The sequence below is a fragment of the Cohnella xylanilytica genome (genome assembly GCF_014212175.1).
Taxonomy (GTDB): Bacteria; Bacillota; Bacilli; order Paenibacillales; family Paenibacillaceae; genus Cohnella; species Cohnella xylanilytica.
In genome coordinates, this window is the sequence record NZ_JACJVR010000082.1 from 1 (window position 1) to 53,181 (window position 53,181).

General features: G+C 59.3%; 68 protein-coding genes, 1 rRNA gene and 1 other annotated feature. Of the genes, 3 read left to right on the forward strand and 66 right to left on the reverse strand.

The annotated features are described in order from the left end of the window. The 4 genes from H7B90_RS21290 to H7B90_RS21305 all read right to left on the reverse strand — a co-directional run. Positions 1-112, reverse strand: a 16S ribosomal RNA gene (locus H7B90_RS21290); the annotation flags it as partial. Positions 113-508: 396 nt separating this feature from the next. After that, positions 509-1,885, reverse strand: coding sequence for a sugar phosphate nucleotidyltransferase (locus H7B90_RS21295; RefSeq protein ID WP_185137922.1), 1,377 nt, complete (start codon positions 1,883-1,885; stop codon positions 509-511). A gap of 150 nt (positions 1,886-2,035) precedes the next feature. Continuing rightward, positions 2,036-2,257, reverse strand: a complete 222-nt coding sequence (locus H7B90_RS21300) for a hypothetical protein (protein ID WP_185137977.1) — start codon at positions 2,255-2,257, stop codon at positions 2,036-2,038. 153 nt (positions 2,258-2,410) lie between these two features. Further along, positions 2,411-3,019 (reverse strand): stage II sporulation protein M, encoded by a 609-nt coding sequence (locus H7B90_RS21305; protein ID WP_185137923.1) that lies wholly within the window; start codon positions 3,017-3,019, stop codon positions 2,411-2,413. 115 nt (positions 3,020-3,134) lie between these two features. Here H7B90_RS21305 and pdaB point away from each other — a divergent pair, with 115 nt between their 5' ends. After that, positions 3,135-3,920 carry a polysaccharide deacetylase family sporulation protein PdaB gene (gene pdaB, locus H7B90_RS21310; protein ID WP_185137924.1) on the forward strand — a complete coding sequence of 262 codons (786 nt, stop codon included), beginning with the start codon at positions 3,135-3,137 and terminating at the stop codon, positions 3,918-3,920. Positions 3,921-3,952: 32 nt separating this feature from the next. Here the strand turns inward: pdaB and H7B90_RS21315 are convergent, their stop codons facing one another. Then, positions 3,953-4,567 carry a KinB-signaling pathway activation protein gene (locus H7B90_RS21315; protein WP_185137925.1) on the reverse strand — a complete coding sequence of 205 codons (615 nt, stop codon included), beginning with the start codon at positions 4,565-4,567 and terminating at the stop codon, positions 3,953-3,955. 136 nt (positions 4,568-4,703) lie between these two features. On the opposite strand from H7B90_RS21315, the gene gerD reads away from it, so the two are divergent. Further along, positions 4,704-5,399, forward strand: coding sequence for a spore germination lipoprotein GerD (gene gerD / locus H7B90_RS21320; RefSeq protein WP_185137926.1), 696 nt, complete (start codon positions 4,704-4,706; stop codon positions 5,397-5,399). Positions 5,400-5,444: 45 nt separating this feature from the next. On the opposite strand, the gene salA is transcribed toward gerD, so the two are convergent. The 38 genes from salA to rpsJ form a co-directional block, all read right to left on the reverse strand. Then, entirely contained in the window at positions 5,445-6,563 is a 1,119-nt protein-coding gene (salA, locus tag H7B90_RS21325) for an iron-sulfur carrier protein/transcriptional regulator SalA (RefSeq protein WP_185137927.1), read from the reverse strand. A gap of 51 nt (positions 6,564-6,614) precedes the next feature. Then, on the reverse strand, positions 6,615-7,460 hold the full coding sequence (gene cwlD / locus H7B90_RS21330; protein WP_185137928.1) for an N-acetylmuramoyl-L-alanine amidase CwlD: 846 nt from the start codon (positions 7,458-7,460) through the stop codon (positions 6,615-6,617). A gap of 92 nt (positions 7,461-7,552) precedes the next feature. Further along, a complete protein-coding gene (sat, locus tag H7B90_RS21335; RefSeq protein ID WP_185137929.1) occupies positions 7,553-8,731 on the reverse strand; it encodes a sulfate adenylyltransferase in 1,179 nt (392 codons plus the stop codon). 24 nt (positions 8,732-8,755) lie between these two features. Then, on the reverse strand, positions 8,756-9,448 hold the full coding sequence (locus tag H7B90_RS21340) for a phosphoadenylyl-sulfate reductase (RefSeq protein WP_185137930.1): 693 nt from the start codon (positions 9,446-9,448) through the stop codon (positions 8,756-8,758). Positions 9,449-9,640: 192 nt separating this feature from the next. Then, positions 9,641-10,033 (reverse strand): 30S ribosomal protein S9, encoded by a 393-nt coding sequence (gene rpsI, locus H7B90_RS21345; protein WP_185137931.1) that lies wholly within the window; start codon positions 10,031-10,033, stop codon positions 9,641-9,643. Positions 10,034-10,054: 21 nt separating this feature from the next. Then, the gene (gene rplM, locus H7B90_RS21350) at positions 10,055-10,492 is read right to left on the reverse strand and encodes a 50S ribosomal protein L13 (RefSeq protein ID WP_185137932.1); all 438 of its coding nucleotides are present in this window, start codon (positions 10,490-10,492) and stop codon (positions 10,055-10,057) included. 276 nt (positions 10,493-10,768) lie between these two features. Continuing rightward, positions 10,769-11,581 (reverse strand): tRNA pseudouridine(38-40) synthase TruA, encoded by an 813-nt coding sequence (gene truA / locus H7B90_RS21355; RefSeq protein WP_185137933.1) that lies wholly within the window; start codon positions 11,579-11,581, stop codon positions 10,769-10,771. Positions 11,582-11,690: 109 nt separating this feature from the next. Beyond that, positions 11,691-12,056 (reverse strand): 50S ribosomal protein L17, encoded by a 366-nt coding sequence (gene rplQ, locus H7B90_RS21360; protein ID WP_185137934.1) that lies wholly within the window; start codon positions 12,054-12,056, stop codon positions 11,691-11,693. 33 nt (positions 12,057-12,089) lie between these two features. Further along, complete coding sequence (locus H7B90_RS21365; RefSeq protein WP_185137935.1) at positions 12,090-13,034, reverse strand: DNA-directed RNA polymerase subunit alpha; 945 nt, start codon at positions 13,032-13,034, stop codon at positions 12,090-12,092. Positions 13,035-13,226: 192 nt separating this feature from the next. Further along, positions 13,227-13,625: a 30S ribosomal protein S11 gene (rpsK, locus tag H7B90_RS21370; RefSeq protein ID WP_185137936.1), complete on the reverse strand. Its 399-nt coding sequence runs from the start codon at positions 13,623-13,625 to the stop codon at positions 13,227-13,229. Positions 13,626-13,643: 18 nt separating this feature from the next. After that, positions 13,644-14,012, reverse strand: a complete 369-nt coding sequence (gene rpsM, locus H7B90_RS21375; RefSeq protein ID WP_185137937.1) for a 30S ribosomal protein S13 — start codon at positions 14,010-14,012, stop codon at positions 13,644-13,646. Positions 14,013-14,030: 18 nt separating this feature from the next. Beyond that, the gene (gene rpmJ, locus H7B90_RS21380) at positions 14,031-14,144 is read right to left on the reverse strand and encodes a 50S ribosomal protein L36 (RefSeq protein ID WP_003333770.1); all 114 of its coding nucleotides are present in this window, start codon (positions 14,142-14,144) and stop codon (positions 14,031-14,033) included. Between the two features lie 90 nt (positions 14,145-14,234). Then, entirely contained in the window at positions 14,235-14,450 is a 216-nt protein-coding gene (gene infA / locus H7B90_RS21385) for a translation initiation factor IF-1 (RefSeq protein ID WP_015253312.1), read from the reverse strand. 2 nt (positions 14,451-14,452) lie between these two features. After that, the gene (locus tag H7B90_RS21390; RefSeq protein WP_185137938.1) at positions 14,453-14,761 is read right to left on the reverse strand and encodes a KOW domain-containing RNA-binding protein; all 309 of its coding nucleotides are present in this window, start codon (positions 14,759-14,761) and stop codon (positions 14,453-14,455) included. Between the two features lie 10 nt (positions 14,762-14,771). After that, positions 14,772-15,524: a type I methionyl aminopeptidase gene (gene map, locus H7B90_RS21395; RefSeq protein WP_185137939.1), complete on the reverse strand. Its 753-nt coding sequence runs from the start codon at positions 15,522-15,524 to the stop codon at positions 14,772-14,774. A 5-nt stretch (positions 15,525-15,529) separates the two neighbouring features. After that, positions 15,530-16,174, reverse strand: a complete 645-nt coding sequence (locus H7B90_RS21400; protein WP_185137940.1) for an adenylate kinase — start codon at positions 16,172-16,174, stop codon at positions 15,530-15,532. A gap of 21 nt (positions 16,175-16,195) precedes the next feature. Then, on the reverse strand, positions 16,196-17,497 hold the full coding sequence (secY, locus tag H7B90_RS21405) for a preprotein translocase subunit SecY (protein ID WP_185137941.1): 1,302 nt from the start codon (positions 17,495-17,497) through the stop codon (positions 16,196-16,198). Beyond that, entirely contained in the window at positions 17,497-17,940 is a 444-nt protein-coding gene (rplO, locus tag H7B90_RS21410; protein WP_185137942.1) for a 50S ribosomal protein L15, read from the reverse strand. Before rplO ends, secY begins: the two co-directional genes overlap by 1 nt. 56 nt (positions 17,941-17,996) lie before the next feature. Then, positions 17,997-18,176: a 50S ribosomal protein L30 gene (gene rpmD / locus H7B90_RS21415; RefSeq protein WP_185137943.1), complete on the reverse strand. Its 180-nt coding sequence runs from the start codon at positions 18,174-18,176 to the stop codon at positions 17,997-17,999. A 13-nt stretch (positions 18,177-18,189) separates the two neighbouring features. Then, on the reverse strand, positions 18,190-18,687 hold the full coding sequence (gene rpsE, locus H7B90_RS21420; protein WP_185137944.1) for a 30S ribosomal protein S5: 498 nt from the start codon (positions 18,685-18,687) through the stop codon (positions 18,190-18,192). A gap of 32 nt (positions 18,688-18,719) precedes the next feature. Then, positions 18,720-19,088: a 50S ribosomal protein L18 gene (rplR, locus tag H7B90_RS21425; protein WP_185137945.1), complete on the reverse strand. Its 369-nt coding sequence runs from the start codon at positions 19,086-19,088 to the stop codon at positions 18,720-18,722. 62 nt (positions 19,089-19,150) lie between these two features. Next, positions 19,151-19,693, reverse strand: coding sequence for a 50S ribosomal protein L6 (gene rplF, locus H7B90_RS21430; protein ID WP_185137946.1), 543 nt, complete (start codon positions 19,691-19,693; stop codon positions 19,151-19,153). A 30-nt stretch (positions 19,694-19,723) separates the two neighbouring features. After that, complete coding sequence (gene rpsH, locus H7B90_RS21435) at positions 19,724-20,122, reverse strand: 30S ribosomal protein S8 (RefSeq protein ID WP_185137947.1); 399 nt, start codon at positions 20,120-20,122, stop codon at positions 19,724-19,726. Between the two features lie 30 nt (positions 20,123-20,152). Next, the gene (locus tag H7B90_RS21440) at positions 20,153-20,338 is read right to left on the reverse strand and encodes a type Z 30S ribosomal protein S14 (protein WP_090117903.1); all 186 of its coding nucleotides are present in this window, start codon (positions 20,336-20,338) and stop codon (positions 20,153-20,155) included. A gap of 52 nt (positions 20,339-20,390) precedes the next feature. Next, on the reverse strand, positions 20,391-20,933 hold the full coding sequence (gene rplE, locus H7B90_RS21445) for a 50S ribosomal protein L5 (protein ID WP_185137948.1): 543 nt from the start codon (positions 20,931-20,933) through the stop codon (positions 20,391-20,393). Positions 20,934-20,968: 35 nt separating this feature from the next. Next, on the reverse strand, positions 20,969-21,322 hold the full coding sequence (gene rplX, locus H7B90_RS21450; protein WP_212961678.1) for a 50S ribosomal protein L24: 354 nt from the start codon (positions 21,320-21,322) through the stop codon (positions 20,969-20,971). Positions 21,323-21,364: 42 nt separating this feature from the next. Then, the gene (gene rplN / locus H7B90_RS21455) at positions 21,365-21,733 is read right to left on the reverse strand and encodes a 50S ribosomal protein L14 (protein ID WP_185137949.1); all 369 of its coding nucleotides are present in this window, start codon (positions 21,731-21,733) and stop codon (positions 21,365-21,367) included. Positions 21,734-21,769: 36 nt separating this feature from the next. Then, positions 21,770-22,033, reverse strand: a complete 264-nt coding sequence (gene rpsQ / locus H7B90_RS21460) for a 30S ribosomal protein S17 (RefSeq protein WP_027091990.1) — start codon at positions 22,031-22,033, stop codon at positions 21,770-21,772. 47 nt (positions 22,034-22,080) lie between these two features. Then, positions 22,081-22,278 carry a 50S ribosomal protein L29 gene (gene rpmC, locus H7B90_RS21465; protein WP_126961576.1) on the reverse strand — a complete coding sequence of 66 codons (198 nt, stop codon included), beginning with the start codon at positions 22,276-22,278 and terminating at the stop codon, positions 22,081-22,083. After that, on the reverse strand, positions 22,265-22,702 hold the full coding sequence (rplP, locus tag H7B90_RS21470; protein ID WP_185137950.1) for a 50S ribosomal protein L16: 438 nt from the start codon (positions 22,700-22,702) through the stop codon (positions 22,265-22,267). The genes rpmC and rplP overlap by 14 nt, the downstream gene beginning before the upstream one ends. Before the next feature lie 3 nt (positions 22,703-22,705). Beyond that, the gene (gene rpsC / locus H7B90_RS21475) at positions 22,706-23,371 is read right to left on the reverse strand and encodes a 30S ribosomal protein S3 (protein WP_185137951.1); all 666 of its coding nucleotides are present in this window, start codon (positions 23,369-23,371) and stop codon (positions 22,706-22,708) included. A gap of 13 nt (positions 23,372-23,384) precedes the next feature. Then, entirely contained in the window at positions 23,385-23,723 is a 339-nt protein-coding gene (rplV, locus tag H7B90_RS21480; RefSeq protein WP_185137952.1) for a 50S ribosomal protein L22, read from the reverse strand. Between the two features lie 51 nt (positions 23,724-23,774). After that, positions 23,775-24,056, reverse strand: a complete 282-nt coding sequence (rpsS, locus tag H7B90_RS21485) for a 30S ribosomal protein S19 (protein ID WP_185137953.1) — start codon at positions 24,054-24,056, stop codon at positions 23,775-23,777. A gap of 51 nt (positions 24,057-24,107) precedes the next feature. Beyond that, the gene (gene rplB / locus H7B90_RS21490; RefSeq protein ID WP_185137954.1) at positions 24,108-24,935 is read right to left on the reverse strand and encodes a 50S ribosomal protein L2; all 828 of its coding nucleotides are present in this window, start codon (positions 24,933-24,935) and stop codon (positions 24,108-24,110) included. A 29-nt stretch (positions 24,936-24,964) separates the two neighbouring features. Then, positions 24,965-25,258 carry a 50S ribosomal protein L23 gene (gene rplW / locus H7B90_RS21495; RefSeq protein WP_185137955.1) on the reverse strand — a complete coding sequence of 98 codons (294 nt, stop codon included), beginning with the start codon at positions 25,256-25,258 and terminating at the stop codon, positions 24,965-24,967. Further along, a complete protein-coding gene (rplD, locus tag H7B90_RS21500) occupies positions 25,258-25,881 on the reverse strand; it encodes a 50S ribosomal protein L4 (RefSeq protein WP_185137956.1) in 624 nt (207 codons plus the stop codon). The genes rplW and rplD overlap by 1 nt, the downstream gene beginning before the upstream one ends. Before the next feature lie 31 nt (positions 25,882-25,912). Next, positions 25,913-26,533: a 50S ribosomal protein L3 gene (gene rplC, locus H7B90_RS21505; protein ID WP_185137957.1), complete on the reverse strand. Its 621-nt coding sequence runs from the start codon at positions 26,531-26,533 to the stop codon at positions 25,913-25,915. Between the two features lie 54 nt (positions 26,534-26,587). Continuing rightward, on the reverse strand, positions 26,588-26,896 hold the full coding sequence (gene rpsJ, locus H7B90_RS21510; RefSeq protein ID WP_027092000.1) for a 30S ribosomal protein S10: 309 nt from the start codon (positions 26,894-26,896) through the stop codon (positions 26,588-26,590). Between the two features lie 389 nt (positions 26,897-27,285). Between rpsJ and H7B90_RS21515 the strand changes: the two genes are divergently transcribed. Then, entirely contained in the window at positions 27,286-27,987 is a 702-nt protein-coding gene (locus H7B90_RS21515; protein ID WP_185137958.1) for a peptidylprolyl isomerase, read from the forward strand. Positions 27,988-28,165: 178 nt separating this feature from the next. Here H7B90_RS21515 and tuf read toward each other — a convergent pair whose 3' ends face one another. The 23 genes from tuf to cysE form a co-directional block, all read right to left on the reverse strand. After that, positions 28,166-29,356 carry an elongation factor Tu gene (tuf, locus tag H7B90_RS21520; protein ID WP_185137959.1) on the reverse strand — a complete coding sequence of 397 codons (1,191 nt, stop codon included), beginning with the start codon at positions 29,354-29,356 and terminating at the stop codon, positions 28,166-28,168. A 97-nt stretch (positions 29,357-29,453) separates the two neighbouring features. Next, a complete protein-coding gene (gene fusA / locus H7B90_RS21525; protein ID WP_185137960.1) occupies positions 29,454-31,529 on the reverse strand; it encodes an elongation factor G in 2,076 nt (691 codons plus the stop codon). A gap of 36 nt (positions 31,530-31,565) precedes the next feature. Next, positions 31,566-32,036, reverse strand: a complete 471-nt coding sequence (rpsG, locus tag H7B90_RS21530; protein ID WP_185137961.1) for a 30S ribosomal protein S7 — start codon at positions 32,034-32,036, stop codon at positions 31,566-31,568. 60 nt (positions 32,037-32,096) lie between these two features. Further along, positions 32,097-32,516 (reverse strand): 30S ribosomal protein S12, encoded by a 420-nt coding sequence (gene rpsL / locus H7B90_RS21535; RefSeq protein WP_136370199.1) that lies wholly within the window; start codon positions 32,514-32,516, stop codon positions 32,097-32,099. A 155-nt stretch (positions 32,517-32,671) separates the two neighbouring features. Next, complete coding sequence (locus tag H7B90_RS21540) at positions 32,672-32,917, reverse strand: ribosomal L7Ae/L30e/S12e/Gadd45 family protein (protein WP_376701743.1); 246 nt, start codon at positions 32,915-32,917, stop codon at positions 32,672-32,674. Between the two features lie 100 nt (positions 32,918-33,017). Beyond that, entirely contained in the window at positions 33,018-33,722 is a 705-nt protein-coding gene (locus H7B90_RS21545; RefSeq protein WP_185137963.1) for a hypothetical protein, read from the reverse strand. Next, positions 33,719-34,600, reverse strand: coding sequence for an ABC transporter ATP-binding protein (locus H7B90_RS21550; RefSeq protein WP_185137964.1), 882 nt, complete (start codon positions 34,598-34,600; stop codon positions 33,719-33,721). Before H7B90_RS21550 ends, H7B90_RS21545 begins: the two co-directional genes overlap by 4 nt. 807 nt (positions 34,601-35,407) lie before the next feature. Continuing rightward, complete coding sequence (rpoC, locus tag H7B90_RS21555) at positions 35,408-39,025, reverse strand: DNA-directed RNA polymerase subunit beta' (protein WP_185137965.1); 3,618 nt, start codon at positions 39,023-39,025, stop codon at positions 35,408-35,410. 118 nt (positions 39,026-39,143) lie between these two features. Continuing rightward, positions 39,144-42,689, reverse strand: a complete 3,546-nt coding sequence (gene rpoB / locus H7B90_RS21560; RefSeq protein WP_185137966.1) for a DNA-directed RNA polymerase subunit beta — start codon at positions 42,687-42,689, stop codon at positions 39,144-39,146. 337 nt (positions 42,690-43,026) lie between these two features. After that, complete coding sequence (locus tag H7B90_RS21565; protein ID WP_185137967.1) at positions 43,027-43,632, reverse strand: class I SAM-dependent methyltransferase; 606 nt, start codon at positions 43,630-43,632, stop codon at positions 43,027-43,029. A gap of 78 nt (positions 43,633-43,710) precedes the next feature. Then, positions 43,711-44,073, reverse strand: coding sequence for a 50S ribosomal protein L7/L12 (gene rplL, locus H7B90_RS21570; RefSeq protein ID WP_185137968.1), 363 nt, complete (start codon positions 44,071-44,073; stop codon positions 43,711-43,713). A 74-nt stretch (positions 44,074-44,147) separates the two neighbouring features. Then, complete coding sequence (gene rplJ / locus H7B90_RS21575) at positions 44,148-44,651, reverse strand: 50S ribosomal protein L10 (RefSeq protein ID WP_185137969.1); 504 nt, start codon at positions 44,649-44,651, stop codon at positions 44,148-44,150. A gap of 54 nt (positions 44,652-44,705) precedes the next feature. Further along, positions 44,706-44,859: a sequence feature (ribosomal protein L10 leader region), on the reverse strand. 52 nt (positions 44,860-44,911) lie between these two features. After that, complete coding sequence (gene rplA / locus H7B90_RS21580) at positions 44,912-45,604, reverse strand: 50S ribosomal protein L1 (protein ID WP_185137970.1); 693 nt, start codon at positions 45,602-45,604, stop codon at positions 44,912-44,914. Between the two features lie 102 nt (positions 45,605-45,706). Next, the gene (gene rplK, locus H7B90_RS21585; protein ID WP_027092014.1) at positions 45,707-46,132 is read right to left on the reverse strand and encodes a 50S ribosomal protein L11; all 426 of its coding nucleotides are present in this window, start codon (positions 46,130-46,132) and stop codon (positions 45,707-45,709) included. A gap of 76 nt (positions 46,133-46,208) precedes the next feature. Further along, positions 46,209-46,742 carry a transcription termination/antitermination protein NusG gene (gene nusG / locus H7B90_RS21590; protein WP_185137971.1) on the reverse strand — a complete coding sequence of 178 codons (534 nt, stop codon included), beginning with the start codon at positions 46,740-46,742 and terminating at the stop codon, positions 46,209-46,211. Between the two features lie 25 nt (positions 46,743-46,767). Continuing rightward, on the reverse strand, positions 46,768-46,977 hold the full coding sequence (gene secE / locus H7B90_RS21595) for a preprotein translocase subunit SecE (protein WP_185137972.1): 210 nt from the start codon (positions 46,975-46,977) through the stop codon (positions 46,768-46,770). A gap of 18 nt (positions 46,978-46,995) precedes the next feature. After that, positions 46,996-47,145, reverse strand: a complete 150-nt coding sequence (gene rpmG / locus H7B90_RS21600; protein WP_185137973.1) for a 50S ribosomal protein L33 — start codon at positions 47,143-47,145, stop codon at positions 46,996-46,998. A gap of 399 nt (positions 47,146-47,544) precedes the next feature. Beyond that, the gene (gene sigH, locus H7B90_RS21605; RefSeq protein WP_185137974.1) at positions 47,545-48,195 is read right to left on the reverse strand and encodes an RNA polymerase sporulation sigma factor SigH; all 651 of its coding nucleotides are present in this window, start codon (positions 48,193-48,195) and stop codon (positions 47,545-47,547) included. 162 nt (positions 48,196-48,357) lie between these two features. Continuing rightward, positions 48,358-48,885 carry an NYN domain-containing protein gene (locus tag H7B90_RS21610; protein WP_185137975.1) on the reverse strand — a complete coding sequence of 176 codons (528 nt, stop codon included), beginning with the start codon at positions 48,883-48,885 and terminating at the stop codon, positions 48,358-48,360. Further along, entirely contained in the window at positions 48,872-49,696 is an 825-nt protein-coding gene (rlmB, locus tag H7B90_RS21615; RefSeq protein WP_185137979.1) for a 23S rRNA (guanosine(2251)-2'-O)-methyltransferase RlmB, read from the reverse strand. Before rlmB ends, H7B90_RS21610 begins: the two co-directional genes overlap by 14 nt. 325 nt (positions 49,697-50,021) lie before the next feature. Continuing rightward, positions 50,022-50,645: a Mini-ribonuclease 3 gene (locus H7B90_RS21620; protein WP_376701744.1), complete on the reverse strand. Its 624-nt coding sequence runs from the start codon at positions 50,643-50,645 to the stop codon at positions 50,022-50,024. 47 nt (positions 50,646-50,692) lie between these two features. After that, positions 50,693-52,102, reverse strand: a complete 1,410-nt coding sequence (gene cysS / locus H7B90_RS21625; protein WP_185137976.1) for a cysteine--tRNA ligase — start codon at positions 52,100-52,102, stop codon at positions 50,693-50,695. 48 nt (positions 52,103-52,150) lie between these two features. After that, a complete protein-coding gene (gene cysE / locus H7B90_RS21630; RefSeq protein WP_221482122.1) occupies positions 52,151-52,864 on the reverse strand; it encodes a serine O-acetyltransferase in 714 nt (237 codons plus the stop codon). Positions 52,865-53,181: the final 317 nt, after the last annotated feature.

Sequence of the window (53,181 nt, forward strand, 5' to 3'; positions counted from 1 at the left end):
CCGTCCGCCGCTAACCTTCTCGGGAGCAAGCTCCCTTGAAGATCCGCTCGACTTGCATGTATTAGGCACGCCGCCAGCGTTCGTCCTGAGCCAGGATCAAACTCTCCATAAAGGTGAAACCTTATCAGAGAGCCTTGAAGGCTCAATTCATTGCTGGTATTGCACGATTACACTCGATGTTCAGTTTTCAAGGAACAAGTTCGTTCGTCTTACATCGTCTGCCGTTTCAGCGGCGACTTTTATAATATACCACATTCAGCTTACTCATTGCAACAGGTAATTTCTTGAATCTCCTCATCGCCTGCGCGATTCGTTCGCCGTGCCCGCTCTGTATCAGGGGCGAAAGTTACTTTATCATATCGGCCTATATCGAGTCAAGCGTTTTTTCAACGATTAACCCGATTTCATGACGAACCGCCCCGCGTCCGCCTTCCCGCTCCGGCGGTACCGGAGGGGATCGGCGAATTCGGGGCGGCATGGGCAAGTTCGTCTCGCGCCTGCCGTCTCGTTACCCGATCATTTGATGAATCGGAATCTCGTTCCAACCCGAGCAGATCCGGACGATGTCTTCCTCGATGAGCTCCGTGCCCGTCTGGACCTCGATCAGCTCCACGTCCGTAATTCCCCGGATGCTGTGCCGCGTCCCTTCCGGGATTCGTACGACGTCCCCGCTTTTGACTTGGTACGGCCTCTCGTTCAGGACGATGTCCGCCGCGCCGTTGATGACGGTCCAGACTTCGCTTCTTTGCCGATGCAGCTGATAGCTGATATGGCTGCCCGCCCGAATGTGGATCCGCTTCGTCAGCACCTCGTAGCCTTCGGGATACTTCACGTAATCGACGACCTTGTAGTGGCCCCATCTCCGCTCTTCGTACATCGGACGCGGAGAGCTGCCGCCAAGGATATCCTTGATCCGGGGACTGGCTTCCTTGGTCGTGACGAGAATGCCGTCCGGACTGGCCGCCACGACGAGGTCGTTGGTACCGATCACCGTGACGGGGATATCCAGCTCGTTGATCAGGTGCGTATTCGCGGAATCGTCCGTGACGATGCCTCTGCCGATCGTCGTTCCGCCGAGCTCCTCGGTCAACGTATTCCAGGTGCCGAGGTCCTTCCAATATCCGTCGTAAGGCAGGACGACCACTTGCGCCTCCCGCTCCACGACTTCATAGTCGAAGCTGATCTTCGGCAATTGACCGTAGCTCTCCAGCAGCTTCTCGTACTGAACCGGATACCCTTTGGCGCGAAGCAGGTCCATCAGATACCCGAGCCGGAAGGCGAACACTCCGCAGTTCCAGAGGGCTCCTTCGGCGATTAGCGCTTCGGCCGCTTCCCGGCTGGGCTTCTCCCGGAATCGGGCCACGCCGAGAGCTTCGCCCTTCGCCGACCCGCCCGAGCCCGAAGGCACTATGTATCCGTACTTGGTGGAAGGCAAGCTCGGCACGACGCCGATCAAGGCCAAGCGGGCCCCGGTCTCCTCCAGAATCCCCTCAAGCTTCGTCACATGACGGAAAAATTCCGTCTCCACATAGGGATCCACGGGCATCACGGAGACGACGGTGTCGAGAGACTCGTTCTCGACCGAGTAGAGATAGGACGCCGCCAAGGCGATGGCCGGGAACGTATCCCGCCGCTCCGGCTCGACGATGACCGGCACGTCCGGTCCCAGCTGGCCCGCGATCATCTCCTTCTGCGAACGGTTGGTCGCTACGTAGGCCGACTGCCGGAGGCCGACGGCATCCAGCTGCCGCCATACCCGCTCCACCATCGACTCCGCGCTCCCGTCCTCGCCGGCGAGGACTCTGAGGAATTGCTTCGACCTCGCATCGTTGGACAGAGGCCACAACCTTTTGCCGGAACCGCCGGACAACAATACAAGCTTCATTCAGCACACCCTCCTATTCGTCTCCTCATTCTTTACCCCCAACGCCGATCTTCCAATCACTCTCCCGCGTCCGCCATGCTCTGGGAACGAAAAAAAACGCCGCGGCGAAGATGTCTCTTCGTCGGGCGCCGGGCGCTCCTTCGCTTAATCTTAACGATTCGTCTTCAGGCCGAGCGCGTATCTCGACAGCTCCCGCGGCGGAGCGATTCGCGCGTACATCCGGAAGATGACCTTGTAGCGCTTGGAGATCGCCTCCTTGACGGGACCGTCCAGCCGGCGGTCGCTCATGTCGAGGAGCATCTCGTCCATCTCCTTGCGCAGCATGTAGTCGAACTCCTTGCATTCCTTGTCCGTGAACATCATTCCGAGCATCCGCATGCCCTAAGCCCTCCTGTCGATTAGCGGCTTAACCGTACCCCGCACCGCCGTTCTGTCAGAGCGATCCGGAATCGTTTTACTGTTATGCTCCAATTCTGCCACGTTTATGATCGACAGGAACGACTCGTTCGCAAAAAAAAAAAATCGTTACGTCATCAGCCAGTAGGTGACGGTGCTCTCGATCCCGGCCGCGATCAGCAGCAGCGCCGCGATCAGAATGGCCCCCGGGACCGTGTCCTTGAGCGCCAGGACGAATCGGGCCCAAGGCTGCGTGCGGCCGATCAGGGAGCCGAAGATTCCCCGGACGACGGAGAAGCCCAGTCTCACGCCGTACGCGCAGGCGAGCAGGAACGCCGGGATCTCCAGCACTCCGTGAGGGAGAATCCCCTTGGCGATGAGCGGCCATACGTTGTGGCCGGCATCGGCGATGTTGCCGAACATATACCCGAGCATCATTCCGTTGACGACCAAGGTAACGATGGGCATGATGCCCGCCATGATTCCCATGTACATCGCCGTCAAGGAGCTTCGCACGTTATTGAACAGAATCGCCGTGAACAGCGCCTGCTCGGGATTGTCGGACGAAGCCGCTTGGCGCGAGATCGTCTGGACGTTCCTCAGCACTTGGTCGAGCCACTCGACCGGCCCTTGCGAGGCTCCTCCGACGACGACGCTGGCGAAGAACAGAATAACGGCGAATACGAGATAAGGCCGGACGCTTCTCCAATTCAACCGCAAGGCTTCACGTGTGAACAATCTGTACCTCCCGTTGGCGCCGAGGCGCGAATAACTTGTACTCGGTCAAGCATACATTGGTAGGGACCAAGCCAGGTTAGTCCCATTCATCCAATGGAAAGGAGCGGAACTCCCCATGAACCACTTCTTCGTTTATAACGCGCGAAGCATGAAACGGTTTCTTTTTCTACTGATGGCGGCATTGTTCTCCGCGGGGGTCGTCTGGGCCGAGAGAGACAACATCAGCGTGTTCGCGCCTCATCCGCCGGCGGCCGTCTACAGCGTTCCGACGGACCGGAAAGTCGTCGCCCTGACCTTCGACATCAGTTGGGGGGATAAAAGAGCGGAGCCGATTCTGGACATCCTGAAGAACAAGGGCGTGAAGAACGCGACCTTCTTCCTGTCGTCTCCATGGAGCAAGACGCATCCGGAGCTCGTGAAGAAGATCGCGGACGGCGGCTACGAGATCGGCAGCCACGGCCACAAGCACGACAATTACAGCCAGTTCAGCGACGAGGAGATCCGCAGGCAGATCGCCACGGCTCACGGCATTCTGACCGAGGTGACCGGCCGCGAGCCCAAGCTCATCCGGATGCCGAACGGAGACTTCGACAAGCGGGTGCTGCGGATCGCGGAAGACCTGAACTACAAGGTCATTCAGTGGGATACCGATTCGCTCGATTGGACGAACCCGGGCGTGAACGCGATCGTCTCCCGCGTCGTCGACAAGGCGCATCCCGGCGACATCATCCTGCTGCACGCCAGCGACTCCTGCAAGCAGACGCACGAAGCCCTGCCCGCCATTATCGATCAGTTAAGAGCCAAAGGCTACGAGTTCGTAACCGTGTCCCAGATGCTCAGCCAGACCGAGACCGAAGGGAAAACGGTGGAAGACAAGCCCTCCTGGATGCGGTTCGCTTAGAAGGCATTAGGCCGGATGCCGTTCCGTTCGCCTCAGTTCGCGCCGGCGGCGACCGGGGCGGACTTGGGCTTCTCCAGGATGCGATGCAGCCTCAGGATCTGGTACCCGTTGCAGACGAACAGCGGAACGAGGCTGAACACGAGCGAAGTGATCTTGCCGGACTGGAAGCCGGGCATCGCTTCGATCGTCGTGACCGCGACCATGTAGAACAAGGTCGGCACCCACGCCCCGGCGGTCGTCTCCTTGACCTTCCACCAAGAGACCGCCGCGGACGCGGCCGCGAGCGCGGCCGGCACCGCCCAGAACGTAACGGCCGGGAAGTCGCTGTCATAAGTCCAATAAGCGATCTCGATCAAGACGAAGACGGCGACGAAGCCCTGCAGCGCCACCCACAGGTAAGGGCGCTTGAAGATGCTTCTCGCGATATAATTCAGCATAAGATAGGCGAAGAAGCCCATGTGCGCGAACGCGCCGAAGGTCAGGCCTGCAAGCGCCATCATAAGAACGTTGAAGAGCCAATCGTCGCCCGTCTTCACGACCCGGAACGACGAGTCGCAGAGAAGCATCGCGATGCCGGTAACCAGCGAGGCCGCTCCCCCCATCAGGATCGTGGTGCCGAACAAGGTCATCCATTTGCGCAAATTCAAGGGTTATTCCTCCTCTGTCAGTCCTCCTCCATTTTACCACGTTCGTTCCAAAAAGCCATGAATGCCCCCTTATATTCGCCCCGTACGCGTCGCATACTACTGATCAGAAGACCCACGAAGGGAGTAGGTCGGTATTATGCGCTATCGGTTGCCTTGGCTTGGCGCCATTCTCGGACTCGCCGTTCTTCTGACTTCCTGCGGATCCGAGTCCGGCGGCGGGGGCGGCGGCGAGCAAATGAGCTACAAAGACGTGAAGTCGATGGTCATCGACATTCTCGGTTCGAGCGAGGCGCAGGAAGCGCTCCAGAAGGCTTCCACCGCCAAGTACGGGGCGAGCAGCCTTCATATGCAAGCTTTGACTCCTTCCGATCAGGAGCAAGTAAGGATCGCCGTCAAGAACGTGCTGACTTCTCCGGACTCGGACAAGATTATTATGGAGATTATGACGGATCCGAAGTTCGCCGGGGATTTCGCCAAGGCGATCAGCAAGGAGAACAAGTCGCTTCAGAAGGAACTGATCAAGGATCCGAGCTACCAGAAGGATTTGGTCAGCGTTATGAAGGGCAAGGATATGCAGGCCGTCATGTTCGACGCCATGAAGACGACCGAATACCGGACCCAGATGATGAGCGCCGTTCAGGAAGCCATCCAGAACCCGATCTTCAAGCTCGAGATCATGAAGCTTCTGCAGAGCGTCGTGAAGGAAGAGCTGAACCCGAATAAGAAGTCGTCCCAGGGCGGCGGCGGACAAGGCGGGCAAGGAGGCGGCGGTAGCGGCGGCGGCGGCGAAGGCGGCGGAGACGGAGGCAGCGGCGGCGAAGGCGGACAGTAAGAAAAGCGAAAAACCGGCCTAGGCCGGTTTTTTTAGCGTCGCGGATCAGTTGCCGCAGCGTTCGATGACCTTGTTGGCGAGCTCGAGATATTCCCGGCCCGTCGGCGTATCCGCCTTGTACACGGACGGGGAGAAGTCCGGCTCGGCCGGATGGTTCTCCGGGGCGCCCAGCGGGAATTGGGCCAGCAGGTCGACGTGAAGCGTCTCGGCGAGCAGCCCCCCGCCCCCTCGGCCGAACACGTATTCCCGTTCGCCGGTCGATCGGCTCTCGTACCAAGCCATGTTCTCGACGACGCCGAGCACTTCGTGATTCGTCTTGATGGCCATCGCCCCCGCTCTCGCGGCGACGAAGGCGGCCGTCGCGTGGGGCGTCGTCACGATGATCTCCTTGCTGTGCGGGAGAATCTGATGAACGTCCAGGGCGACGTCGCCCGTTCCGGGCGGAAGGTCGAGCAGCACGTAGTCGAGCTCGCCCCAGTCGATCTCCGCGAAGAAGTTGCGGAGCATCCGGCCGAGCATCGGCCCTCTCCAGACGACCGGGCTGTTGTCTTCGACGAAGAAGCCCATCGAGATGACCTTGACGCCGAACCGCTCGATCGGCTTGATCTTGTCCCCGACCTGAACGGGCCGCTCCTCGATGCCCATCATGTCGGGCACGCTGAAGCCGTAGATGTCGCAATCCATGAGACCGACCCGCTTGCCGCTGCGGGCGAGAGCGACCGCCAGGTTGACCGTCACGGTCGACTTGCCGACGCCTCCCTTGCCGCTCGCGATCGCGATGAACTGCGTCTTGCTGCCCGGGGCGAGCAGAGGGCTCGTCTCCAGACCGGCGGCATGCCCCTTCACCGGAGCCGCTCCTTGGGAGCTCTGCGGAGCGGAAGCCTGTCCGCCTTGCTTCGCCTGCATTTCCGACTTCTCATGGTCGGTCATCGCCCTTATCCGAATGTGCGGCGTTCCGGAGTGCAGGTTCTTCAGGGCCAACGTCACGTTCCGCTCCACGGCTTCGGACTGCCCCAGGCTGTCCGGGTGAAGCACGACGGTGAGCGAGACGCCGTTCTCGCGAACGACGACGTCGCGCACCAAGCCAAGCGCCGCGATCGATTGCCGGAGCGTAGGCTCCATCACCGATCCAAGCGCGTCCAATACGTTCTCTCTCGTAGTCATCCGTATCCAGCCCTCGCTTATCGATGCGTTTGCGTTGATTCATCCGTTGATTCATCCATTATACCATACGGCCGAGGCCTGCGGCTTCTCCTTCGCCTTCTCGGGCCGGTCTTCCCCGCTGACGTAGCGGAGAACGCCGCGGTACAGCGAAGCCGCCACCTTCTTCTGGTACGATTCGTCGGCGAGCATGCGGGATTCCTCCGGATGGGACAGGAAGCCGATCTCCACGAGAGCGGTCGGCATCGGCAGCGACTTGAGAAGATACACCTTATCGTTCGTCAGCGCCGTCCGGTTCGTGTTCCCGAGCGTCTCCTTGATCTCCCGCTGGATAACGGCGGCGAGGCGCGCGCTGTCCGGCGAAGAGGCGGACGAATAGAACGTCTGGGCTCCCGACCAACGGGCGGACGGCACGCTGTTCAGATGAATGCTGATCGCCAGGTCCGCCTTCTTCTCCCGGATCGTCCGCACTCTCTGCAGCAGATCCTCCGTCTTGCGCTTGGAATAGCCTTTGACGCCTTGTCCGGCCAGGTCGTAATCGCCTTCCCGGGTCAGCACGACCAGCGCTCCGGCCTGCTGCAGATAATCGCGCAGGTACAGGACGATCGCCAGGTTGATGTCCTTCTCGATGACGCCTTCGCGGCTGACGGCCCCGCCGTCCGCCCCGCCGTGACCGGCGTCGAGGGCGATCACCTTGCCCGTCAGCGGCGTCGTCCAGAACGTCCACGTCTTGGTCGCGGGGATGTCGGCGAACAGCACGACGCAAGCGAGCACGGCGAGAACCGCCACCGACAGAAGACGGAGCCAGCTTCGGGGCGTGGCCCAGACGACGAGCCGGTAGCGGCGCGGCGCCGAATTCGAACGCGATCGAGGATCGCCCTTCTTCTCTCTCCTGAACACAGAAAACCACCCCGTCCCAGCGAAGTACGCTACATCTTATGGGACAGGGTGGACAAATATTCGTATAGGTTACGCTTTATGGGGTTAACCGTTTAGATCGAGTAGGACTTGCTCGCTTCGGACATGCCCTCGATCAGAATCTTGGCCACTTCCGGGCGCGAGAATTCCGGCGGCGGACAGATCCCGTCGCGGAGCATCGCGCGGACCTTCGTGCCGGACAGCGTCAGGTGATCTTCCTTGCCGTGCGGGCAAGTCTTGCTCGAAGCCATGTTGCCGCACTTCGTGCAGAAGAAGCTGTGCTCGAAGAACAGCGGGGTGATGCCCAGGTCTTCGGCCGGGAAGCTGCGGAGCAGGTCCTGCGCTTCGTACGTGCCGTAATAGTCGCCTACGCCGGCATGGTCGCGGCCGACGATGAAGTGCGTGCAGCCGTAGTTCTTGCGCACCATCGCGTGGAAGATCGCCTCGCGAGGGCCCGCATAACGCATAGCGGCCGGGAAGACGCCGAGGAAGACGCGATCCTGCGGATAATAGTTCTCGAGCAGCGCCACGTAGCTCTTCATCCGGACGTTCGCCGGCACGTCGTCCGACTTCGTCTCGCCGACGAGCGGATTGAGGAACAGGGCGTCGACGATCTCCATGGCCGACTTCTGAATGTACTCGTGAGCGCGGTGAACCGGGTTGCGGGTCTGGAAGCCGACGACCGTTCTCCAGCCCTTCTCGGCGAAGATGCGGCGCGTCTCGGCCGGATCGAAGTAATATTCGTTGAACTTCTCCGGCACGGGCCGGTTCAGCACCTGAACGGAGCCGCCTACGTAGATGTCCGGCTTGGTGTACAGCTTGGCGACGCCGGGATGCTCGATCTCGTCGGTCTTGAACACTTGGCGAGCCTCGTGCTTCTGATCGACCTTATAGATGCTCTCGACGTCGATGACGCCGTAGATGACGCCGTCCTGCTCGCCGACCAGAGCGGCTCTCTCGCCGACGGCGAGGGAGGACGCCTGATCGTTCGTGACCGCGAGCGTAATCGGGATGCTCCAGACGAGGCCGTTCGCGAGTCTCATCGTATCGACGACCGACTGGTAATCGGATTGGTTCATGAAGCCCGTCAGCGGACTGAACGCCCCGACGCCGATCAGGTCGAGGTCGGAGATCGTCCAGGCGTTCACCGGGATCTGCACCAGCTTCGCGGCTTCGGCCAGCAGCGCCTCGCGCTCCTGCCCTTCCGCGACGCGGTTAATCAACGTACCGCCGTGCGGCTGAATCGTACTCATAAGCTCGTTGCTCCTCTGTCGCGATTATTTGTGCAAGCCGCACTCGGTCTTCTCGGATCCGGCCCAACGTCCCGCGCGGGGATCTTCGCCCGGCATAACCGGACGCGTGCAATGTTCGCAGCCGATGCTCGGGTAGTTCTGGTCGTGCAGCGGATTATAAATAACGTCGTTCTCGCGGATGTAGTTCCATACGTCTTCGGACGTCCAGCTGGCGAGCGGGTTGAACTTCACGAGGCCGAACTTCGTGTCGTATTCCACCTTCTTCGCGTTGGCGCGGGTCGGCGCCTGATCGCGGCGAATGCCCGTGATCCAAGCTTCGTATTGGCCGAGAATGCGCGTCAGAGGCTCCACCTTGCGGATGTTGCAGCACGCGTTCGGGTCGCGCTTCCACAGCTCGTCGCCGTGCTCGGCGGCTTGCTCTTCCGGCGTCGACTTCGGCTTCACCTGGACGAAGGTCAGGCCGTACTTCGCGGCCATGCGGTCGCGCGTCTCGTACGTCTCCTTGAAGTGGAAGTCCGTATCCAGATAGAAGATGTCCGTTGACGGGCTTATCTTCTGAAGCATATCGACCAAGACGACGTCTTCGGCACCGAAGCTGCAGGCGAACGTAATGTTCGGGAACGTCTCGACGGCCCAACGAATGACCGTCTCGGGAGACGCGTTCTCGAATTCCTCCGCTTTCTCGCGGATCAACGCTTCCTTTTCCAACAAATTCATCCGAATAACCCCCTGTTGACAAGTAGGTACACCATTAGCATCAAAATTATACGTTATCTGATCGGATTATACAATGTATTCAGCTATTCTTTCGTTGGTAATTGTATGCGAAGAAGGGACGAGCGCAATCCCGCTATGCAAAAAATGCCTTCCCGACCGTCGGACGACAGCGGGAAGGCATGTACGGCAATATTAGCGTTTGGAGAATTGAGGCGCGCGGCGAGCCGCTTTGAGGCCGTACTTCTTCCGTTCCTTCATCCGCGGGTCGCGGGTCAGGAAGCCGGCTCTCTTCAGCGTGGTGCGCAGTTCCGGATCTGCCTTCAGCAGAGCGCGGGAGATGCCGTGGCGGATTGCGCCGGCTTGGCCGGACATGCCGCCGCCGTTGGCGAGAACGATGACGTCGTACTTGCCGGACGTCTCGGTCAGGACGAGCGGTTGCTTGACGATCAGCTTGAGCGTGTCAAGACCGAAGTATTCGTCGATGCCGCGTTTGTTGATCGTAATCTGGCCTTCACCCGGTACGAGACGAACACGCGCAACCGAATGCTTCCGGCGGCCTGTTCCAATATAATTCGCTTGAGCCATTGGTTAGGTCCTCCCTCTCGATTAACCGCGAAGTTCGTAAACTTCAGGTTGTTGGGCTTGGTGCGGATGTTCCGAACCAGCGTATACTTTGAGCTTCGTCTGAAGCTGATGTCCGAGCTTGTTCTTCGGAAGCATGCCGTAAACGGCAAGCTCGATCAGGCGAGCCGGCTTGTTCGCGATCATCTCGCCGGCCGTCGTCGTCTTGAGTCCGCCCGGATAGTGGGAGTGCGTGTAGTACTTCTTCTGTTGCAGCTTCTTGCCGGTCAGAACGATCTTCTCGGCGTTGATGACGACGACGAAGTCGCCGGTGTCGACGTGAGGAGTGAATTCCGGCTTGTGCTTGCCGCGGATCAGGGCAGCGGCTTCGGTAGCCAGACGGCCGAGGGTCTTGCCAGCGGCGTCGATGACGTACCACTTGCGTTCGACTTCGTTCGGCTTCGCCATGTAAGTTGTACGCATGTAAAGTTCCTCCTTCTGAATCGCTGTATTCCGTTGTATGTCATTCGACATATTCATCTTCTTGGTCGGGTGTTGCTTCTGTTCCTTGCGTTGATGCATGGGTCATGCGTTCGCTCCGGTCCGATTGTCTAGAACCCTTGCCACCTTCGGGATGGAAGGCCAAGCGGACATAGCGAAAAGGGGTGAATTCTTCATCGGGGCCGTGGGAAGCCATGAAGAAAGCACAAAATTTATTGTACAGCAAGATACCTTGGCATGCAAGCTATATTTCCGCATTTATCGCTTGCGATTCATCGCCGCCCGCCAATCGATTCCCCATTCCGGTCCGTACTCCACGCTCATGAGCGTCAGGCCGTGGGGAACGGCCGTCGGGCCGGCCTTCGACCGGTCCTTGGCGGCCAGAATGCGCGCGATGTCCTCGGGCTTCCGCTTCCCCTCGCCGACCTGCATAAGCGTCCCCGCGATAATCCGCACCATGTTGTACAGGAAGCCGTTGCCGGAGATGATCAGGCTCGCCTTGCCGCGACCGTCCGCGATGGATCCGTCCCCTCCCGGCTCCACGTTCAGTGTCGCCTCGTAGACGGTCCGCACGTGGTGCGGCTTCGTCGAGAGCGGAGACGTGAACGAGGAGAAGTCGTGCTCGCCCAGCAGGTGGACGAGCCCCTCCTTCATCGCCTCGAATCGAAGCGGAGCCGGATGGTGGAAGACGTACTTCCGCTCGAACACGTCCGGGAACCGGCAGCTCGTGATCGCGTACTTGTACGTCTTGCGGACGGCGCAGCGCCGCGAGTGGAACTCCGGCGGCACTTCGACGGCCGCCCGGACGACGATATCGTCCGGCAGGCGGGCGTTCAAGGCGAGCGCCCAACGTTCGGCCGGGATGCTGGAGCCGGTCAGGAAGTGAACGACCTGGCCGAGGGCGTGGACGCCGGCGTCCGTGCGGCCGGAGCCGTGGACCTTGAGGCGTTCGCCCGTCAGCGTCAGAATCGCGTGCTCCAGCTTGTCTTGGACCGTATTGCCTCCGGGTTGGCTCTGGAAGCCGTAATAATCCGCTCCGTCGTAGCTGACGAGCAAGCAGATGTTGCGCATGACTCCGATCCCTCCGCTCCGTCCGAATGCGGCAAGCCCGGCCGCCGCCGACCGCACAAAAAAAGGATGATCCGAAGACGAGTTCGGTCCATCCTTTCTTGTTCCGGTCTTACGCGCGATCCACGAGCTCGAGGAACACCATCGGGGCGGAGTCGCCGCGACGAGGCCCAAGCTTCAAGATGCGAGTGTATCCGCCCGGACGCTCCGCGTAACGCGGCGCCAAATCGGAGAACAACTTCTGGATGGCGTCTTGATCGCCGTTCAGAGTTTCCCGGCGAACGAAAGCCGCTACTTGACGACGAGCGTGCAGATCTCCGCGCTTCGCGAGCGTGATCAGCTTCTCGGCGATGGAACGCACTTCCTTGGCCTTCGCCTCGGTCGTTTGGATGCGTTCGTACAGGAACAGGTCGGTTACCAGATCGCGGAAGAGCGCCTTCCGGGAGCTGGAATCGCGACTCAGTTTTTGATAAGCCATCGTTTTCCCTCCTTGCTGCTTAATTCATTGCGCTTATTCTTCGATACGTAATCCGAGTCCGAGCTCCTCGAGCTTCTCCTGCACTTCCTCCAGAGACTTGCGGCCCAGGTTGCGGACCTTCATCATGTCTTCTTCGGATTTGGTGATCAGCTCTTGCACCGTGTTGATGCCGGCGCGCTTGAGGCAGTTGTAGGAACGGACGGAGAGATCCAGCTCTTCGATCGTCATCTCGAGAACCTTCTCCTTCTTGTCCTCTTCCTTCTCCTTCATCGTCTCGGTGTCCTTGGCTTCGTCCGTTAATCCGACGAACAACGACAAGTGATCCGTCAGGATCTTCGCGCCCAAACTGACCGCTTCTTCCGGTCGAATACTTCCGTCCGTCCACACTTCGAGCGTGAGCTTGTCATAGTTGGTCACTTGGCCGACACGGGTATTTTCGACTTTATAGTTAACGCGGGTAATAGGCGTGTAGATCGAGTCGACCGGAATGACCCCGATCGGCTGATCCTCCTTCTTGTTGCGATCCGCCGGGACGTAACCCCGTCCCTGTCTGGCAAAAATGCGCATGTGAAGGCGCGCACCGGAAGCCAGAGTCGCGATGTGCAGATCCGGGTTCAGGATCTCCACGTCGCTGTCCGCCCGAATGTCGCCGGCCGTCACGACGCCTTCGCCTTCCGCATCAATCTCGAGCACTTTCTCCTCGTCGGAATGAATCTTCAGCGAAAGGCGCTTCAGGTTGAGGATAATCTCCGTTACATCCTCAATGACGCCCGGAACGGTAGAGAACTCGTGAAGAACTCCGTCAATCTGCACCGAGATGACGGCGGCGCCCGGCAAGGACGACAGCAGAATGCGGCGGAGGGAGTTGCCCAACGTCATGCCGTAGCCGCGTTCCAGCGGCTCCACGACGAAACGACCATACCTCTTGTCTTCCTGGATCTCCACGGACTCGATTTTCGGCTTCTCGATCACAATCACAACCATAACCCTCCTTCAAAACGTCGCTGCGTTGCTGACGTTGCCGATGGTTTACCCCGACCGGACATAAGCCTAATCGTGCTGTGTGTCACGCTCGCTGGGCGCGAGCCTGTAGGGTAAACCATGTAGTATGCCTAACCATTACAACCATTATTCACAAGTTGTTCTTGTTTGATACCACAGCGGCTGGCGTTATACGCGACGGCGTTTCGGAGGACGGCAGCCGTTGTGAGGGATCGGCGTAACGTCTTTGATCATGCTGACTTCAAGACCTGCGGCTTGCAGGGAACGGATCGCGGCTTCGCGGCCTGCGCCCGGACCTTTAACCATGACTTCCACGGCGCGCATGCCGTGTTCCATCGCGGCGCGGGCTGCGGACTCGGCGGCCATCTGCGCGGCGTACGGGGTGCTCTTGCGGGAGCCCTTGAACCCGAGGTTGCCGGAGCTTGCCCAAGAGACCGCGTTGCCGTGCGGGTCCGTGATCGTTACGATCGTATTGTTGAACGTCGAACGAATGTGCGCGACGCCCGACTCGATGTTCTTCCGGTCGCGGCGCTTCGTGCGGACGACTTTCTTGCCTTTTGGTGCCATGTTCGTTATCCCCCCTTATTACTTCTTCTTGTTCGCTACCGTACGGCGCGGGCCTTTGCGCGTGCGGGCGTTCGTCTTCGTGCGTTGACCGCGAACGGGCAGGCCGCGGCGATGGCGGACTCCGCGATAGCAGCCGATCTCGATCAGGCGCTTGATGTTCAGCGCGATCTCGCGGCGAAGGTCGCCTTCGACCTTCTGGGTCTTGTCGATCGCGTCGCGAATACGAGCCAGCTCGTCTTCGGTCAGATCGCGAACGCGCGTGTTCGGGTTGATGTCAGCCTGCGCGAGCAGCTTCTGCGAAGTCGTTTTGCCGATTCCGAAGATGTACGTCAGGGCGATCTCCACGCGCTTGTCGCGGGGAAGGTCAACACCAGCAATACGTGCCATTCTCTACAGCACCTCCTCTTAGCCTTGTTTTTGTTTATGTTTCGGATTTTCGCAGATGACCATCACGTTGCCTTTGCGGCGAATGACTTTGCATTTCTCGCAAATCGGTTTGACCGAAGGTCTCACCTTCATGATAATAACCTCCTTCAATGTGCGATCGTTTGGGTATGCGCGCGCGGCGCCGCGTTCGATCGTCACGAGTGGTGCGGGCGTTCGGACGAGCTATTTGCGGTAGGTGATACGGCCCCGCGTCAAATCGTAAGGCGACAGTTGTATAACCACTTTGTCTCCCGTCAGGATGCGGATGAAGTGCATCCGCAGCTTGCCGGAGACGTGAGCCAGAATTTGGTGTCCGTTCTCGAGTTCCACCCGGAACATCGCGTTCGGCAGCGGTTCGATGACCGTTCCTTCCACCTCAATGACATCCTCTTTGGCCACGGTCAAACTCCTTTCTCTTCAGCATGCGCTTCGAGCCGCCGCATCGCGTCAACGATTGCAAACCGGAGCTTCCCGTTGGTCACGCGTCCGGTCTCTCGAAGACTGTTTACGACTTCCTCGTTAACGATCCCGATCGGTTCGAGATGCAGCACGTTTTTGCGTTTGGGCCGATCGAATCGGCGTTTGTCGCCGTCGGCCACGAGCGCGAATCGCTCGTCAACGAGAGCTATGACGACCGTCAATTGGCCCTCGTCTTTGCCACGCCGGTTCCTCACGATATCCCCGGGCGACAGCTTGGCGTGTTCCGTCATCGCGATCCACCTAATCTTCCGTTCGGGTCAAGATCTCGTACCCTTCTTCGGTCACGGCAATCGTATGTTCGAAATGCGCGCACAGGGAGCCGTCCACCGTGACGACCGTCCAGTTGTCGGAGAGCGTCCGGACGTACCGTTCGCCGACGTTGACCATCGGCTCGATCGCGAGCGTCATGCCCGGCTTGAGCCGCGGTCCCCGGTCGGGAACGCCGTAATTCGGAATCTGCGGTTCTTCGTGCAGCTCCGCGCCTACGCCGTGACCGACGTATTCGCGAACGACGGAGAAGCCCGCCTCTTCGATAACCTTCTGGATCCGGTGAGAGACCGTGAACAGACGAACGTCGGGCCGAATGATCTCGAGGCCGGCATACAGCGACGCTTCCGTAACGTCCAGCAGCCTCTGGGCCTCTTCGCTGATCCGGCCGACGCCGTACGTCCAAGCCGAGTCTCCGTGATAACCTTTATACTGCGCGCCGATGTCGATGCTGATGATGTCGCCCTCTACGAGCTTCCGCGGTCCGGGGAACCCGTGAACGAGCTCCTCGTTGACGGAAGCGCATATGCTGGACGGGAATCCGTTATAGCCTTTGAAAGAAGGAACGGCGCCTTGGCTCCGGATATACTCTTCGGCGATACGATCGAGCTCCGCCGTCGTAATGCCGGGCGCGACCGCCTGCTTCATCAGGCGATGCGTCTCGGCGACGATCCGGCCGGCCTCCCGCATCAAGTTCAATTCCGAATCGGATTTGATCACGATCATGGCGATTACCCTCGCAAGAGGGAACCGATCTCGGCCGTAACCGCGTCGATATCCTTCTCCCCGTCCACTTCCCGGAGCAATCCCTTGTTACCATAATACTCGAGCAACGGAGCGGTCTTGCTCGTATACTCGTCAAGCCGGGTTCCGACTTTCTCTTCCGTGTCGTCGGAGCGCTGGTACAGCTCTCCTCCGCACTTGTCGCATACAGCCTCTTGCTTCGGCGGATTGAACAACACATGGTAGGTCGATCCGCACGATTTGCAAATCCGTCTTCCCGTCAAGCGGGCGAGCAGCAAGCTGCGGTCCACCTTCAGGTTGATAACGTGATCGATCTTGCGTCCCATATCCGCGAGCATCGCGTCGAGCGCTTCGGCTTGGGCGAGCGTGCGCGGGAATCCGTCAAGCAGAAACCCGGCTTCGCAGTCGGGCAGGGACAACCGGTCGCGGACGATTCCGTTCGTCACTTCGTCCGGAACGAGAAGGCCTTGGTCCACGTACTCCTTGGCCTTCTGTCCGAGCGGAGTGTTCTCCTTCATCGCCAGGCGGAATGCATCTCCGGTCGAGATATGAGGCACGCCGAACTGTTCGACGATCCGTTCGGCCTGCGTTCCCTTACCGGCGCCAGGAGGCCCCATAAACAAGATGTTCATTTCCGTACCTCCCAAGGCGACTTACTTATTGATAAACCCTTTGTAGTGGCGTTTGATCAATTGGCTCTCCACTTGCTTCATCGTCTCCAGCGCGACGCCTACGACGATGAGAAGCGAGGTGCCGCCCAGCTGTACCGTTCTCGGGAGCCCGAACGCCGACCCGAAGGCAACCGGCAGAATCGAGATGACCGCGAGGAATATGGCGCCAGCGAGCGTAATGCGGGTAATGACGCGCATCAGGTAACCGGCCGTCGGCTTGCCCGGACGAATGCCCGGAATGTATCCGCCGTTTTTCTTCATGTTGTCCGCCAACTGTTGAGGGTTGAACTGAACGAACGTGTAGAAGAAGGTGAATCCGACGATCAGCAGGATGTACAGGACCATACCGAGCGGTTTGTCGTAGTACAGATGGCTGATAATCCAGTTAGCCCAAGTGTGTCCCGCCCAGAATTGGGCGATCGTAATCGGGAACATCAGCAGCGAGGAAGCGAAGATAACCGGGATAACGCCGGCGCCATTGACCTTGAGAGGAATGTGCGTCGATTGTCCGCCGTACATCTTCTGTCCGACGACGCGCTTCGCGTATTGGACCGGAATCTTGCGAATCCCTTGCTGGATGAAGATGACGCCTACGATGATCACGAGGATCACGACCACGATGATCAAGACTTTCAGGATGCTCCAGAAAATCTGGCCTTCGTTGTTCGCGAACTGATCTCTGTAGATGTCTTGAGCGTATTGCGGAATCCGAGAGACGATGGCCGCGAACATCAGGATCGAGATCCCGTTGCCGATGCCTTTCTCGTTGATTTGCTCGCCGAGCCACATCAAGAAAGCCGTACCCGCGGTCAACACGATGGCGATCATGATGTAGGTTGCCGCCGTCGGATCAAGCACCATCTTGCTATTATAGATCCGGTTGAAGCCAATCGCGGTTGCGAAGGCTTGAATCAGCCCTAGAACGACCGTCCCGTACCGTGTGACTTGCGCCAGCTTCCGCTTGCCGTTCTCGCCTTCCTTCTGCCATTCCGAGAACTTCGGGATGACGTCCATCGACAGCAGCTGCACGATGATCGATGCCGTGATGTAAGGCATGATCCCGAGGGCGAAGATCGAGAATTGGAACAAGGCGCCCCCGGAGAACGTGTTCAGCAGGCCGAACAGCTCGTTGCCCTGTTGGTTGGCGGCTTCGAGCACGGTCTTGTCGATGTTCGGAACCGGAATGAAAGAACCTACGCGATAGACAAGCAAGATGAAAAGGGTGAACAGGATCCTCTTGCGAAGGTCCTCTACTTTCCAAATGTTGGAGACGGTCGCAAACATTAGATCACCTCGGTTTTACCGCCGGCGGCCTGGATTTTTGCTACTGCGGATTGCGAAAACTTGTGAGCCTTGACAGTCAGCTGTACGCTCAGTTCGCCGTTCCCGAGGATCTTGATGCCGTCTTTCGGGTTCTTGAGAATCCCTTGGGAGAGCAGAAGCTCCGGGGTTACTTCCGTGCCAGCTTCAAATCCGTTCAGTTGATCCAGGTTTACGATCGCGTATTCAGTCGCGAAGCGATCGTTGTTGAAGCCGCGTTTCGGCAGTCGACGGTACAGAGGATTCTGGCCGCCTTCGAATCCGGGACGAACTCCGCCGCCGGAACGGGCGTTTTGACCTTTGTGACCGCGGGTGGACGTCTTGCCCATACCGCTGCCGATGCCGCGACCGACGCGCTTGCGGCTGAACTTGGACCCTTCAGCAGGAGAAAGTTCATGCAATTTCATCGTTCGTCGCACCTCCTTGAGTGATTTGCAATTGCGGTTCTATCTTCGAAATCGGATTAGACTTCTTTGACTTCGACCAGGTGGCTGACATGGTTCACCATGCCGCGAATGGCCACGTTGTCTTCCTTGACGACGCTGGAGTTCACTTTCGTGAGGCCCAGCGATTGAACCGTCGCGCGTTGATCCTGCGGACGTCCAATCAGGCTGCGTTTGAGGGTGATTTGCAGTTTAGCCATCGATTTCCCCTCCTTAACCTAACAGCTCTTCCACGGTTTTGCCGCGGAGCTTCGCCACGTCTTCGGCGCGTTTCAGCCGGGAGAGTCCTTCCAACGTCGCATTAACCATGTTGATGGAGTTGGAGGATCCGAGCGATTTCGTCAAAATGTCGCCGACTCCGGCCAGTTCGAGCACCGCGCGGACAGGGCCGCCCGCGATAACGCCCGTACCTTCCGATGCCGGTTTCAGCAGCACTTTGCCGGCGCCGAACTGTCCCGTAACGGCGTGCGGAATCGTCGTGCCAACCAGCGGTACGTAAATCAGATTTTTCTTCGCGTCCTCGACGCCTTTGCGGATCGCTTCCGGAACTTCCCCGGCTTTGCCGATCCCGGCGCCAACCCAGCCCTTGCCGTCGCCGACAACGACGAGCGCGCTGAAGCTGAAGCGGCGTCCGCCTTTGACGACTTTGGCAACGCGGTTGATCTGGACCATTTTTTCAGTGAGTTCCAACGTATTCGGATCTACACGCAAGTCGTTTACCCTCCTTGTGTCGAAAATTTGGTTTAGAACTGCAGTCCGGCTTCGCGAGCCGCGTCCGCCAGAGCTTGAATACGGCCGTGGTACAAGTAGCCGCCGCGGTCGAACACGACGCTCTCGTAGCCTTTGGCTTTGGCGCGCTTCGCGATCAGCTCGCCAACCTTGCGAGCGGACTCGACGTTGCCGCCGTTCTTGATTTCCGATGCGAGCTCTTTATCGACCGTCGAAGCGGAGGCGATCGTTACGCCCTTCACGTCGTCGATCAATTGAGCGTAGATATGCTTCGAGGAACGGAACACGGACAAGCGCGGACGCTCGTTCGTTCCGCTGATTTTCTTGCGCACGCGGAGGTGACGCTTCAGACGGGCTTTGTTCTTATCGCCTTTGGTAATCATCTAAGACACGCTCCTTAACGGTTGCATCTGGGCAGCTTTAGGCCACCCGCAACTTCGTTTCATTATTTCTTCTTGCCGGCCTTGCCTTCCTTGCGGATGATGCGCTCGCCTTCGTACTTGATGCCCTTGCCTTTGTAAGGCTCCGGCGGACGAACTTCGCGCACCTTGGCCGCGATGGCGCCGACGGCTTCCTTGTCGATGCCCTTGACGATGATCCTGTTCTGAGCCGGAACTTCGAACTCGACGCCCTTCTCCGGCACGAATTCGACCGGATGGGAGTAGCCGACGTTCAGAACGAGCTTCTCGCCGGACTTGCTGGCGCGGTAACCGACGCCGACAAGCTCGAGGTTCTTGGAGTAACCTTCGGTTACGCCGTTGACCATGTTGGCGACGACGCTGCGGGTCGTGCCGTGCAGCGAGCGATGCAGCTTCTGATCGGAAGGACGCTCGATCGTGATCACGTTCGACTCGACCGTTACCTTCATGTCTTTGTGCAGTTCGCGCGTCAAAGTTCCTTTCGGTCCTTTGACGGTAATCGTATTGTTGTCCAGGTTCACGTCCACGCCGTTAGGCACCTGGATCGGTTTACGTCCGATACGGGACATGGGTACACCTCCTAACTTGTGCGGGTTGAATTACCAAACGTAGCAAAGAACTTCGCCGCCGGATTTGCCTTGACGGGCTTCCTTGTCGGTGACGATGCCTTTGGATGTCGAGATGATCGCGATGCCGAGGCCGCCCAGAACGCGCGGAACTTCGTTCGACTTCGTGTATACGCGCAGGCCCGGCTTGCTAATGCGCTTCAGGCCCGTAATAACGCGCTCGTTGTTCGGTCCGTACTTGAGGAAAATACGGATCAGCCCTTGCTTGTTGTCCTCTACGTATTCGGCGTCGCGGATGAAGCCTTCGCGCTTGAGGATTTCGGCGATTTGCTTCTTCACTTTGGACGCGGGCAATTCCACCGTCTCGTGGCGCACCAGGTTCGCGTTGCGAATGCGCGTCAGCATATCTGCAATGGGATCAGACATAACCATGGGGTAAACCTCCTTCCCGAACTAGGCTGATTACCAGCTCGCTTTTTTAACGCCAGGAATCTGGCCTTTGTATGCCAACTCACGGAAACAAATCCGGCAAATCTTGAACTTCTGCAGCACGGAATGCGGACGTCCGCAACGCTCGCACCGCGTGTAAGCACGGACTTGAAACTTCGGCGGGCGCTGTTGCTTGATTTTCATCGACGTTTTTGCCACTTGCTTTCACACCTCCCAAAGGGTCCCTTGGCTCATGGCCAGGTGGGCGACGTCACTTCGCGAAAGGCATGCCCAGTTGGGTCAGCAGTTCGCGCGCTTCTTCGTCCGTATTAGCGGTCGTTACGATAACGATATCCATCCCGCGGATCTTGTCGACCTTGTCGTACTCGATCTCGGGGAAGATCAGTTGTTCCTTCAAGCCGAGCGTGTAGTTGCCGCGACCGTCGAACGCCTTGCTGGAGACGCCGCGGAAGTCGCGAACGCGCGGAAGCGAAATGTTGAACAGCTTGTCGAGGAAGTAGTACATGCGGTCGCCGCGCAGCGTGACCTTCGCGCCGATCGGAGCGTTCTCGCGGAGGCGGAAGCCTGCGATGGACTTCTTCGCGCGGGTGATGACCGGCTTCTGGCCGGCGATCTTCTGCAGATCTTCGACGGCGGAGTCCAGAACCTTGGAGTTTTGAACCGCGTCGCCTACGCCCATGTTAATGACAACTTTCTCGATCTTCGGCACTTGCATGACCGATTTGTAGCTGAACTTCTGCATCAGAGCAGGAGTGATCTCATTGAGGAAACGTTCTTTCATTCTTGCTGCCATTTGTCACAGTGACCTCCTTTCCGTCTTGACTGCGATTAGTCGATCTCTTGGCCGGATTTCTTCGCGATCCGAACCTTCTTGCCGTTCTCCAGAACTTTGTAGCCGATACGAGTCGCCTTGCCGGTCTTCGGATCGACGTGCATGACGTTGGAAGCATGGATCGGAGCTTCTTGCTCGACGATGCCGCCTTGCGGGTTGTTCGCGTTCGGGCGGGTATGCTTCTTCACCAGGTTGACGCCTTCGACGAGAACGCGGTTCTCGCGCGGGTAAGCGGCGATGACGCGACCCTTCTTGCCTTTATCCTTGCCGGAGATGACGATGACGTTATCGTCCTTCTTCACGTGCAGCTTGTTGTTGTGCGATTCGAGCACTTTTTTCAAACGGGGCATGGGTACACCTCCTTGAGTGGTTCTCCATGGACATCAGCCGGCTTACAGAACTTCCGGCGCCAGAGAAATGATTTTCATGAAATCACGTTCGCGCAGCTCGCGGGCTACCGGTCCGAAGATACGGGTTCCGCGCGGGCTCTTGTCTTCCTTAACGATAACGGCCGCGTTCTCGTCGAACGCGATATAGGAACCGTCCTTGCGGCGTACCGCACGCTTCGTACGGACGATGACGCACTTCACGACGTCGCCCTTCTTGACAACGCCCCCTGGCGTTGCTTGTTTGACGGAAGCAACGATCAGGTCGCCGATGTGGCCTACGCGGCGTCCCGTGCCGCCAAGCACGCGGATGCACATCAGTTCCTTCGCGCCCGAGTTGTCGGCTACGGCCAATCTCGTAAACGGTTGAATCATCGCTGGGTCCTCCTTTCAGTGACAGCTGAGATTGCGTTACAGAATAACGGCTTTCTCGGTGATTTCGACAAGGCGCCAGTTCTTGTCCTTCGACAGCGGACGGGTCTCCATGATCTTCACGGTGTCGCCGATCTTCGCTTCGTTGTTCTCGTCGTGAGCCTTGAACTTCTTCGTGTATTTGATGCGCTTGTGGTACAGGCTGTGCTTCTTGTACGTCTCGACGGCTACCACGATCGTTTTGTCCATCTTGTCGGAGACGACTTTACCGATCTGCACCTTGCGGTTGTTGCGGTCGCTCATTGAAATCCTCCTTCCCGGAAGCGGTGTTCGGGGTTTATGTTCGGGTGTTAGCCGATGCCGAGTTCACGCTCGCGCAAAATGGTTTTGGCCCGGGCAATCTCTTTGCGCAGCTCGCTGATGCGGTGCGGGTTGTCCAGTTGGCCGGTGGCCAGTTGGAAACGGAGGTTAAACAGTTCTTCCTTGAAGCCGGCGACCTTCTGTTCGATCTCGACGGACGTCAAGTTCCGGAACTCACTGCCCTTCATTCGCTTCACCACCCAGTTCTTCACGCTTGACAAACTTCGTCTTGATCGGCAGCTTGTGAGCCGCAAGACGCATCGCTTCACGTGCGACTTCCTCGGGTACGCCCGCCAGTTCAAACAGGATCTTGCCCGGTTTGACGACGGCAACCCACTTCTCTACGTTACCTTTACCGCTACCCATCCGGACTTCGAGAGGCTTCTGGGTGATCGGCTTGGACGGGAAAATCTTGATCCATACTTTACCGCCCCGCTTGATGTAGCGGGTCATCGCGATACGAGCGGCTTCGATCTGGCGGTTCGTTACCCAAGAAGGCTCTTGGGCTTGAAGGCCGTATTCGCCGAAGCTAACCGTGGTGCCGCCCTTGGCTTGGCCTTTCATCTTGCCGCGATGCTGCTTGCGGTGTTTGACGCGCTTAGGGACCAACATGGTTTAGTTGCCTCCTTCCTGAGCTGCTTTCTTCTTCTTCGCCGGAAGGACTTCGCCGCGGTAGATCCACACTTTGACGCCGATGCGTCCGTACGTGGTATGAGCTTCAGCGGTTCCGTAGTCGATGTCCGCGCGCAGCGTGTGCAGCGGAACCGTACCTTCGCTGTAGCCTTCCGTACGTGCGATCTCGGCGCCGCCCAGGCGTCCGCTAACCGACGTTTTGATACCCTTGGCGCCAGCGCGCAGGGTGCGTTGGATCGATTGCTTCATGGCGCGGCGGAACGCGATGCGGCGCTCCAGCTGTTGAGCGATGCTCTCGGCCACGAGAATAGCGTCCAATTCCGGATTCTTGATCTCGGAGATGTTGATGTGTACCTTCTTGCCGTTCGTCAGCTTGGTCAGCTCGCCGCGGATGACTTCCACTTCGGCGCCGCCCTTGCCGATGACCATACCCGGCTTAGCGGTATGGATCGTGACGTTGACGCGGTTGGCTGCGCGCTCGATCTCGAAGCGCGATACCGCTGCGTCTTTCAGTTTATTTTTGAGGAATTCGCGGATTTTGACGTCTTCCATCAGGAGAGAACCAAAATCTTTGTCGGCATACCATTTGGATTCCCAATCGCGGATAATGCCGATGCGAAGACCGACCGGATTTACCTTTTGACCCACACGTTGTCCCTCCTTATTTTTCGGATACGACCAGCGTAATGTGGCTGGTCCGCTTGAAGATGCTGAACGCGCGCCCCTGCGAACGAGGTTGGAATCGTTTCAGAGTCGGACCTTCATTGACGTAAGCTTGGCTGATGACCAGCTTGTTGACGTCCAGTTGGTAGTTATGTTCAGCGTTGGCCACAGCAGAGTTCAAGAGCTTCTCCAGGATCGGGGAAGCCGAACGCGGAGTGTGGCGCAGAATGGCGATCGCTTCGCCAACCTTCTTGCCGCGGATCAGGTCAACGACCAGTCGGACTTTGCGGGCCGGAATGCGAATGTAGCTCGCAACGGCTTTCGCTTCTTGTGCCATCGATGTACCTCCTTCCCTACGTTACGCGAGCCGGTTGCCCGGCCGCCCGATTTATCTTCTGCCCGTTTTCTTATCGTCGTCGGTGTGTCCTTTGAACGTGCGCGTAGGAGCGAATTCCCCGAGCTTATGACCGACCATGTCTTCCGTCACGTAGACCGGAACATGCTTGCGGCCGTCGTATACGGCGAACGTATGGCCGACGAACTGCGGGAAAATCGTCGAACGGCGGGACCACGTTTTGATAACGACTTTCTTGTTGGACTCGTTCAGAACGTCTACTTTCTTCAGCAGGTAGTCGTCTACGAAAGGTCCCTTCTTCAAGCTGCGACCCATGGTATAATCCTCCCTTCAACCCGAATTGGGGGTTGGCCGTTATCGCGAGCCTTACTTGCGACGGCGGACAATATATTGGCTGGAAGCTTTCTTTTTCTTGCGGGTTTTGTAACCGAGCGTCGGCTTGCCCCAAGGGGACATAGGCGACTTGCGTCCGATAGGCGCGCGGCCTTCGCCACCGCCGTGCGGGTGATCGACCGGGTTCATGACGACGCCGCGAACGACTGGGCGCTTGCCCATGTTGCGGGAACGTCCGGCTTTACCGACGTTGATCAGCTCGTGGTCTTGGTTGCCTACGGAACCGATCGTCGCGCGGCATTGCTTCAGAACCTTGCGGATCTCGCCGGATGCCAGGCGAATCGTGACGTAAGTCTCTTCCTTGCCGAGCAGCTGCGCTTCGGTACCGGCCGCGCGAACCAATTGGCCGCCCTTGCCCGGCTTCAGCTCGATGTTGTGGATCAGCGTACCGACCGGGATGTTCTCCAGCGGAAGGGCATTGCCCACCTTGATGTCGGCTTCCGGTCCGGATACGATCTCGTCTCCGACCTTCAGACCCTTAGGAGCGACGATGTAGCGCTTCTCTCCGTCCAGGTAGTTGATCAGAGCGATGTAAGAGGTCCGGTTCGGATCGTACTCGATCGAGGCTACGCGTCCGGGAACGCCGTCCTTGTTGCGCTTGAAGTCGATGATCCGGTATTTGCGCTTATGGCCGCCACCTTGGTGACGAACCGTGATTTTGCCTTGATGGTTGCGTCCGCCGCGCTTCGGCAGAGGAGCCAGCAACGATTTCTCCGGCGTCGACGTCGTGACTTCTTCGAACGTGGAGACCGTCATTTGACGACGGCTAGGCGATGTCGGTTTGAACTTTTTGACTGCCACTGAATTTCCCTCCTTACTTCACAGACTTGTTAGACCGATGCTTCGAAGAATTCGAGCGGCTTGCTGCCTTCGGCCAGCTGGACGATCGCTTTCTTCCATTCCGAAGTGTAGCCGGAGTGGCGTCCGTAGCGGCGCGGCTTAGCCGGCATGCGCAGCGTGTTGACGCTGGCGACCTTCACTTTGAAGATCTGCTCGATCGCTTGCTTGATTTCCGTTTTGTTGGCTTTGATATCGACTTCGAACACGTATTTCAGTTGTTCGACGAATTCGCTCGTGCGCTCGGTAATGACCGGACGCTTGATCACATCGCGAGGGTTTTTCATTACGCGAACACCTCCTCGACTTTGGCGACCGCATCCTTGGTGATAATGAGCTTGTCATGCACCATGATGTCGAGCACGTTGATTCCCGTTGCGGAGACGAACTTCACTCCCGGGATGTTGCGCGCGGAGAGGGCTACGTTGTCCTCGTAGTCGGCCGTTACGACCAGCGCCTTGCGCTCGACCTTGAGGTTGCCCAGAATCTTCGCGAACTCCTTCGTCTTCGGCGCGGCCAGAGCCAGTTGATCCAGAACGATGATCTCGCCCCCGATAACCTTGCTGGACAGAGCCGACTTGATCGCCAGACGGCGAACTTTACGAGGAAGCTTGAAGCCGTAGCTGCGCGGAGTCGGTCCGAATACCGTACCGCCGCCCTTCCATTGAGGCGAACGGATCGAGCCTTGACGGGCGCGGCCGGTGCCTTTTTGTTTCCACGGTTTGCGGCCGCCGCCGCGAACTTCGGAACGGCCTTTCGTTTTGTGCGTGCCTTGACGTACGGAAGCCTGTTGCAGAACGACCGCGCTGTGCAGAACGTGGGTATTCGGAGTTACGCCGAATACGCCTTCCGCCAATTCGATCTCGCCTACTTGGCTGCCGCTGACGTTGTATACATTCACTTTAGGCATGAGTGGTCCTCCTTTCCAAAAGCATTAATGATTATTTCTTCACCGACGAGCGGATTTTGAGGTAGCTGTTGCGAGCGCCCGGTACGGAGCCCTTGATCAGCAGAACGTTGCGCTCGACGTCGACCTTGACGACTTCGAGGTTCTGAACCGTGATCGTCTCGCTGCCGAGGCGGCCGTGCATCTTCTTGCCCTTCGGCACGCGGTTGGCGTCGCGAATCGTAGCGAGCGAACCGTTGCCGCGGTGGTACTTCGAACCGTGGGTCATCTTGCCGCGTTGGAAGCCCCAACGCTTGATGGCGCCAGCCGTCCCCTTACCTTTGGAAATCCCCGTAACGTCAACAAACTCTCCCTCAGCAAATACGTCAACTTTGACTTCGCCGCCTACTTCGAGGCCTTGCGAACCGCTGATTTCGCGAATGAAGCGCTTGGGGCCAGTGTTGGCTTTTTTGGCATGTCCGATCGCCGGCTTGGTCGCGAGCTTCTCGCGCTTGTCGGCGAAGCCCAGCTGGACAGCTTCGTATCCGTCGTTGTCGGCCGTCTTGACCTGCAGTACGACGTTCGGAGTGGCTTCAACTACGGTTACCGGCACGACGCTGCCGTCGGCGGCGAACACTTGAGTCATTCCGATCTTACGTCCCAAGATTCCTTTCATGTTGACACCTCTTTTCCTTCCGTTATTCACATTGTTCGTAACTGTCTTGCGTTATTAGAGCTTGATCTCGATGTCGACGCCGGACGGCAGGTCAAGGCGCATCAGCGCGTCTACCGTTTGCGGCGTAGGATTGACGATGTCAATCAAGCGCTTGTGCGTGCGCATCTCGAATTGCTCACGCGAATCCTTGTACTTGTGAACCGCGCGCAGGATCGTGATGACCTGCTTCTCGGTCGGCAGCGGGATCGGACCGGATACGCCGGCGCCCGTGCGCTTAGCCGTCTCTACGATCTTCTCCGCGGATTGATCCAGGATACGGTGATCGTAGGCTTTGAGACGGATACGGATTTTTTGCTTTGCCATAGAATTCCCTCCTTCATTCGTCCAATTTTGGAATCGGACATACTCCGCGAGAATACCCCGTACGACATCCTGACGCCCCTCTATGGCAAAGGGGCCGGGTGTGTCGGCAACCTCCCGCATCATCGCACAGTCACAGACCAACATTCACTATTATAGCGATCGGCCCATTCAAAAGCAACAAAAATTTCTCGATTTTCATAAGGATTTTCATGGACCGCCGGTTATCGAAGTTGTCCGTTCGAGTTGGCTATATATAATAGAAGAAACTCGACGAGATTCGCTCGAATGCGCCTCCATTCTCCCCGCTGGAGCGCGATTCCCGTTGGATTTTCCGCCTATTGGTATGCTATGATTCTTGATGGATAACGGACAAGGGGGAACGCTAACGAATGAGACCACGAACGAAGCTGTTCGGCCTGCTGCTTGTAGCGGTGGCGTCGACGCTGATCTTCTCCTCGTGCGGCAAGAAGCCGGAAGCCGGGAACGCCGCTTCGCCCAGCGCGCCCGCGGCCTCGCCTTCCGCGAGCCCGTCGGAGACGCCTTCCGGGATCGATCCGACGGCCAAGCATCCGGTCGTGACGATCGAGATGGACAACGGCAAGACGATCAAGGCCGAGCTGTACCCGGAGGTGGCGCCGAACACGGTGAACAACTTCATCTCCCTCGTGAAGAAGGGCTTCTACGACGGGACGATCTTCCATCGCGTCATTCCGGGCTTCATGATTCAGGGAGGCGATCCGGAGGGGACGGGCATGGGCGGTCCCGGCTACAGCATTCCGGGCGAGTTCGCGGCCAATGGCTTTACGAACAATCTGAAGCACACTCGCGGCATCCTGTCGATGGCCCGGGCTCAAGATCCGGATTCGGCCGGCTCCCAGTTCTTCCTCATGGTAGCGGACGCCCCTCATCTCGATGGGCAATACGCCGCCTTCGGGCAAGTCATCGAAGGAATGAACGTCGCGGACGATATCGTGAACCTGGAGAGGGACGCCAGCGACCGTCCGACGAAGCCTCCGGTTATGAAGAAGGTTACGGTGGATACGCTGGGCGAGGAATATCCGGAGCCGAAGCATACCGAAGGTCAGCAGTAGAGCGAGCAACCTCGGAGAGAACCCTAGCGCTCGTCGAATCGGCGCGCAGTTATGCCATCGCATAGCTTGCGCGCCTTTGTCATGCCTTAACCGCCGGGACGCCCATTAATTAAGGCGCCTACACAAGAGAAGGCCTTCCGCGGAACGAGTCCGGGAAGGCCTTCTATGCGAAGCGATATTACTTCTGGATCGTAGCGACGGCGCCAGCGCCGACCGTACGGCCGCCTTCGCGGATGGAGAAGCGAGTTCCTTCTTCAACAGCGATCGGAGCGATCAGTTCAACCGTAACGGTGATGTTGTCGCCAGGCATAACCATCTCGGTGCCTTCCGGCAGGTTGATGATGCCCGTAACGTCCGTCGTGCGGAAGTAGAACTGCGGACGGTAGCCCGTGAAGAAAGGCTTATGACGGCCGCCTTCTTCTTTGGTCAGGACGTAGATTTGAGCCGTGAAGTTCGTGTGCGGCTTAACGGAAGCCGGCTTAGCCAGAACTTGGCCGCGCTCGATTTCCTTACGGTCAACGCCGCGAAGCAGGGCGCCGATGTTGTCGCCGGCTTGAGCGGAGTCAAGCAGCTTGCGGAACATTTCAACGCCGGTAACGACGGACTTCTTGGTCTCTTCGTGCAGACCGATGATCTCGATTTCGTCGCCGATCTTGATCGTACCGCGCTCAACGCGGCCCGTAGCAACCGTACCGCGACCCGTGATCGTGAATACGTCCTCGACCGGCATCAGGAACGGCTTGGATACGTCGCGCTCAGGCGTCGGGATGTAAGTATCGACTTGCTCGAACAGCTCGACGATCTTGTCTGCCCACGGGCCGTTCGGGTTCTCCAGAGCCGGACGCGCAGCGCCGCGGATGATCGGAGTGTCGTCGCCCGGGAACTCGTACTCGTTCAGAAGGTCGCGAACTTCCATCTCAACCAGCTCGAGGAGCTCTTCGTCTTCAACCATGTCGCACTTGTTCAGGAATACAACGATGTAAGGAACGCCTACTTGGCGGGAGAGCAGGATGTGCTCGCGCGTTTGCGGCATCGGGCCGTCAGCTGCGGATACGACCAGGATCGCGCCGTCCATCTGAGCAGCGCCGGTGATCATGTTCTTAACGTAGTCGGCGTGTCCCGGGCAGTCAACGTGCGCATAGTGACGGTTCGGGGTCTCGTATTCAACGTGAGCGGTGGAGATCGTAATCCCGCGCTCGCGCTCTTCCGGAGCCTTGTCGATTTGGTCGAACGCTACGGCAGCGCCGCCGTATTTGGTAGCCAGAACGGTCGTGATAGCAGCCGTCAGGGTCGTTTTGCCATGGTCGACGTGACCGATCGTGCCGATGTTAACGTGCGGTTTCGTACGTTCGAACTTAGCCTTTGCCATTGAATTGTCTCCTCCTTATTGGGAAAAAGGAATTTATGGGGTGGCCGGGAGGAGAGGCGCTTGGCGCGTCCCCTGGCCCGTCCGAATCCAAAGCTTATTAAGCGCCTTTACTCTTGGAGATGATCTCTTCTTGGATCGATCTCGGCACTTCTTCGTAGTGCGACAGTTCCATGGAGAACACGCCGCGTCCTTGCGTACCGGAACGAAGAACGGTCGAGTAGCCGAACATCTCAGCCAGCGGCACCTTCGCACGAACGATGACGGCGCCGTGTCGCGTGTCGCTTCCTTCGATGCGTCCGCGACGGGAGCTGATCATGCCCATGACGTCGCCCATATATTCTTCCGGAACGGTAACTTCGACCTTCATGATCGGCTCGAGCAGCACCGGGTTACACTTGTCCTTCGCTGCCTTGAGCGCCATGGAGCCCGCGATCTTAAACGCCATCTCGTTGGAGTCGACGTCATGGTACGATCCGTCGAAGATGGTGGCCTTGATGTCCACCAGCGGGAAGCCGGCAAGAACGCCGTTCTTCATCGCTTCTTCGATACCGGCTTGCGTAGGCGCGATATATTCGCGCGGCACGACGCCGCCGACGACCTTGTTCTCGAACACGAAGCCGGAACCCGGCTCGAGCGGTTCGAACTCGATCCAGACGTGGCCGTATTGACCGCGTCCGCCGGACTGACGCACGAACTTGCCTTCGACCTTCGCTGCTTGACGGAACGTCTCGCGGTAAGCGACTTGCGGCTTGCCGACGTTCGTCTCGACCTTGAATTCGCGAAGCATGCGGTCAACCAGAATCTCGAGGTGAAGCTCGCCCATGCCGGCGATGATCGTCTGACCGGTCTCTTCGTCGGTACGAGCGCGGAAGGTCGGATCCTCTTCGGCGAGCTTCTGCAGAGCGATACCCATCTTGTCTTGGTCGGCCTTCGTCTTCGGCTCGACGGCAAGCTCGATAACCGGCTCAGGGAAGTTCATCGATTCGAGGATAACCGGATTCTTCTCGTCGCACAGCGTGTCGCCCGTCGTCGTGTCCTTCAGACCGACGGCCGCGGCGATATCGCCGGCGTAAACTTCGCTGATCTCTTGACGGCTGTTCGCGTGCATCTGCAGAATACGGCCGATGCGCTCGCGCTTGTTCTTCGTCGCGTTGATGACGTACGAACCGGAGTTCAGAACGCCGGAGTACACGCGGAAGAACGTCAGCTTGCCGACGTAAGGGTCGGTCATGATCTTGAACGCCAGAGCGGCGAACGGCTGATCGTCGCCCGACTTGCGGGTCGTCTCGGTTCCGTCTTCAAGGGTACCCTTGATGTCCGGAACGTCAACCGGAGCCGGCAGGTAGTCGACGACCGCGTCCAGCATCGGCTGAACGCCTTTGTTGCGATAGGAGGAACCGCAGACGACCGGGAAGATCTTCACTTCCACGACGCCCTTGCGGAGAGCCTTCTTGATCTCTTCCACCGTCAGCTCTTCGCCTTCGAGGTACTTCATCATCAGCTCTTCGTCAAGCTCGGCTACCTTCTCTACCAATTCCATACGCAGCTCTTCGACCTTGTCGGCGAGATCCGCGGGAATTTCGGATTTGACCGGTTCTTTGCCCAGATCGTCTTGGTAGACATAAGCGACCCGTTCGATCAGGTCGATCATGCCCTTGAAGTCGTTCTCGGCGCCGATCGGCAGTTGGATCGCGACGGCATTGGCTTGCAGACGATCGCGCATGTCTTGTACGACCTGCAGGAAGTCCGCGCCAATGATGTCCATCTTGTTGACGTAAGCGATCCGCGGTACGCCGTAACGGTCGGCTTGGCGCCATACCGTCTCGGACTGCGGTTCGACGCCTTCCTTGGCGCTGAATACGCCTACGGCTCCGTCCAATACGCGCAGGGAGCGCTCGACTTCTACCGTAAAGTCAACGTGACCCGGAGTGTCGATAATATTGATGCGGTGACCCTTCCACTGGGCGGTCGTCGCGGCGGACGTAATCGTGATGCCGCGCTCTTGTTCTTGTTCCATCCAGTCCATCGTAGCGGCGCCTTCGTGCACTTCGCCGATCTTATGAACGCGTCCGGTGTAGAACAGAATCCGCTCGGTAGTCGTCGTCTTACCCGCGTCAATATGCGCCATGATGCCGATATTGCGCGTATTCTGTAAGGAGAACTCCCTAGCCATTCATTTGTCTCCTTTCGCTTCCGTGACTCCGTGGAATTACCAACGGTAGTGGGCGAATGCTTTGTTGGCTTCTGCCATCTTGTGCGTGTCTTCGCGCTTCTTGACTGCTGCACCCGTGTTGTTGGAAGCATCCAGAATCTCGGCTGCAAGACGCTCTTCCATCGTCTTCTCGCCGCGGTTGCGGGAGTAGTTCACCAACCAACGCAGTCCAAGGGACGTACGGCGCTCCGGCTTGACTTCGATCGGAACTTGGTAGTTGGCGCCACCTACGCGGCGGGCTTTGACTTCGAGCACCGGCATGATGTTCTTGATAGCCGCTTCGAATACTTCCATGGGATCTTTGCCGGAACGTTCGCGAATCAGGTCGAACGCGTTGTACAGCAGCTGCTGGGCAACGCCTTTCTTCCCGTCGATCATGATCCGGTTGACGAGACGAGTAACCAGCTTGCTGTTGTATACCGGATCCGGGAGAACGTCCCGCTTCGGCACTGGTCCTTTACGTGGCATCGATATATCCTCCTTTCTCATTCTTGTTGTACCAAGCCTAGCCTATACGGGCATTAGGGCTTATTTTTTCGCTTTGGCGCGCTTCGTGCCGTACTTGGAACGAGCTTGCTTGCGGTTGTTGACGCCTGCGGTATCCAGAGCGCCGCGAACGATGTGATAACGGACACCCGGAAGGTCTTTAACCCGGCCGCCGCGGATCAACACGACGCTGTGCTCCTGCAGGTTGTGACCGATACCCGGAATGTAAGCCGTCACCTCTACGCGGTTCGTCAGACGTACCCGCGCGTATTTGCGAAGCGCGGAGTTCGGCTTCTTCGGCGTCATCGTGCCTACGCGAGTGCATACGCCGCGCTTCTGCGGCGCGCTCAGATCGGTCTCGACGCGCTTCAAGGCGTTGAAGCCCTTCTGCAGAGCAGGGGATTTCGATTTGACCACCTTCGGTTCGCGTCCTTTACGTACGAGCTGGTTGATTGTTGGCATGTTGCCACCCCCTTCCCAAAGAGTTAAACATAATGAGTCAACAGGCATCCGGTCCGTGAAGAGCGAAGCCCACAGATCCAGGCGGTTCATTTTGAGAAATGCGAAAGGGTCTGACCGATTCCTTCTTCGAAGAAAACGGCTAGAACCCGTAATCTCTATTCCTCTACGACAGCGGCCGCGGCCGTGCCGACGTCAATTCCGCACGCCTTGCCCAGGCTTCGCATCGTATCGACGAACGTGACTTCAACGTTATGTTGCCTGCACAATTGCACGATACGGCTCACCAGGCGGGAATCTGCATCTTGCGCCACATAGACCATCGTGGCCTTGCCTTGCTCCACCATCTTGGTCGTCTGCTTCGTACCGACCTTCACGCTTCCCGGCTGTATTCGTCCGTTCAAATCCATGGACTTCGACCTCCGAGCCGCATAAAATTCAGCACGTCGGGCACACACTAGGATATCTTATCACCTGGACCGGGCAGTGTCAAGAAAGGATCTCTTAGAAAAGACGTCGGCTCGACCGGCGTATATACGCCGCGACGAGAGCCGCCAAATAGAGCGCCGAGTAGCCGAGAAGCAAGGCGATTCTCCCCGCCGGCACCTCTCCGAAGCGGACGAGCATGTCCGAGATCCGGAAGACCGGCGGCACGAGCCACATCGCGATCCGAAGAGTTTCCGGAAGCTTCTCCTCCAATCCTTTTCCCCCGACCGATATCGCAAGCACGAGCAGCAGCCCCAACAGGGCAAGCGAGCGGCTCGCCGCCCAGCGCTCCGTGAAGAAGGCGGCGCAGGCGATCCCGAGCCAGGCCAGCAAGAGATGCGCCAGCAGGGCGATTCCGGCTTCGGGCGCGCCGGGGACGCGGTCGAACTTGTCGAATAGGATCGGAAAGGCGACCGCTAGAATCGACAGCAGGGCGGTTACCGTTCCGAGCAGCGAGAATTTGGCCGCTTCGTATTTGGCGACGCTGCGCGAATGAACGATCGTGACGAACCGCTGCGCCTCGTGCTCCAGGTCGATGAAGCCGTACGAGAGCCAAGCGGCGATGACGAACGTCCATATCGCGGTGAAGGCGTAGCTGTCCATGACCGGGTTCGGGACCTCGGAGTAGATAAACAAGATCGGTCCCGCGTACGCCAGGAGCGGAGCCAGGTAGCGATGAGAGCGAGCGTAATAGACGAAAAGGTAGCGGAGCAGGGCCGTCATGGCTTCGCCTCCGTCCGCTCTTCGGTCACTTCGAGGATGGACGCGCCGGCCTCGAGAAGCTCCTTGAGCAGCGCGTCGCTGCGCTCGGCCTCCACCCGGTACCGGACGACGTCTCCCTCCGTGCGGCAGTCGACGACTCCTTCCGACCGCGGGGCGGCATCCGCCTCCCTTATCCCCGGCATCCGGGCCGTCACTTCTCGCACCCTGCGCCTCGCTCGCGGATAAGTCTCGTCGCTTCCGATCCGCCCGTTCTCGATGGCGACGCAGCGGTCGGCCAGCCGGTCCACCCACTCCCTGTCGTGGCTGGCGACGACGATCGTCGTCCCTCCGGCCGCGAGCTCCCGAAGCAGCCCCGTCATCTCCTCCCGCGTAGACTCGTCAAGACCGCTGAACGGCTCGTCCAACAGCAGCAGCCGCGGCTCCGCGAGAACGGCTTGGATGAGATTCGCCTTCTGCAGCATCCCCTTGGAGAAATGCCTCATCTGAAGGGGCCCCGTATGGGCGAGTCCGAGCCGGGTCAAGTACCGGTCGATCGCGATCTCCGCCTTCTCTTCCGGCAAGCCGGCGATCGCGGCCATGTACCGGAGGTATTCGCGCGCGGAGAATCGCAGCTTCGGCAGCCGGTCCGGCGCGTAGCCGATCCGGATCGGCTCCGGGCTCTCGGCCAGCCGCCTCTCCCCCGAGGACAAGGCGGCGATTCCGGCCAGCAGCCTCAGCAGCGTGCTTTTCCCCGAGCCGTTGGAGCCGACGATCGCCGTCAGCTCGCCTTCGCGCACGGCCAAATTCACGTTCTCGAGCACGTTCCGTTTATCGTATCGCTTGCATGCGCCGCTCAGGACGACAAGCGCTCTTGGCGCGGCGGCGGACGTATCCGGCATTGTCCATGCTCCTCCATGATAGATGCTGTTTATTAATACAGGATTAACGCGGTTAAAGTTGCTGATTTTTTTGTCGGATATCCTCCTGTGGATATCGGATGCCGCCCCGAGAGACGGCAGCTCCGGGTCGGACGCCGCGGTTAATCACATGTGAATAACGGCTTGCGAGGCCGATATTCACAATTCGGCTGTGGGGAATGGGGACAGCGATGTGCATAGACGGGCGGTTCGTTCGATTGGCGGCTCGGATTCGCGGGATAAACGGTTTGCGATGTGAATAATTCGGGGCGCAGATCGTTAATGGAGTACGGCCGCGAGACGTTTGCCCACATGTGGATACAGGGAAAATGCGTTAATGCGCGGGGCAGGCCAAGGAGTTCACATGTGGATATGGGATGCGCGGCGTTAGCGAGCGGTTTGTGCGGCGTCCGGATGTGGATAGGAGAATGCGTGTGATGGAAGTCCGAAGTAGGTGGGTAGTGCGGTGTAGAGGGGCGGCGTAGGTGGATGGTGTAGGGATGTGGTGTAGGGGTGTGGTGTAGGGGTGTGGTGTAGGGATGTGGTGTATGGGTGTGGTGTGGAGGTACGTAGGTTGAATGAAGCAGGCGGTAAGTTTGATTTTTCGCCTTACGAGCTCGCGGTCGTGGATTTCGAACATGCAGGTCGCTTTTTTTAACTTGCGAAGGCGTTCGGAGGTTGGAGAATCAAGGCTGCCAGTCGCGGGCACAGGAAAAGCATAAGAAAAAAGCGGCCCCCCGAGAGGGACCGCTTCTTCGCGAAACGCGGTATCGGAAGTCAGCCCGGCGATTACTCGACCGTGACGGCTTCCAGATCGGCCGCTTCGTCCTCCGGCTCATCCAGAGGCGAGACGACCTTGATGTTGCGGTAGCGGGACATCCCCGTTCCTGCCGGGATGAGCTTCCCGATAATGACGTTCTCCTTGAGGCCGAGCAGACGGTCGACCTTGCCCTTGATGGCGGCATCGGTCAGGACGCGCGTCGTCTCTTGGAAGGACGCGGCCGACAAGAAGGAGTCGGTCTCGAGCGAAGCCTTCGTAATCCCGAGCAGCACCGGACGAGCGACGGCAGGCTCTTGGTCCGCCATGATCGCTTCGCGGTTGGCCGCTTCGTATTCGTGCACGTCGACGAACGAGCCCGGCAGCAGCTTCGTGTCGCCCGGATCGACGATCCGGATCTTGCGAAGCATCTGCTTGATCATAACCTCGACGTGTTTGTCGTTGATCTCAACGCCCTGGTTCCGGTAAACGCGCTGAACTTCCTGCAGAATGTAGTTCTGCACGCCGCGGACGCCCTTGATCCGGAGGATCTCCTTCGGGTCGATGGAGCCGTCGGTCAGCTCGTCGCCGGCTTCGATCTGGAGCCCTTCGTAGACGCGGATGCGCGAACCGTACGTGACGGCGTAAACCTTGGTCTCGGCATCGCCTTGAACCTCGATCTCGCGGCGGTCCTTCGTCTCGCGAATCTCCTTGACGACGCCGTCGATCTCGGAGATGACCGCTTGCCCCTTCGGGTTCCGGGCTTCGAACAGCTCCTGGATCCGCGGAAGACCTTGCGTGATGTCGTCTCCGGCGACGCCGCCGGTGTGGAACGTACGCATCGTCAGCTGGGTACCCGGTTCGCCGATCGATTGGGCCGCGATGATGCCGACGGCTTCGCCGATCTCGACCTTCTTGCCCGTCGCCAGGTTGCGGCCGTAGCACATCTTGCACACGCCGTGGCGGGCGCGGCAGCTAAGCACGGAGCGGATCTGCAGCTTCTGGATACCGGCGCGAACGATCTGTTCGGCCTTGACGGAGTCGATCAGGTCGTTGCGGCCGACGATAATCTCGCCGGTCTCCGGATGGCGAACCGTCTCGAACGCGTAGCGGCCTTCGATACGGTCGTACAGGTCCTCGATGATCTCCTTGCCGTCCTCGATCCGGCTGACCACGATGCCCTTGTCGGTGCCGCAGTCTTCTTCGCGAACGATGACGTCTTGAGCGACGTCGACGAGACGGCGGGTCAGGTAACCCGAGTCCGCGGTCCGCAGAGCCGTATCCGCCAGACCTTTCCGCGCGCCGTGGGTGGAGATGAAGTACTCCAAGACCGTCAGGCCTTCGCGGAAGTTCGACTTGATCGGCAATTCGAAGATTCGGCCGGACGGCGTCGCCATCAGGCCCCGCATGCCGCCGAGCTGCGTGATCTGCGACTTGTTGCCCCGCGCTTTGGAATCGACCATGAGCATGATCGAGTTGTAGCGGTCCATCGACTTCATGAGGACGTCGGTAATCTCGTCCTTCGTCTTCGACCAGATCTCGATGACGCGGTCGTAGCGTTCTTCGTCCGTGATCAAGCCGCGGCGGTATTGCGTCGTGATCGTCTTGACGCTCTCGTCGGACTTCTTCAGGATATCGAACTTCTCCGGCGGGATCATAACGTCGGCTACCGCGACCGTGATCCCGGCGCGCGTCGAGTACGTGAACCCGAGCTGCTTGATATCGTCGAGGATAACCGAAGTCTGCATCGTATGGTAACGGTTGAAGCACTCGCCGATGATCTGACCGAGGTATTCCTTGCCAACGGCGCCCGGCGTCGGAACTTCCTTCATGATCGCGTCGATGTCGGCGCCCTTGTCGTAGATGAAGTACTTCTCCGGCGTGCCCTTCAGCAGATTGTCCTTGGTCGCCTCGTTGATGTACGGGAACGTATCCGGGAAAATCTCGTTGAAGATGATCTTGCCGATGGTCGTGATGAGCAGCGCGTCCTGCTGCTTATCCGTGAAGGACTTCTTGTTCAGAGCCTTGACCGGAATGACGACGCGGGCGTGAAGATCGGCCACTCCGCGCTGGTAAGCGGACACCGCTTCGTTCACTTCGGACAGGCGCAGGCCGGAGCCCTTCGCTTCCTTGTTGTCCATCGTCAGGTAATAGCAGCCGAGTACCATGTCCTGAGACGGGGTTACGACCGGCTTGCCGTCCTTCGGGTTCAAGATGTTGCCCGACGCGAGCATGAGCAGGCGGGCTTCCGCTTGAGCCTCGGAGGAGAGCGGAACGTGCACGGCCATCTGGTCGCCGTCGAAGTCGGCGTTGTACGCCGTACAGACGAGCGGGTGCAGCTTGATGGCGCGGCCTTCGACCAGGATCGGCTCGAACGCCTGAATCCCGAGTCTGTGCAGCGTAGGCGCGCGGTTCAGCAGAACCGGGTGCTCCTTGATGACGTCCTCGAGAACGTCCCATACTTCGGCGCTGACGCGTTCGACCTTGCGCTTCGCGCTCTTGATGTTATGGGCGAGTCCCTTCTGAACGAGCTCCTTCATGACGAAGGGCTTGAACAGCTCCAGAGCCATCTCCTTCGGCAGGCCGCACTGATACATCTTCAGGCTCGGCCCGACGACGATAACGGAACGTCCGGAGTAGTCGACGCGCTTCCCGAGCAGGTTCTGGCGGAAGCGGCCTTGCTTGCCCTTCAGCATGTGGCTGAGGGACTTCAGCGGACGGTTGCCGGGACCCGTAACCGGACGGCCGCGGCGGCCGTTGTCGATCAGGGCGTCGACGGCTTCCTGAAGCATCCGCTTCTCGTTCTGTACGATAATGTCCGGCGCGCCCAGATCGAGCAGGCGCTTCAGACGGTTGTTCCGGTTGATGACGCGGCGGTACAGGTCGTTCAAGTCGCTCGTCGCGAAGCGTCCGCCGTCGAGCTGAACCATCGGACGCAGCTCCGGCGGAATGACCGGCAGCACGTCGAGGATCATCCAGTCCGGCATGTTGCCGGAATTGCGGAACGACTCGATGACTTCGAGGCGCTTGATCGCGCGGTTGCGGCGTTGGCCTTGGGCCGTGCGAAGCTCTTCCTTGAGCACGTCCAGCTCGCGGTCGAGGTCGATATCCTGCAGCAGCTTCTTGACCGCTTCGGCGCCCATGCCCGCTTGGAAGGCATAGCCGTACTTCTCGCGGTAGCTGCGGTATTCCTTCTCGGAGAGCAGCTGCTTCTTCTCGAGCGGCGTGTCGCCCGGATCCGTCACCACGTAGGACGCGAAGTAGATAATCTCTTCGAGCGAACGCGGGGACATGTCGAGGGCGAGGCCCATCCGGCTCGGAATGCCTTTGAAGTACCAGATGTGCGAGACCGGAGCGGCCAGCTCGATGTGGCCCATCCGTTCGCGGCGCACCTTGGCGCGGGTCACTTCGACGCCGCAGCGATCGCACACGACGCCTTTGTAGCGGACGCGCTTATATTTGCCGCAATGGCACTCCCAGTCCTTGGTCGGCCCGAAGATCTTCTCGCAGAACAGGCCTTCCTTCTCCGGCTTGAGCGTCCGATAGTTGATCGTCTCGGGCTTCTTCACTTCGCCTCTCGACCACGAGCGGATTTTGTCCGGGGAGGCCAAACCGATTTTCATAAACTCGAAATTGTTGACGTCTAACAAGGAGCAAACCCTCCTTCATCGTTGCTGCGGATTTCGGAACGGGAACGGCTGAATAACCGGATCTTGCGGACGGAGAACGGAGTCGGGCGGCCGCTTGGCCGCCTTCTCCTTCGGACGATTACTCGGCGCCGACTTCGGAGCCTTCCAGGTTCAGGTTCAGCTTGTCGCCGGTAGCGTCGTCTTCGTCGTCCATCTCTTTCATTTCGATCTCCCGCTCGTCGCCCGCGAGGATCTTCACGTCCATGCCGAGGCTCTGCAGCTCTTTGATCAAGACCTTGAACGATTCGGGAACGCCCGGCTCCGGCACGTTCTCGCCTTTGACGATCGATTCGTACGTCTTCACCCGGCCGACCACGTCGTCGGACTTGACGGTCAGAATCTCTTGCAGCGTGTAGGCGGCGCCGTAGGCTTCCAGCGCCCACACTTCCATCTCCCCGAAGCGCTGGCCGCCGAACTGGGCTTTACCGCCCAGCGGCTGCTGCGTAACGAGCGAGTACGGACCGGTGGAACGGGCATGGATTTTGTCGTCGACCATGTGCGCCAGCTTGATCATGTACATGACGCCGACGGTGATCTCGCGTTCGAACGGCTCGCCCGTGCGTCCGTCGTACAGGATCGTCTTGCCGTTGCGCTGCATGCCGGCTTCTTCCATCGTATCGAAGACGTCGTTCTCGCGCGCTCCGTCGAATACCGGGGTCGCGGCGCGAATTCCGAGGTATTTGCAAGCCATGCCGAGGTGAACTTCCAGCACCTGTCCGATGTTCATCCGGGAAGGTACGCCCAGCGGGTTCAAGACGACTTGAACCGGCGTGCCGTCCGGCAGGAACGGCATGTCTTCTTCTGGCAGGATGCGGGCGATAACCCCTTTGTTGCCGTGGCGTCCGGCCATCTTGTCGCCCTCGGAGATCTTCCGCTTCTGGGCGATGTAGACGCGCACCAGCTGGTTGACGCCCGGCGGCAGCTCGTCGCCGTTCTCGCGGGTGAACACCTTGACGTCGACGACGATGCCGTCGGTACCGTGAGGCACGCGAAGCGACGTGTCGCGGACTTCGCGAGCCTTCTCGCCGAAGATCGCGTGCAGCAGGCGCTCTTCCGCCGTCAGCTCGGTGACGCCCTTCGGCGTGACCTTGCCGACGAGGATGTCGCCCGCGCCGATCTCGGCGCCGACGCGGATGATGCCGCGCTCGTCGAGGTTGCGCAGCGCGTCTTCGCCGACGTTCGGGATGTCGCGCGTGATCTCTTCCGGCCCGAGCTTCGTGTCGCGCGCTTCGGACTCGTACTCCTCGATGTGGATCGAAGTGTACACATCCTCGCGGACCATCTTCTCGGAGAGGAGGATCGCATCCTCGTAGTTATAGCCTTCCCAGGTCATGAACGCGACGACGACGTTGCGGCCGAGGGCCAATTCGCCGGTGTCGGTGGACGGACCGTCCGCCAGGATGTCGCCCTTCTTGACGATGTCTCCCTTGCGGCTCAGAGGACGCTGGTTGATGCACGTTCCTTGGTTGGAACGCATGAACTTCTGAAGCTTGTATTTGACGAGATCGCCCTTGACTTCCTTGCCGTCGATCACTTCCGTGCGGCGGAGCCAGATCTCGTTCGCGGTAACGCGTTCGATGATGCCGTCGTACTTGGACACGATGCAGACGCCCGAGTCCTTCGCGGCCTTGTGCTCCATGCCGGTGCCGACGAGCGGCGCGTCCGGCACGAGCAGCGGAACGGCCTGCCGCTGCATGTTCGATCCCATGAGCGCGCGGTTGGAGTCGTCGTTCTCGAGGAACGGGATCATCGCGGTCGCCACGGACACGACCTGCTTCGGCGAGACGTCCATGAAGTCGACCCGGTCGGACGGCATCGTCAGGATGTTGTCCGCTTGCTTGTTGTAGCGAACGATGACCATGTCGTCGGCGAACCGGTTGTCCTCCGTCAGCTCCGCGTTCGCTTGCGCGATGATGTAGTTGTCTTCCTCGTCCGCCGTCATGTAGACGATCTCTTCCGTGACGCGTCCGGTCGTATGGTCGACCTTGCGGTACGGCGCCTCGATGAAGCCGTACTCGTTGATGCGGGCGAACGTCGACAAGGAGTTGATCAAGCCGATGTTCGGACCTTCCGGCGTCTCGATCGGACACATCCGGCCGTAGTGGGACGGATGAACGTCGCGCACTTCCATGCCCGCGCGTTCGCGCGTCAGACCGCCGGGACCGAGAGCGGACAGGCGGCGCTTGTGCGTCAGCTCGGCCAGAGGGTTCGTCTGGTCCATGAACTGAGACAGCTGCGAGGAGCCGAAGAACTCCTTGATCGCCGCGATGACCGGACGGATGTTGATCAGCGCTTGCGGCGTGATCGCGTTCTGGTCCTGGATCGACATGCGCTCGCGAACGACGCGCTCCATCCGCGACAAGCCGATGCGGAACTGGTTCTGCAGAAGCTCGCCGACGGAACGCAGGCGACGGTTGCCCAGATGGTCGATGTCGTCCGTGTTGCCGATGCTGTGCAGCAGGTTCATAAAGTAGTTGATCGAGGCGATAATATCCGCCGGGGTGATATGCTTCACCGACTTGTCGATCAGGCCGTTGGAGATGATCTTGACGACCTTGCCGTCTTCTTCCGGAGAATAGACGTTAACGACTTGCAGCGGAATGTCTTCCGATTCGTTGACGCCGCCGGTGACGCGGTACGTCTTGAAGCCGACGTTCTTCTCCAGCATCGGAAGAATCTGATCCAGCAGACGGCGGTCGATCATCTGGCCGGCTTCGGCCACGATCTCGCCCGTCGACGGATCGACGAGAGTCTCCGCCAGGCGTTGATTGAAGAGGCGGTTCTTGATATGCAGCTTCTTGTTGATCTTGTAGCGGCCTACGTTCGCGAGATCGTAGCGCTTCGGATCGAAGAAGCGGGCCACGAGCAGGCTTCGCGCGTTCTCGAGAGTCGGCGGCTCGCCCGGGCGAAGGCGCTCGTAAATCTCGATAAGGGCCTTCTCCGTGGAATCGGTGTTGTCCTTCTCGAGGGTGTTGCGGATGAACTCGTCATGCCCGAGCAGATCGAGAATCTCGGCGTCGGTGCCGAACCCGAGGGCGCGGAGCAGAACGGTAACCGGAATCTTGCGCGTCCGGTCGATCCGCACGTATACGATATCTTTGGCGTCCGTCTCGAGCTCGAGCCAAGCTCCCCGGTTCGGGATGACGGTAGCGGTGTAAGTCTTCTTGCCGTTCTTGTCTACCTTGGTGCTGTAGTAGACGCTCGGCGAACGGACCAGCTGGCTGACGATGACGCGTTCCGCGCCGTTGATGATGAAGGTGCCGGTCTCCGTCATGAGCGGGAAGTCGCCCATGAACACCTCTTGCTCCTTCACTTCGCCGGTCTCCTTGTTCAAGAGACGGACTTTGACGCGAAGCGGCGCCGCGTAGGTCACGTCGCGCTCCTTCGATTCGTCGACCGAATACTTCGGCTCTCCCAGGCTGTAGTCGATGAACTCCAGCACGAGATTGCCCGTGAAGTCCGAGATCGGCGAGATGTCTTGGAAAATCTCGCGCAGCCCTTCGTCAAGGAACTTCTGATAAGACTGCTGCTGGATCTCGATCAGGTTCGGGACTTCCAGCACCTCGTTAATGCGGGCGTAGCTGCGCCGCGTGCGGCGGCCATACTGAACAAGATGTCCTGCCAATTAACCTCACCCCTTCAGTCTACTTCAACACAAGCGAGAACGAGATCCTCTCTCCAGCAGTAGCAGAGGCAGCCGTTCCGCGGGCGTACGCTCGTAAGCAAGCCAAATCGCAGGACAAACGGCCGGATAGCGTAAATAAAGAAAAGCCCTTATGCGCCGGTAGGCATCACAATGGCACCCGTTATCCAGTCATTTGCCCAAAACAAACCCATTATACGCCATTCGGCAGAAACTTATTCGCAAATTGCCGATTTAGCTTGACATTTCAGCCCGCTAAAGACAATGAGCCCATCTTAATACTGACATTTTTCAATAATATCACACTGTGAAAACCAAGTCAAACCATTTCTGCTCGGTAAATCCGATAGCCCTTGTCCTTGCCGATCTCTTCGACCCGATCCTCCCCGAACACTTCCTGAAGCTTCGCCTTGGCCGACGGAGCCCCTTGCTTGTTCTGGATGACGATCCACAGCGATCCGCCCGGGTTCAGATGCTCCTTCGCTTCCGTCAAAATTCGATGGACGACGACTTTGCCCGCCCGGATCGGCGGATTCGAGAGTATGACGTCGAAGCGCCGGCCGGCCAGGGCCTCGTACAGATCGCTCTGCATCGCCGTAACGTTGGCGATGCCGTTCGCGGCCGCGTTGTCCCGCGCCAGCGCGACGGCCCGTTCGTTGATATCCACCATGGTGACATGTCCTCGCGGCGCAAGGCGGGCCGCGACGAGTCCGATCGGACCGTATCCGCACCCGAGGTCGAGCACGTTCGCGTCCGGGGCCAGCTCCATCCGCTCGATCAAGACGCGGCTGCCGTAGTCCACCCCGTCCCGCGAGAACACGCCGGCATCGGAGGTGAGACGGAAGCGGTGGCCTCTCAGCTCGGCCGCGAACGTCCGCCGGTCGCTCGCGGTCTGTGGAGTTCTCGAATAATAATGCTCGCTCATCGGCGTTCCTCCTTGCCTTCATGAACAAACCCCTCGAAGAAGGAATTCTTCAAGGGGTTTGATGCCTAGGCGATCCGATTACTTAACTTCAACCTTAGCGCCGGCTTCTTCGAGCTTAGCTTTGACGGACTCGGCTTCTTCCTTGGACACTTTCTCTTTGAGCGCCTTCGGAGCGTTGTCGACGACGTCTTTCGCTTCTTTCAGGCCGAGACCCGTGATTTCGCGAACGACTTTGATAACGTTGATTTTGGAAGCGCCGGCGTCCACGAGGACAACGTCGAATTCCGTTTGCTCTGCGACTTCGGCAGCGCCGCCGCTAGCGACGACAGCTACCGGAGCAGCCGCGGTTACGCCGAATTCTTCTTCGATTGCTTTAACGAGATCGTTCAGTTCCAGAACGCTCATGCCTTTGATGGCTTCCAAGATTTGCTCTTTGCTCATGGAATTGTACCCTCCAATAGTTTAGTGTTGTTGGTTGGTCGTGCCTGTGCGCGGCCGATCGCTAAGCGGTCGGCTTACGCGCTTGCTTCGTTCTTCTCGGCGACCGCCTTGACGGCCAGCGCGAAGTTGCGGATCGGAGCTTGAAGGACGCTGAGCAGCATGGACAGCAGGCCTTCGCGGGAAGGCAGGTCGGCCAGCGCTTTGACTTGGACGCTGTCGATGAAGCGGCCTTCAACGACTCCGCCCTTCAGCTTCAGAGCGTCGTTCTTCTTCGCGAAGTCGTTCAGGATCTTCGCGGCCGCGACGACGTCGGTCTTGCTGAACGCGACGGCAGTCGGGCCGGTCAGAACGGAATCCAGCTCGGACAGTTCGACGCTGGCGGCGGCGCGGCTGACCAAGGAGTTCTTCAACACTTGGAATTCGACGCCGGCTTCGCGAAGCGTCTTGCGAAGCTCGGTGACTTGAGCGACGTTCAGACCGCGGTAGTCGGCCACGACGGTGCTCGCGCTCTCGCGCAGCTTCGACGCGATCGCCGCGACTTCCTGCTGCTTCGCTTCGATGATTTTCGCATTTGCCATTTCGTACACCTCCTGGATCATCATTCAACCGTATCGAATTCGCGTAAAATCGGCGGGGACATAAGAAATGCCTCCGCAGAATCTACGGAGGCATGACGTGTTCATCGATTCGACGGCCCCGGAGAGCCTGTCGCGATCTATCCACACACCTCGGTAGGAAATTAAGCCTCTCGGCACCTACGGTCTACGGTATCGATATTCAACTTTATGAACTTACCACGATCGTGCAAAGCCTGTCAATCGCTAGTTATTCCCTGCGATTAACGGTAAGCAGCCACGTTGACGCGAGCGCCCGGTCCCATCGTCGAAGAGATCGAGATGTTCTTCAGGTACACGCCCTTGGCAGCCGCCGGCTTGGCGCGGTTCAGCGCGTCGATCAGAGCCTTCAAGTTATCGTTCAGCTTCTCGGCGTCGAACGATACTTTGCCGATCGGTGCGTGAATTTGTCCGGCCTTGTCCAGACGGTATTCGATCTTACCGGCTTTGATCTCTTGGACGGCCTTGGCAACGTCGTTCGTTACCGTGCCGGCCTTCGGGTTAGGCATGAGGCCCTTACCGCCGAGAATACGACCGAGTTTACCGACTTCGCTCATCATGTCCGGAGTCGCGACGCAGACGTCGAACTCGAACCATCCTTGCTGGATCTTGTTGATGAGGTCCGCATCGCCGACATAGTCGGCTCCGGCGGCTTCGGCTTCTTTAAGCTTCTCGCCCTTGGCGAATACGAGTACGCGCTTCGTCTTACCCGTACCGTGAGGCAGGACGACGACGCCGCGAACGTTCTGGTCTTGCTTCCTCGGATCGACGCCGAGACGGACGGCGACTTCGACGGACTCGTCGAACTTGGCCGTAGCTGCCTTCTTCACGAGCTCGATCGCTTCCAACGATTCGTAGGTCGCGTCGCGGTCGATCAGCTTGGCGGCTTCTGCGTACTTCTTGCCGTGCTTAGCCATGTTGTTCTCCTCCTTGTGTGGTAGTAACGGAAGTTCTCCTCCCACATGCCCCGGACGACAACGCCCGGCGCACCCGGTTCGGGAACTGCTTCCCGTCCGGAATTAGTCTTCGACGACAACGCCCATGCTGCGGGCGGTACCTTCGATCATGCGCATAGCCGCTTCGACGGAAGCCGCGTTGAGGTCGACCAGCTTCTGCTCGGCGATCTCGCGTACTTTCGCGCGCTTAACGGTTGCGACTTTCTTCTTGTTCGGCTCTCCGGAACCCTTCTGGATACCGGCTGCGACGCGCAGCAATACGGCTGCCGGCGGCGTCTTCGTCTCGAACGTGAAGGAACGGTCCTCGAATACGGTGATGACGACCGGAATGATCAGTCCGGCTTGGTCCGCCGTACGAGCGTTGAATTCCTTACAGAAAGCCATGATGTTGACGCCGGCTTGACCCAGTGCAGGACCGATAGGCGGCGCCGGGTTGGCTTTGCCGGCCGGAACTTGAAGCTTAACCAGCTTGATGACTTTTTTGGCCATGATGCACACCTCCTTGCCCCATAATGCGGTTCGACGGGATTCGAGATCCCTCCCGCTCTTTCATAGAAACCAGATATTATATCTTCTCCACTTGAGTATAATCCAACTCGAGCGGGGTTTCCCTACCGAACATGTTGACGTGCACCTTCAGCTTGCTCTTGTCGTGCAGGATCTCTTCGACCGACCCGACAAAATTGGCGAAAGGCCCGACCTTGACGCGAACGTTCTCCTTCAGCTCGAAGTCGATGACCGGCTTCGGCTCTTCCATTCCCATGTGGCGCAGAATCTGTTCCACTTCTTCGGGAAGCAGAGCCGTCGGCTTCGACCCGGAGCCCGTGGAGCCCACGAACCCGGTAACGCCGGGCGTGTTGCGAACCACGTACCAGGAGTCGTCGGTCTGGATCATCTCGACGAGGACGTAGCCGGGATACACCTTGCGCATCACCGTCTTCTTCTTGCCGTCCTTGTTGACGAGCTCTTCCTCCATCGGAACGAGCACCCGGAAGATCTTGTCCTGCATGCCCATTGACTCCACGCGCTTCTCCAGGTTCGTCTTTACCTTGTTCTCGTAACCGGAGTACGTGTGGACAACGTACCATCTTTTCTCCATCGAAATGCCACCTTTGGTTCCCACGTCAAATGACGAGATCGACGAGCTGAGAAATGATTATGTCCAGCACCCAGAAGTAGAGGGTTACCAGCAGCACGGTCACCACGACGACGATCGTGTAGCTGATCAACTCTTTACGCTTCGGCCAGCGGACTTTCTTCAATTCGCCCCAACTGTCGCTAAAGAACGAAAAAAAGGACCCAAAGCTCTGTTTCATTTTGGCTAGGAAAGTCACGTCCAAACCTCCTACGACTTACCGAGTTTCGCGATGAGGAAGATGCGCGTTGCAGAACTTGCAGAACTTCTTCAGCTCGATGCGATCGGAGTGCGTCCGTTTGTTCTTGCTCGTCGTGTAGTTCCGTTGCTTGCAGGTCGTGCAAGCGAGCGTGATAATTACCCGCATGTGTTCCACCTCCCGGGCTTGCCAACTTCATAAACATATTGAATCCAAGTGCAAACGCCGCTCCGTCGACCTACGACAACGAAACCTGGCGTATCACTCGAGATTCAGGGCCTGTGCATAAAACTCCACCTTAAGGTTACTAAAATAATTTATCACAGGCCCCTATCGATGTCAACGAAAATCACGGTCAAGGAAAATCGGTACATGCTCCCAGCCTCAGAGCCTAGTATCCATTGTATCTCTATTTGGATGAATCTAACCCTCCCCGGCGACATTCCTTCGGGTCTCGTCCGTCGGATCGCGACGCGCGGGCGAACGCGGAACCAAAAAAAGCGGCCCGTCGAAGGCCGCTTGTCGTTGGCAAGGTTAGGTATCCTTATGTACGAGTTCCGTTCGCGCTTATCCGCCGATATCTCGCACTTCCAAGTATCTCTCGAGCTTGCGCTTCACGCGCTGCAGAGCGTTGTCGATCGACTTGACGTGCCGGTCGAGGTCGACGGCGATCTCCTGATAAGAGCGCCCGTCAAGATAGAGCATGAGAACCTTCCGTTCCAGATCGCTCAGAATCTCGGACATCTTGTCCTCGAGTCCGAAGAATTCTTCCTGGTTGATGATCATCTCTTCCGGATCGCAGACGCGGGAGCCGCAGATGACGTCCAGCAGCGTCCGGTCGGAATCTTCGTCGTAGATGGGCTTGTCCAGCGAGACATAGGAGTTGAGAGGAATGTGCTTCTGACGGGTGGCGGTCTTGATCGCCGTGATGATCTGGCGGGTGACGCACAGCTCGGCGAACGCCTTGAAGGAGGCCAGCTTGTCTCCCTTGAAGTCGCGAATCGACTTGTACAAGCCGATCATGCCTTCCTGCACGATGTCTTCCCGCTCCGCCCCGATCAGGAAGTACGATCGGGCCTTCGCGCGGACGAAGTTCCGGTACTTGTTGATCAAGTACTCCAGAGCGTCCGAATCTCCAAGCCGGACGGCCTCTACGATGTCCTCGTCGGTCTTGAAGTCATATTCGTGTGTTGCCAATTCGTTCACGTCAACGCTCACGAATCATCCCTCCGACCTTCAGGACATGATGGATTCCAATTCACATTCTAGCAAACTACTACCAATATACTTGATGAAGCCCATAGCGTCAACCGATTCGACCTGATTTGACGCGGATTCCGGGGTTTCGACCCTGGCAAAACTGCCATCCGCCTCCAAGTTTCAGTCGCCTTCTCCCCGCCTCATTCTCTCCAGGCGGACCTGCACGTCGGGGCGAAGCACGTTGCCCAGAGGATTCCGCTTGGGCGGCGGCTCCTTCCGGATCGTCCGCTCGATCTCCTTCCGGCTCTCCTCGACGGCGATCCGGAGCTCGCGGGCCGAGAGGCGAAGCGCGCCTCTCCCGAAGGCGACCCGCTGCTCCGTCTGGTCCGACGTGGCCACGTACACGTTGCGCTTCACCGACGTCGTCTCGCCGACCAGCCGCTCGAAGCATTCGTCCGCCGTCTCCTTCTCCCGGGTGAAGACGACGTTCAGCCGATGGTGCTTGTATTCGGCGCCCAAGCCGGGAACCCGGAACGCGTCGAACACGACGGAGACGGACACCCCGGCGTAGCTCTGGTAGTTCGCGAGCAGGTCGAGGAGCCGGTCGCGGGCGTCCTCGAGCTTCTCCTGCTTCAGCTTCTCCAGCTCCGGCCAGGCGCCGATCATGTTGTAGCCGTCGACGATCAGGACGTCTTCACGGCGAAGCATGTCCTTCTCCTCGGCCGGCCGGATCGGCGCCCTTAGCAAGCCCGCGCTGCCGGACGCTCTCGTACAGGATGACGCCGGCGGCGACGGACGCGTTCAGGGAGTTGACCTTCCCGAACATCGGAAGCGAGATGAGGAAGTCGCACTTCTCCCGCACGAGGCGGGAGATTCCCTTGCCTTCGCTGCCGATGACGATCGCCAGAGGCCCGGTCAGGTTCGCCTTGTACGCGCTCTGGGTCGCGGCGGCGTCGGCTCCGGCGATCCATACGCCGGCTTCCTTCAGCTTGTCGATGGTCTGGGCCAGATTCGCCACGCGGGCGACGGGCACGTGTTCGACCGCTCCGGCCGACGTCTTGGCCACGACTGCCGTCAGGCTCGCGCTGCGGCGCTTGGGCACGATCACGCCGTGGGCTCCCGTGCAATCGGCCGAACGGAGGATGGAGCCGAGGTTGTGCGGGTCCTCCACCTCGTCGAGCAGCACGAGCAGCGGCGCTTCGCCGCGTTCGGCGGCCAGCTCGAGCATATCGTCGACTTCGGCGTAGGAGACGGCCGCCGCCTGGGCGACGACGCCTTGGTGCTGCACGTCCGGCGCCAGGGAGTCGAGCTTCTTCTTGTCGGCGAACTGCACGACGACGCCGCGGGACTTGGCTTCCTCGAGAATCGGCTGAACGAGGCTCCGCTGCGCCTGGTTCGACACCCAGATCTTGTTCAGGGCCCGTCCGGCCTTCAGCGCTTCGAGCACCGGGTGCTTGCCCGCCAGATACGTCTCGCTTGCCGACTCCTCTTCTTCCGGCCCTTCGAAGGCCGCCGTCACGGGCGGCCGTTCGGCCGGCGGACGTCCGGCTTCCGGACGGCGCGAGTCGTGCCGGCGAGCCTCCGGACGATCGGCACGGGCATCCGCGCGATGGGCTTCCGACCGGCGGGAGTCCGACCGGTTGCCTTCCGGACGATGAGCATCCGGGCGGCGAGCATCCGACCGATGGGAATCCGGGCGATGGGGATCCGAACGATGGGGATCCGAACGATGGGAATCCGGGCGTTGGCCGTCCGGCCGGCGGTCCGCGGAACGGGCTTGCGAATCCTTGTCGCGGCGTCCCGGCCCCGGCCTTCCTCCGGACGATGGGCGTGGGCGATGGCGATTATTCATGATGATCAGGTCCTTTCTCACTCGTCGTCGGATCGTCGGCGAAGGCGAGGCCGATCAGCCGTTCGAGCCTGTCCCGCTCTCCGCGGTAATAGAGGTAGCCGACCAGGCACTCGAGCCCGGTGGCGTGGCGGTATTCTCCGGGATCGGCGTTCTTGGGCGGCTGCCCGGACTTGGCGTTGCGGCCGCGCCGCGCGATGTCCGCCTCCTCCTCGGTCAGAAGCGGCATCCAGCGCCGGAGCAGCCTCGCCTGGGCCGCCGCCGAGACGTAGCGGGTGGAGGCGCGATGCAGCTCGTGCGGCTTGCGGACGATGTTCGCGATCAGATATTGGCGCACGTACACCTCGAACACGGCATCGCCGATATACGCCAGAACGACCGGCGGGAGCTGGTTCGCCGGCACGCCCGCGGGAACGAGCGGGGCGACGATGGGGCCGGGAGACGGCGACGCCATCGGGACGGCCGCTTCCGGGGCCGGCATCGCCGTCCCGGAAGCCCCGGCGCCCGGCCGGCCCGGGACGGCCGCTCCGGCCGCCAACGACCGCTTCTCCGCCACGGCGGCATCGGCCGCGGCTCTCGCGTCCCCGGAAGCCGAAGCTTCCGCGGTCTCGGATCGCAAGCCGCCCTCCCGTTCCGCTTCCGACGCCCCAGGGAACGTCGGCCCGCTCATCCGCGCCGCCAACGGATGCCCTGCGGCGTATCCTCGAGCAGAATTCCCTTCGCGGCCAGCAGGTCGCGAATCTCGTCGGCGCGGGCGAAATTCCGGCTCTTCCGCGCTTCCGTCCGCTCGGCGATCAATCCCTCGACCTCCGAGTCCAGCAGATCGTCGCCCGCTTCCGGCAGAAGCAGCCCGAGCACGCCGTCGAACTCTTCGATCAGCCCGAGAATGAGCTTCAGCCCCGCGGCTTCGACCGTCTCCCTCTGCAGGTAGGCGTTCGTCTCGCTGACGAGCTGGAACCAGACCGTCACGGCGTCCGCCGTGTTGAAGTCGTCCTCCATCTTGGCGCGGAACTCCCCGCGCAGCCGCCCGATCTTCTCTTGCAGCCCGGCGTCCGGCTCCGCGATCGAGCCGGCGTCGGCGCTCGAGAGCCGGTGCAGGACGTTGTCCCGGCTCGTCGTCAGCCGCGCGACGCTGTTCTCCGCCTGGCGGAGCGTCTCTTCGCTGAAGTTGAGCGGGCTGCGGTAATGCGTTGTCAGCATGACGTACCGGATCGCCTGCGCGCTCGTCCGCTTCAGCAGCTCTCTCGGATTGATCCCGTTGCCGAGGGACTTCGACATTTTCTCATTATTGATGTTCACGAAGCCGTTATGCATCCAGTAGCGGGCGAGCGGCTGTCCCGTCAGCGACTCCGATTGGGCGATCTCGCACTCGTGGTGCGGGAACTGCAGGTCGTGGCCGCCGCCATGGATGTCCAGCGTCTGCCCCGCGTACTTCAGAGCCATCGCGGAGCACTCGATGTGCCAGCCCGGACGGCCTTCGCCCCACGGGCTCGGCCAGCTGATCTCGCCCGGCTTCGCGGCCTTCCACAGCACGAAGTCCTGCGGGTTCTCCTTGCGTTCGTCCACCTCGACGCGGATGCCGTACTGCAGCTCGTCGAGATTCTTGTGCGACAGCTTGCCGTATTCCGGGAACGCCGACGTACGGAAGTAGACGTCGCCGCCGCTCTCGTAGGCATAGCCTTTGCCGACGAGGCCCGAGATAAACTCGACGATCTCCGGAATGTTCTCCGTCACCCGCGGGTTGATCGAGGCCGGGCGAGCGCCAAGCCCTTCGCGGTCCTCGTTGAATCCCGCGATGAACCGATCCGCGAGCTCCGGCACGGTCACGCCGAGCTCCGCCGCCCGGCGGATCATCTTGTCGTCCACGTCCGTGAAGTTCACGACGTAGTTCACTTTGAAGCCGGCGTACTCGAAGTAGCGGCGCACGACGTCGAAGAAAATAACCGGACGCGCGTTGCCGATATGAATGTAGTCGTAGACGGTCGGCCCGCAGACGTACATGTTCACCTGGCCGGGAACGAGAGGCACGAACGCTTCCTTCTCCCGGGTTAAGCTGTTATAGATCGCGATGGTCACCTAGGGTTGGCTCCTTTTCTAACCGTTATCGTTCATTCATGGTATGCTTCACGAATCCTGGGGCGCCGCTCCGACCTTCTCCCGTTCCTGCGGCTCCCGCCCGCTTCCGCTTCCTTCCGGGCGTTCCTTCAACCGCTGAATCTCGGCCTTGAGCTCGTTGATCTCCTTCTGCATGAAGCGGAACGTCTCGACCAGCGGGTCCGGAAGGTTCGTGTGATCCAGCCGGTCGCCGACCCTCTCGCCGTTGCGCTTGACGACCCGCCCCGGAATGCCGACGACGGTGCTATCGGGCGGCACGGGCCGGAGAACGACGGAATTGGCTCCGATATTCGAATTGTCGCCGACTTTGAACGAGCCTAACACCTTCGCCCCGGAAGCGATGACGACCCGGTTGCCGATCGTCGGGTGGCGCTTCCCCTTCTCCTTGCCGGTGCCGCCGAGCGTGACGCCCTGGTAGATGACCACCTCGTCGCCGATCTCGCACGTCTCCCCGATGACGACGCCCATCCCGTGGTCGATGAACAGCTTGCGGCCGATCTTCGCCCCCGGATGGATCTCGATGCCCGTCATGAACCGGCTGATCTGCGAGATGATCCGGGCGATCGTGAACCAGCGCCGCCGGTAGAACACGTGAGCGATCCGGTGCGCCCAGATGGCGTGCAGCCCGGAATATGTGAAGATGACTTCGAATCGGCTCCGCGCCGCCGGGTCGTTCTCGAAGACCGCCTCGATGTCCGAGCGGATCGTGCTCCATATTCCCATCTCCAACCCCCCTCTGTCTACTTGGCCAAAAAGGAAAACAACAGCTGACGCCGTATCCGACGGCTTGCCGGACTGCCGCTCCGCTATGGGAACCGTTACCGGGACCTCATGGCGGTCCGATGGGTGGCGAGTAGTTGTTCGAAATTCTAGAACATCTCCGGGATTTGGGCCCGTTTTCGGGCGTGTTGTTCTAATCCTTAGAACATCTCTGGAATTTACCGGCCATTCTCGGATGTGTTGTTCTAATTCTTAGAACATCTCCGGGATTTCCGGCCCGTTTTCGGGTGTGTTGTTCTATTTTTTAGAACATCTCCGGA

Coding starts and splice junctions, on each gene's coding strand:
- rplV (WP_185137952.1), bottom strand. CDS start 23,723: ATGGCACAAGAAGCGAAAGCCGTTGCGAGCTACATTCGCATTCCGGCC.
- rpsL (WP_136370199.1), bottom strand. CDS start 32,516: ATGCCAACAATCAACCAGCTCGTACGTAAAGGACGCGAACCGAAGGTG.
- H7B90_RS21390 (WP_185137938.1), bottom strand. CDS start 14,761: ATGACGGAACACGCCAAGCTGTCGCCCGGGGATATCGTGAGGAACCGG.
- H7B90_RS21400 (WP_185137940.1), bottom strand. CDS start 16,174: ATGAACATCTTGTTTATGGGGCCTCCTGGCGCCGGTAAGGGAACGCAG.
- rplA (WP_185137970.1), bottom strand. CDS start 45,604: ATGGCTAAGCACGGCAAGAAGTACGCAGAAGCCGCCAAGCTGATCGAC.
- rpmG (WP_185137973.1), bottom strand. CDS start 47,145: ATGCGGGTAATTATCACGCTCGCTTGCACGACCTGCAAGCAACGGAAC.
- H7B90_RS21610 (WP_185137975.1), bottom strand. CDS start 48,885: ATGCTTCGCCGTGAAGACGTCCTGATCGTCGACGGCTACAACATGATC.
- rplN (WP_185137949.1), bottom strand. CDS start 21,733: ATGATTCAACCGTTTACGAGATTGGCCGTAGCCGACAACTCGGGCGCG.
- rplL (WP_185137968.1), bottom strand. CDS start 44,073: ATGAGCAAAGAGCAAATCTTGGAAGCCATCAAAGGCATGAGCGTTCTG.
- truA (WP_185137933.1), bottom strand. CDS start 11,581: ATGCGCAACATCTGCTTGCTCGTCAGCTACGACGGAGCGGATTATTAC.
- gerD (WP_185137926.1), top strand. CDS start 4,704: ATGCGCTATCGGTTGCCTTGGCTTGGCGCCATTCTCGGACTCGCCGTT.
- pdaB (WP_185137924.1), top strand. CDS start 3,135: ATGAACCACTTCTTCGTTTATAACGCGCGAAGCATGAAACGGTTTCTT.
- H7B90_RS21565 (WP_185137967.1), bottom strand. CDS start 43,632: ATGAGCGAGCATTATTATTCGAGAACTCCACAGACCGCGAGCGACCGG.
- rplW (WP_185137955.1), bottom strand. CDS start 25,258: ATGAAAAACCCTCGCGATGTGATCAAGCGTCCGGTCATTACCGAGCGC.
- tuf (WP_185137959.1), bottom strand. CDS start 29,356: ATGGCAAAGGCTAAGTTCGAACGTACGAAACCGCACGTTAACATCGGC.
- sat (WP_185137929.1), bottom strand. CDS start 8,731: ATGAGTACGATTCAGCCGCACGGCGGTACGTTGATTAACCGCGTCGCG.
- cysE (WP_221482122.1), bottom strand. CDS start 52,864: ATGGGAATATGGAGCACGATCCGCTCGGACATCGAGGCGGTCTTCGAG.
- rpsQ (WP_027091990.1), bottom strand. CDS start 22,033: ATGAGCGACCGCAACAACCGCAAGGTGCAGATCGGTAAAGTCGTCTCC.
- rplC (WP_185137957.1), bottom strand. CDS start 26,533: ATGAAAGGAATCTTGGGACGTAAGATCGGAATGACTCAAGTGTTCGCC.
- rplR (WP_185137945.1), bottom strand. CDS start 19,088: ATGATTACCAAAGGCGATAAGAACAAAGCCCGTCTGAAGCGTCACCTC.
- rplE (WP_185137948.1), bottom strand. CDS start 20,933: ATGGCAGCAAGAATGAAAGAACGTTTCCTCAATGAGATCACTCCTGCT.
- secY (WP_185137941.1), bottom strand. CDS start 17,497: ATGTTTGCGACCGTCTCCAACATTTGGAAAGTAGAGGACCTTCGCAAG.
- rplF (WP_185137946.1), bottom strand. CDS start 19,693: ATGTCCCGTATCGGACGTAAACCGATCCAGGTGCCTAACGGCGTGGAC.
- rplJ (WP_185137969.1), bottom strand. CDS start 44,651: ATGGCAAATGCGAAAATCATCGAAGCGAAGCAGCAGGAAGTCGCGGCG.
- salA (WP_185137927.1), bottom strand. CDS start 6,563: ATGACTACGAGAGAGAACGTATTGGACGCGCTTGGATCGGTGATGGAG.
- H7B90_RS21515 (WP_185137958.1), top strand. CDS start 27,286: ATGAGACCACGAACGAAGCTGTTCGGCCTGCTGCTTGTAGCGGTGGCG.
- rpsM (WP_185137937.1), bottom strand. CDS start 14,012: ATGGCACGTATTGCTGGTGTTGACCTTCCCCGCGACAAGCGCGTGGAG.
- rplP (WP_185137950.1), bottom strand. CDS start 22,702: ATGTTGGTCCCTAAGCGCGTCAAACACCGCAAGCAGCATCGCGGCAAG.
- rpmC (WP_126961576.1), bottom strand. CDS start 22,278: ATGAAGGGCAGTGAGTTCCGGAACTTGACGTCCGTCGAGATCGAACAG.
- rplD (WP_185137956.1), bottom strand. CDS start 25,881: ATGCCTAAAGTGAATGTATACAACGTCAGCGGCAGCCAAGTAGGCGAG.
- H7B90_RS21295 (WP_185137922.1), bottom strand. CDS start 1,885: ATGAAGCTTGTATTGTTGTCCGGCGGTTCCGGCAAAAGGTTGTGGCCT.
- rpmD (WP_185137943.1), bottom strand. CDS start 18,176: ATGGCTAAACTGCAAATCACCCTCAAACGCAGCCTGATTGGACGTCCG.
- nusG (WP_185137971.1), bottom strand. CDS start 46,742: ATGGAGAAAAGATGGTACGTTGTCCACACGTACTCCGGTTACGAGAAC.
- rplK (WP_027092014.1), bottom strand. CDS start 46,132: ATGGCCAAAAAAGTCATCAAGCTGGTTAAGCTTCAAGTTCCGGCCGGC.
- rplQ (WP_185137934.1), bottom strand. CDS start 12,056: ATGGCTTATCAAAAACTGAGTCGCGATTCCAGCTCCCGGAAGGCGCTC.
- map (WP_185137939.1), bottom strand. CDS start 15,524: ATGATCGTGATCAAATCCGATTCGGAATTGAACTTGATGCGGGAGGCC.
- rpsJ (WP_027092000.1), bottom strand. CDS start 26,896: ATGGCAAAGCAAAAAATCCGTATCCGTCTCAAAGCCTACGATCACCGT.
- rplO (WP_185137942.1), bottom strand. CDS start 17,940: ATGAAATTGCATGAACTTTCTCCTGCTGAAGGGTCCAAGTTCAGCCGC.
- H7B90_RS21545 (WP_185137963.1), bottom strand. CDS start 33,722: ATGACGGCCCTGCTCCGCTACCTTTTCGTCTATTACGCTCGCTCTCAT.
- fusA (WP_185137960.1), bottom strand. CDS start 31,529: ATGGCTAGGGAGTTCTCCTTACAGAATACGCGCAATATCGGCATCATG.
- H7B90_RS21300 (WP_185137977.1), bottom strand. CDS start 2,257: ATGCTCGGAATGATGTTCACGGACAAGGAATGCAAGGAGTTCGACTAC.
- rplM (WP_185137932.1), bottom strand. CDS start 10,492: ATGCGTACAACTTACATGGCGAAGCCGAACGAAGTCGAACGCAAGTGG.
- rpsI (WP_185137931.1), bottom strand. CDS start 10,033: ATGGCTCAAGCGAATTATATTGGAACAGGCCGCCGGAAGCATTCGGTT.
- rpsG (WP_185137961.1), bottom strand. CDS start 32,036: ATGCCACGTAAAGGACCAGTGCCGAAGCGGGACGTTCTCCCGGATCCG.
- rpsK (WP_185137936.1), bottom strand. CDS start 13,625: ATGGCACCAAAAGGCAAGAAAGTCGTCCGCACGAAGCGCCGCGACCGG.
- H7B90_RS21550 (WP_185137964.1), bottom strand. CDS start 34,600: ATGCCGGATACGTCCGCCGCCGCGCCAAGAGCGCTTGTCGTCCTGAGC.
- rpmJ (WP_003333770.1), bottom strand. CDS start 14,144: ATGAAGGTGAGACCTTCGGTCAAACCGATTTGCGAGAAATGCAAAGTC.
- rplX (WP_212961678.1), bottom strand. CDS start 21,322: ATGCCCCGTTTGAAAAAAGTGCTCGAATCGCACAACAACAAGCTGCAC.
- rpsS (WP_185137953.1), bottom strand. CDS start 24,056: ATGGGTCGCAGCTTGAAGAAGGGACCTTTCGTAGACGACTACCTGCTG.
- rpsH (WP_185137947.1), bottom strand. CDS start 20,122: ATGGTTATGTCTGATCCCATTGCAGATATGCTGACGCGCATTCGCAAC.
- H7B90_RS21340 (WP_185137930.1), bottom strand. CDS start 9,448: ATGAATTTGTTGGAAAAGGAAGCGTTGATCCGCGAGAAAGCGGAGGAA.